This window comes from Brevundimonas sp., assembly GCF_027484365.1.
Lineage (GTDB): Bacteria > Pseudomonadota > Alphaproteobacteria > Caulobacterales > Caulobacteraceae > Brevundimonas.
Genome location: NZ_JAIXTC010000003.1, coordinates 1 through 56,416, shown reverse-complemented (window position 1 = coordinate 56,416; position 56,416 = coordinate 1). Strand labels below are relative to the sequence as shown.

The window sequence follows — 56,416 nt, the reverse complement described above, 5'->3', positions numbered from 1 at the left end:
CTTCGAGGCGCGCGGAGAAGCGTTCCGGGCGGCCGTTCTTAACCTCGGGGCTACGCCTTTCGTTCAGGGTTGAGAAACCATGACCCAGGCCGTCTACTCCCACCCCTTCTCGCGCAACGACCAGAGCCCGATCGCCCAGTGGTTCTGGACGGTGGATCGCGGCCTGCTCGGCGCGGCGCTCGCCCTGATGGGCCTGGGCGTCATGCTCAGTTTCGCCTCGTCTCCGGCCGCCATCCTCGCCGACCAGTCGATCACCGATCCCTTCCACTATTCCTGGCGCATGATCGTCTTCGCCAGTGCCGGCGTCGGCCTGATGCTGACCATGTCGTTGTTGTCGCCCCGGGGCGTGCGCCGCATCGCGGTTCTCGGCCTGCTCGGCGCCATCGTCGTCATGGCCATGCTGCCGTTCATCGGCGACACGGTGAAGGGGGCGGCCCGCTGGGTGAACCTCGGGCCCTTCAGCCTCCAGCCGTCCGAATTCGCCAAGCCCAGCCTGATCGTCTTCGCCGCCTGGATGTTCGCCGAAGGCCAGAAGGGCCAGGGCGTCCCCGGCGTCTCCATCGCCTTCGGCTTCTACGTCGTGACCGTGGCCCTGCTGCTGATCCAGCCCGACATCGGCCAGACGCTTCTGATCACCACCACCTTCATGGCCGTCTTCTTCATGGCCGGGGTGCCGCTGCGCTGGGTCGCGGTGCTTCTGGGCCTGTTCGCCGCCGGCATGACCGCCATCTACATGCTCTTCCCGCACGTTCAGGCGCGGGTCGCCAAGTTCGTCTCGCCCGGTGTCGAGGACACCCACCAGATCGACCGCGCCTCGGAGGCCATCCGCGCCGGTGGTCTGGTCGGGCGCGGGGTGGGCGAGGGGGTCATGAAACGCTCGGTGCCCGACCTCCACACCGACTTCATCTATTCCGTCGGCGCCGAGGAGTTCGGCCTGGTCCTCAGCCTCGTCGTGATCGGCCTCTACGCCTTCATCGTCTTCCGCGGCATGGGCCGGGCGATGAAGCTGAACGACCCGTTCGAACAGACGGCGGCGGCGGGCCTGTTCATGCTGATCGGGCTGCAGGCCTCGATCAATGTCGCGGTGAACCTGAACCTGATCCCGACCAAGGGGATGACGCTTCCCTTCATCAGCTACGGTGGCTCCTCGATGATGGCCATGGGCCTGACCATGGGGTTCGCCCTGGCGTTGACGCGCCGCCGCCCCGGCGCCTACGAACCCGGGGCCAGCCTGCAGCGGCCCCGTCGCCTGTTGATGCCCTAGGATCTCGATGTCCAAACTCTGCGTCGTCGCCGCCGGGGGAACCGGCGGCCACATGTTCCCGGCCGAGGCCCTCGCCCGCGAGATGGCCGCGCGCGGCTGGCGCGTGGTCCTCGCCACCGACCACCGCGGCGAACAGTACGCCCATGCCTTCCCGGCCGAGGAACGGCTGGCCCTCGACGCCGCCACGGGCTCCGGCCCGGTCGGCCTGCTCAAGGCCGGGATCGCCATCGTGCGCGGCGTAGGTCAGGCGCAGCAGGCCTTCAAACGCCTCGACGCCCAGGTCGTCGTCGGCTTCGGCGGCTATCCCTCAGCCCCCGCCCTGGTCGCCGCCATCCTGCAAAAGCGGCCGACCCTGATCCACGAACAGAACGCCGTCCTGGGTCGCACCAACCGCGCCCTCGCCCCCCACGTCCGCGCCGTCGCCTCCTCCTTCCCGACCCTCGAACGCGCCAGCCCCGCCGTGAAGGCCCGCGCCCAGGTCGTCGGTGCCCCGGTCCGCGCCGAGATTCGCGCCCTGTTCGACCGCGTCTATGCGGCGCCGGGCGACGGCCCCATCCGCATCCTGGTCACCGGCGGCAGCCAGGGCGCCCGGCTCCTGTCCGAGACCACGCCTCGCGCCCTGGCCACCCTGCCGGACGCGATCAAACGCCGCCTCAAGGTCCAGCAGCAGTCCCGCCCCGAGACCCTGGAAACCTCGCGCCAGATCTATCTCGACGCCGGCATCGAGGCCGAGGTGGCGCCCTTCTTCCGCGACATGGCCTCGCGCCTGTCCGCCGCCCATCTGGTCATCGGCCGCGCCGGTGCCTCGACCTGCGCCGAGTTGGCGGTCGCCGCCATGCCGTCGATCCTGATCCCGCTGAAGATCGCCACCGACGATCACCAGCGCCTCAATGCGAAGCTCCTGACCGACGTCTCCGCCGCCGAGGTGATCCTCGAGGACGACGTCACCGTCGACGCCATGGCCGCCGCGGTCGCGGGCGTCCTCGCCGATCCGGCCCGCCTCACCGCCATGAGCGCGGCCGCCCGCTCGGTCGCCATCCCCGACGCCGCCCGGCGCCTCGCCGATCTGGCCGAGGCCACGGCGGGATGACCGGCGCGGCTCTGCCGCCGGTGGGAACGGAAGACGCGGCTGACACGCTGTTTGCGTCGATGCCCCCCGAAATCACCACCCTGACCCACCAGATCCTGATGCTCTGGCGCCAGTTCTACTGGCTGCCCGAATGGCTGGTCGTGGCCATCGTCGTCGCGGTCTTCGTGGCCGCCGGCTGGCTGGTCCACGCCCTGGTCTTCTCGATCCTGCGCCGCGTGGTGAAGAACCGCGACCTGTTCTGGCGCGGCGTGGTCGAGCGGGCGCGCGAGAAGCTGCGCGTCCTGATCCTCCTGATCGCCATCGGCTTCTCGATCACTGTCTCGCCGCTGGATCCCGAGCCGTCCCAGGCCATCCGGGCCGTCCTGCTGTTCCTGACCATCCTCGTTCTCGGCTGGATCGTGTCGGGCGCGATCGACATGTGGGCCGTCGTCCATCTGCGGAAGTTCAACATGGCGGCCGAGGACAACCTCGTCGCCCGCAAGCACATCACCCAGACTCGCATCCTCCAGCGGGCGGCCGTCATCATGATCGGGATCGTCAGTGTCGCCATGGCCCTGATGACCATCGGCGCCGTCCGCCAATGGGGCGTCTCCCTGCTCGCCTCGGCCGGGGTCGTCGGCATCATCGCCGGTCTGGCGCTCCAGCCCGTGCTGAAGAACCTGTTCGCCGGCATCCAGATCGCGACGGCCCAGCCCATCCGCATCGACGACGCCGTCGTGGTCGAAGGGGAGTGTGGCGTGATCGAGGAGATCACCTCGACCTATGTGGTGGTCAAGCTGTGGGACTGGCGGCGCATGATCCTGCCGCTCAGCTATTTCATCGAAACGCCGTTCCAGAACTGGACGCGCGAGACCTCCCGCCTGATCGGCACGGCCATGCTCTACGTCGACTATGCCGCCCCGATGGACCGGCTCAGGGCCGAGCTCGAGCGGATCTGCAAGGCCTCGCCGCTGTGGGACGGGGACGTGGTCAACCTCCAGGTCACCGACATCACCGACCGCGTCGCCCAGGTCCGCTGCCTCGCCAGCGCCCGCTCGGCCCCCGTCGCCTTCGACCTGCGCTGTGAAATCCGCGAGAAGATGCTGGCCTTCATGCGGGATGAATGCCCCGAGGCCCTGCCGATCGACCGGCTGGCCCATGACGCAGGCGCTAGTCAGCCATCGCCGCCCGGCCGACCCTGACCGCCTCATCCACCGTCGTCGCCACCACGTCCGGCTCCACCATCCCGCACGCCACCGCCAGCAGCTCTGCTGCATCCCCGCCCGGCGCCGCAGGATAGGCCGGCTGCCGCTCCGGCGTGCCCGGTCCCTCGGCTCCGCCGACGGCCACCGAGGCGAAATCCAGCCGATCCGCCGTTCGCGCCTCACAGTCGAACCGCCACCACGACCAGCCGCCCAGATAGCGCGTCGTCCCGACCGTGAAGTCCTCCTCCACCACCTGCAGCGACCGCATCCGCACCCCGTCGGGCTCGCGCCGGATCGTCGCCGCATCCGCGAACACCACGAACCGCCCGACGCCGGTCAGGACCAGGGCATGCGCTTCCGGAGGCGGCAGGTCCGCCTGGATCACGCGACCAGTTTCTCGGCCTGGCTCAGGTCCACGCTGACCAGCTGCGACACGCCGCGCTCGGGCATGGTCACCCCGTACAGCCGGTCCATCCGGCTCATGGTCACCGGGTTGTGGGTGATGACGATGAAGCGGGTGTCGGTGCGGTTCCGCATCTCGTTCAGCATCCGGCAGAAGCGGTCCACATTGGCGTCGTCCAGCGGCGCGTCCACCTCGTCCAGCACGCAGACCGGCGCGGGATTGGCCAGGAAGACCGCAAAGATCAGCGCCGCTGCCGTCAGGGCCTGTTCGCCGCCCGACATCAGGCTCATGACCGACAGTCGCTTGCCGGGCGGGCAGGCGAAGATCTCCAGCCCGGCCTCCAGCGGATCGTCGGACTCGACCAGTTTCAGCTCGGCCTGGCCGCCGCCGAACAGGGCTTCGAACAGGCTCTTGAAATTGTCGTTGATGACGTCGAACGCCGCCACCAGACGTTCCCGCCCCTCGGCGTTCAGCTCGTCGATGCCGTCACGCAGCCTGGCGATGGCGGTGGTCAGGTCGGAGCGCTCCAGCCGCATGGTCTGCAGCCGCTCGCCGTATTCCTCGGCCTCGTCCTCGGCGCGCAGATTGACGGCGCCCAGTTGCTCGCGCTCCCGCTCCAGCCCGTACAGCAGGTTCTCGGCCCCGGCTGCGTCCGGCGGGCGGGCGATGGCGTCGTCGACCAGTTTCTGGCCCAGTTCCTCGGGCGACATCTGGGCCGTCTCGCGGACGTTGTTGTGCGCGTCCAGCAGCCGTTCGACCGCCGCCTCCGACCGCGCCGCCAGCCCGGCCCGGGCCTCACGCGCGCTCGCCGCCGCCGCATCGGCGGCCCGGCTGGCCCGGTCCGCTTCGCCGGCCTCGGCCTCGGCCACAGCCACCGCGTCCGCCGCCGACTTCCGCCGCGTCTCGGCCGAGGTCAGCATGTCCATCAGCTTCGAACGCTGCGCGGCCAGCGCCTCCGGCGCCCGTTCCGCCTGCAGCAGCAGGGCCGCCGTCTTCCCGGCCTCGCCCTCGAGGGCCGTGATGCGGGCCGCAGAGTCCTTCGCCCGGGTCATCCAGCTGTCGCGCTCGCGGGTCAGGGCGTTCAGCCTCTGATCGCGCCCGGCCCGCTCGCGCGCCTCCGCGTCCCGGTCCGCCCGTGCGCCCGCCGCAGCGCCACGCGCCGCATCCGCCGTCGTCCGCGCCGAGGCCAGCTCGGCCTTCAGCCCATCGAGGGTCTCGGACGGCGCATCGGTGGTCAGGGCCTCCGCCAGGGCCGCTTCCGCCGCCTCGTGCTCGACCGTCAGCCGCTCCAGGGTCTCGTCCAGAGCCGTCGCCCGCGCCTCGCGCCGCGCCTGTTCGTTGGCCAGACGCTGCACCGCGTCCCGCGCTGTGGTCACGGCCTTGTCCGCTGCGAAGGGCCGCAGCCGCGCCGCCTTCACCGTCTCTTCGGAGGCCCGGAACGCCTCGGTCGCCGCCTTCAGGGTCCCCTGCGCGGCTTCCAGCGCCGGCTTGCCCGCGTCGATGTCCGCTTCCAGCTCCGCCAGCCGCGTGCGCTGGGCCAGACGCACTGCCGCCGGCCTCGGCGCATCGGCCCGGCTGACGAACCCGTCCCAGCGGTAGAGGTCGCCCTCGCGCGTCACCAGTCGCGCACCGGTCGGCAACGCCTTCGCCAGCCCCGCCGCCTCGGCCTTGGCGGCCACCCCGCACAGGGCCAGACGCGCCGCCAGGGCCGCCGGTGCCGTCACATGATCCGCCAGCGGTTCGACCCCGGCCGGCCACAGCGGGGAGGGCACGTCCGCCCCGCCCCAGTAGGCGGCCGCCCTGGCATCCAGCGCCGCGTCCAGATCGTCGCCGAGTGCCGCCGCCAGAGCGGCCTCGTATCCCTTGTCGGCCCCGACCTGATCCAGCGCCGGCGGATGATCCCGCCGCCCGGAGACCAGCAGGGAGGCCAGCCCCCGCGCCTCGGTCTGCAGCCGACCCAGCCGGTCCTCGGCCGCCCGCGCCGTCGTCCGCGCCTCCTGCTCGGCCCGTGCGCGTTCGGCCCGGTCGGCCTCGGCGGTCTCCACCCCCGCCCGAGCCTCGGTCAGGGCGTCGGTCGCCGTCTCAAGCGCCCCGCGTGCGGCGGCCAGTTCCGGGGTCTCCAAAGGCCCCAGGGCGGCGCGCTCCCGCCTGGCTCCGTCCAGGGCCGCGACCGCCCGAGCCACCCGCGCCTCGGCGTCGCGCTTGCGCGCCGTCTCCGCATTGGCCCGCGCCTCGACCGCCGCCAGCGAGCCGGCCAGCCGTTCGACCTCGGCGTCGGCCGCGCGACGGCCGTCCTCGGCCGCCTCCAAGGCCCGCTCCAGCTCCGGTCCGCGCTCGGGCGCCGCCGCGATCTCGGCGGTCAGAACCTCGAGTTCGGCCCCCAGCCGCGCCAGCTCCGTCTCGGCGTCGCCCGACATGGCGATTTCGCGTTCGGTGTCGTTGGCGATCCGCTGCGCCTCGGCCGTCAGCCGGTCGACCTCGGCCCGCGCCGACTGTTCGGCCATGTCGAGCCGGTCGCGTTCCAGCGAGGCCCGGTGCAGCAGGGCCGCCGCCACCGCGTCTTCCTCCCGCGCCGGCTTGAGACCCTCCTGGGCCGACAGGGCCGCCGTCTGGGCCTTCGCCGCCGCCGCCGTCGCCTCCGCCACCGCCCGGTCCGCCGCGCTCAGCTCCGCCGCCGCCGCCTCCGCCGCCAGCCGCGCATCGTTCCAGCGCACGAACAGCAGGGCCGACTGCAGGGCCCGGATCTCGGCCGAGATCTTCTTGTACTTCTCCGCCTGCCGCGCCTCGCGCTTCAGCCGGCTCAGGGCCGTCTCCAGCTCGCGCCCGATGTCGTCGAGCCGCTCCAGGTTGGCCTCGGCCGCCTTCAGCCTCAGCTCCGCCTCGTGCCGTCGCGTGTGCAGGCCCGCCACGCCGCCGGCCTCTTCCAGAATGCGCCTGCGGTTCTGCGGCTTGGCGGCGATCAGCTCCGAGATCTGTCCCTGACGGACCAGGGCCGGGGAGTTGGCACCTGTCGAGGCGTCGGCGAACAGAAGCTGGACGTCCCGCGCCCGCACCTCCTTGCCGTTGATCCGATAGGTCGATCCCTGACCGCGGTCGATCCGGCGCGACACCTCGATGATGGCGCTGTCGGTGAAGGGCTGGGGCGCCCGGCGCTGGGCGTTGTCGATGGTCAGCTGGACTTCGGCATGGTTGCGCGGCGGCCGGTTCGAGGCCCCGGCGAAGATCACGTCGTCCATGCCCGTGCCGCGCATGGCCTTGGCCGAGTTCGCGCCCATGACCCAGCGCATGGATTCCAGCACGTTCGACTTGCCGCAGCCGTTCGGCCCGACGACGCCCGTCAGGCCGGGCTCGATCTGCACCTCCGCCGGATCGACGAACGACTTGAAGCCGACGAGCCGGAGGCGCTGGAACTGCATGCCTTCGTCAGTGGCGGGGCAGGAGGGGCCGGATCGCGGCGGACAGGCCTTCCAGCGAGCTGTCCGACACGGCTCGGCCGTTGACGAAGAAGCTGGGCGTGCCCTGGACACCGGCGGCCGTGGCGCCGGCGATCTCGGCGCGGATGCCGTTCAGCGTCGCCGGATCGGCCAGACAGGCGTCGATCTGGGCCTGGGTCCGGCCGCTGGCCGCCACGCCGTTGGCGTACCAGGTCGCCACGGGCGCGCCGTCGAAGAGCGCCTGCTGTCCCGTCATGAAGGACGAGGCCACGTCGAAGAACCGGGCCGGAACCGCGCACCGGGCGATGCCGGCGGCGCGGGCCGCGACCTGGGCCGGATTGGTCGGCAGATTGCGGTACACCAGCCGGACCTGACCGGTGTCGATGAAGCGGGCCTTGAAGGCCGGATAGACGGTCGTGTGCCAGTGGGCGCAATGATTGCAGACGAAAGAGGCGTATTCGATCACCGTCACCGGCGCGTCGGCGCGACCCAGAACCCGGTCGGTCGCGCTCACGGCGGGCAGGCCGGCGGCGGTCTGGGCCGAGGCCGACAGCGGCGCCGCGACCAGGGCGAGGATCAGGAACAGCGAACGGATCATTTGGCCAGCTCAGCTTCGATGGCGGGACCCAGGTCGGCCATGACCGCCCCCTCGCCACCGGGCGAGGAGACCTGTTTGCCGTTGACGAAGAAGGTCGGGGTGTTGATCACGCCCGCGTCCGTCGCGGCCTTCACCCGGGCCTCGAGCGCGGCGATGGCTTCCGGATTGGTGACGCAGGCGGTGAATTCAGTCTCGTCGATGCCCACGCCGCCGGCGATCCGGATCAGGCTGTCGCGCGGGTTGGTCCCCGTGCGCCATTCCGTCTGGCTTTCCATGATGGCGTGGATCACGTCGAAATACTTGTCCGGTCCGGCGCAGCGGGCCAGCAGGAAGCCGGCCGCCGCGACCTCGGCCGGCGGCGTCGGCAGTTCGCGGAAGACGTAGCGGACCTTGTTGGTGTCGACATAGGCGGCCTTGAACGCGGGCCAGGTGTTCGCCTGCCACAGGGCGCAGTGGGGGCAGGTCGGCGAGGCGTATTCGACCACGGTCACCTTGGCGCCTTCGGGCGCGCCCAGGGCCATGTCGCCGTCGACGACGGCCTTCGACCCGCCGCAGGCGGCCAGGGTCAGGGCGGTCACGGCCAGGATCAGATTGCGGAACAGGGTCATGGTCTCAGCTTTCAGCCAGGGCGGCGTCGATCTTTTCGGACAGGCTCGCCAGCGAACTGTCGGCGACCTTTTCACCGTTGACCATGAAGGTCGGCGTGCCCTGCACCCCGGCGTCGATGCCGGCCTTGATGCGGGCGTCCATCGCCTTGATCGCGTCGGGGTCGGTGACGCAGGTCTGGAACTGCTCCTCGGTCAGGCCGGCGCCGTTGGCGATGCGAAGCAGGACCGTGCGCGGCGGCACCCCGCCGAAGATCTCGCGCTGGCTGGCCATGATCTCGTGGATCACCGGGAAATATTTGTCCGGACCGGCGCAGCGCGCCATCAGGAAGCCGGCGATGGCGACCGGGGCGGGGTCGGTCGGGAACTCGCGGAAGACGTAGCGGATCTTGTTGGTGTCGATGTATTTGGCCTTGAACTCCGGATAGACCTGTTCCTGCCAGGCGGCGCAGTGGCCGCAGGTGACCGAGGCGTATTCCACGACCGTGACCTTGGCCCCCTCGGCGGCGCCCAGGGCCATGTCGCCCTCGGCCGCGGCGCCGGACGAGCTGCCGGAACAGGCCGCCAGCATCGTCATCGCCGCCAGGGCGGCTCCGGTGACTGCCGCGCGGCGGCTCATCGAGGCGTATTTGAACGGGCCGCTGGCGCGCATGGCGTCTTCCTCTGGACTCAAGCTCTGGATGATCGCGCGATTCCCCGGGACGCGCGCGATGTCCCTTGTTGTCGAGAACAGGTGCGGCGAAGTTTTGTCAACCGACCGTGCCTGACGAACGGCGGGTGACGTGCATTCCATACCGCCTTTACGACCCTAAGTTCATCTGCGATGGATGGGTTACCGGTTTGGCTGATCGTAGGGGTGTGCTTTGGAATTTCAGGAAGCAGTAAAAACAGGACTTCAAAAGTATGTCGTGTTTGAAGGTCGCGCTTCACGATCCGAGTTCTGGTACTTCACTTTGGCTGCATTCTGCGCCTACGTCGTCTCCTCGATCCTTGATTCACTTTTGTTCGGGTCGTCGATTGGTTTGCTATACACTGTAACAGTGCTAGGCCTTATTCTTCCGTCACTGGCCGTCCAAGTCCGTCGCCTCCACGACACCGGCCGATCAGGATGGTGGGTCTTGATCGTACTCGTGCCTCTCGTCGGAGCCATCCTTCTGATCGTTTGGTTCTGTCAGGAGGGAAAATCGGAAGACAACCCTTACGGCGTTGTCTCGAGCGGGCCGAATTCTTCTGAGCCGCTGTTTAAATTCTCTGCTTCAAATGGAGCGCGGACCAGTGATCTCGAGCGGCTTGAGAAGCTTCACGCGCTCCATTCTAGTGGCGCGCTGACTGAAGATGAGTTCGCGGCGGAGAAAGCAAAGATACTCTCGTCCAGATAGCCTACCGCCGCCGTCCCTTCGCCTGATCCGACAGCACCGCCCGCCCCAGGTTCGCCAGGGCGGCCTTCAGCCCGTCCGGCGCGGCCTCGACCGATTTCGCCAGTTCGGCCTCCGCCGCCGCGTCCAGCGGGTCGATCCGGCGGCGCGCGCCCTTGGTCGAGGCGGCGATCTGCGCCAGGGGCTTCACCGGCCCCTGGGCGATGCGCAGCTTGTCCACCGCGCCCGGGCCGAGGAACAGGTTCACCCGCGCCAGGATGTCGGCCGACTGGTGCTGGACCAGCAGGGCCGCCGGGCCCGCGACGCGCAGCTCCAGCGTCCCGCCGGTTCCCGCACGTCCCTTGGTCAGCTTCTGTGGGCGGGTGACGCGGGCCAGCTGGTCGCCGACGATTTCGCGCCAGCGCGGCTCCAGGGCACCCGCGCCGCGCCCGAACTTCTCGTCCAGTTCGCGGATCAGGGGGGCCAGGGCCCGACCGGCCGGAGGCGCCGGCCGCGGCATGGGCCGGGTCCGTCGCCGCGAAAGGATTTCGCGGGTTTCAGCGTCTGTGGGCAGATCGCGCGCCATGGCGTCTATATAGCGCGACCGATGACCGCCGTCCTGCAAGACAGATCCGAACTCCGCGCCGCCCTTCTGGCCTGGTACGACGCCCATGCGCGGACCCTGCCGTGGCGCAGCCCCCCGGGCGCCCCCGAACGCACCGACCCCTACCGCGTCTGGCTGTCCGAGGTGATGCTGCAGCAGACCACCGTCCCCCACGCGACCCCCTATTTCGAGCGGTTCACCGCGCGCTGGCCGACCGTCAGCGACCTCGCGGCGGCGGCGGATTCAGACCTGATGGCCGCCTGGGCCGGCCTCGGCTACTACGCCCGGGCCCGCAACCTGCTGGCCTGCGCCCGCGCCGTCGCGAATGAGCATGGCGGCGTCTTCCCCGACACCGAGGCCGCGCTTCTGGCCCTGCCGGGGGTGGGCGCCTATACCGCCGCCGCCGTCGCGGCCATCGCCTTCGACCGGCCCGCCAATGTCGTGGACGGCAATGTCGAGCGCGTCGTCGCCCGGCTGTTCGCCGTCGAGACGCCGGTCCCCGCCGCCCGGCCCGAGCTGAAACGTCTCGCCGCGACCCTCGTCGCCGACAGCCGCCCCGGGGATTGGGCCCAGGCCCTGATGGACCTCGGCTCCCGCATCTGCCGCCCGAAGTCGCCCCTGTGCCTGATGTGCCCCATTGTGGCCTTCTGCGCCGGCCGCGCGACCGGCGAGCCCGAACGCTTTCCGGTCAAGGCGAAGAAGGCCGCCCGCCCGCATCGTCAGGGCGTCGCCTGGGTCCTCCGCGACGGTCAGGGCCGCGTCGCCCTCGTCCGTCGCCCGGACAAGGGTCTCCTCGGCGGCATGGTCGGCCTGCCCACCGGCGACTGGACCGAAGCGGCCCCCGACGCCGTTCCGCCCGTCGTCGCGGACCGGCCCGCTCCGATCTGGAAAGAGGCCGGAGCCGTCGAACACGTCTTCACCCACTTCTCCCTGACCCTGACGGTGCGCGTGGCGGAGGGGCAGGGCGACTTCCTGTGGATGGCGGAGGCCGAAGCGCTGGAGGCCCTGCCGACGGTCTTCCGCAAGGCGCTTGAGCGAGCCCTGGCGATGACCGCATCCTGATGTGGAATTTATTCCACGCCCGATCTTGAGATCCCCGGGCGCGCCACCCACGTCCCCGGCGGGTCTTTGACAACCGATCAGGCAGGCTGCGTGGAGCGACTCCGCTGGCTCTGTAGACGCGCGTTTTGAGTCTCGAAGGACGGATGGGACTCAGTGGACTACCTGGACTCTGAATTTCCGGAGTCCACCCATCCACCCTGCACCCCGGCCATCGCCGGGTGCGCCGGGTGGAGGAAGGCTATCGTGTCGTCACGACCCTGACCTCACCGATCCGGTTCCTCGGCACGACCACCACCTGGTCGCCCAGCCGCTCGAAGGCCAGGTCGACCGTGGCGTCGCCCACCTGAAGCCGGCTGACGGTCAGGCGCTCGATCCCGGCGGGCAGGGCGGGGGCGTCCACGGTCACCGTCTTCGTCAGGGCGTCGATCGACACCCCCAGCGACGCCTGCAGCATCAGGAAGACCGACCCCGCCGCCCAGGCCTGGGGCAGACAGGCGACCGGATAGGCGATCGGCCCCTCGCCCGGATGGCGCTCGAAGCCGCAGAACAGTTCGGGCAGCCGCATCTGGAAATGGCTGGCGGCGGCGTAGATCTCGCCCAGGATCATCCCGACCGCATCCCGCTCGCCGTAGCGGGCCATGCCCGCGACGCCCAGGGAGGTGTCGTGCGGCCAGACCGAGCCGTTGTGGTAGCTCATCGGATTGAACCGGGCCTGACCCCGGGCCAGGGTCCGCAGGCCCCAGCCGGAGCGGAACTCGGCCCCCAGCAGCCGCTTGGTTACGGCCGCAGCCCGCGCCGGCGACGGCAGGCCGGTGAACAGCAGGTGGCCGGCGTTGGAGCCTATGGCCTCGCAGGGGTTACCGTCGCCGTCCAGGGCGATGGCGTAGAACGACTGGTCCTCCATCCAGAACCGGTCCTCGACCAGCAGCCGGACCTCATCGGCCCGGTTGTCCCAGGCCAAGGCCCGCCCGTCTCCGACCAGGGCGCCCAGATCGGCCATCGCCCGCCAGGCGGCGAAGGCGTAGCCCTGAACCTCCAGCAGGGCGATCGGCCCTTTCGGGAACCGCCCGTCGGCGTGGAAGATGGAGTCCTCGGAATCTTTCCAGCCCTGGTTCGACAGCCCCGTCCCGGCGGCGCGCTGATAGTCGATCAGCCCGTCGCCGTTGCTGTCGCCATAGTCCCGCATCCATTCGGTCGCCGCGATCAGATTGGGCCAGAGTTCCCTGATCAGGTCGATGTCCCCGGTCCTGCGGAAATACGCTCCGGCCAGGGCCACGAACAGGCAGGTGGTGTCGACCCCGCCGTAGTAGAGGCCGAAGGGAACCTCGCCCAGGCCACTCATCTCGCCGCCCCGGGTCTCGTGCATGATCTTGCCCGGCTGGGCGTCCTGGAAGGCCGAGACCTCGGTCGCCTGACGCTTGGCCAGATAGGTCAGGACGCCCCGGGCCAGCGACGGATCGAGCCACAGCATCTGCCAGGCCGAGATGATCCCGTCCCGCCCGAACGGCGTCGAGAACCAGGGCGTCCCGGCATAGGGATAGGGACCGGTCGGCAGGTCGGTGGTCAACAGGGCGATGTCGGCCCGCGACTGGTCCAGCCACTGGTTGAAGCGCGGGCTTCGCGGCCCCCTCAGCGAGGCCCCGCGCCGCCGCCTGCGCCGCATGGCCAGCCGGGCCTGCACCGCGTTCTCGCGCCACCGCCGGGGATCGGGCGTCGAACAGGCCTCGGGCCCGCACTCGATATAGAGGTCGAGGGCCTTGCCCATCGGCAGGCTGAACATGAACTCGGCCCGCGAGCCCGTCAGCCGCGCCGGCGGCTCCGAGAAGGACAGGCAACTGGTCCGCACGACCGCGTCCAGCCCGGTGTAGCGGAAGGTGACCCGCCGTCCGTCCGTCGTCGGAGCTTCGCCTGTCCCGCGCGTCTCCCGCAGCGTGCCACGGACCTGAAAGATGTCGGCGAAGTCCGCCCCGAACTCGAACGCCAGCGGCGCCAGGACGTCCTCGATCCCGTGGTTGACCATCCGCACACGCTCGAACATCCGCCGGGCCCAGACGAAACGGCGCCGCTCGATGTGCAGCACCCCCGCCGGCGCCGACCGGCCGCCCATCGGAGGCAGGGGCCGGTTGGTTGTGTGGGCGGTGAAGAAGACGTTGTCCCGCGACACGCTCGAGCTCAGCCGCGACGGCCGCGCCAGACCCACGGTCATCACGAACCGCGACAGGATCCGCGTGTCGTGGTGGAACAGGCCGTCAGCCCCGCCCTTCAGGTCGCCCCAGTTGTCCGCAACCAGGAAGGTGTCGGCGTCCTTGAGTGCCTGGAGCGTATCCAGCCCGCCGGTCTCCGCGCTGTCCACGGCCGTCTGTTGAACCGAGTAGCCGTCGTCCATGAAACCTCGCTGGCGCTGTCGCCCGTCACCAGACTGGTATGCGAATGCGAGATCAAAATGGCCGGGGCGCGATTAGGTTCAGGCGGAAACGGCGAAGGTTCGCTCTTCGTGCAGAGGAACCACGACGTCAGGGAGGATCATCTCGGCATAGGGCTTCTTCGCCAGCAGGTCGCCATAGACGTCGAGATAGCGCCGGGCCATCGCCGTGGCGGAGAACCTCAGCTCGAACCGTGCGCGCACGGCCTCGCGATCCAGCAGCGCGGCCCGGTCAGCGGCAGCGACGGCCTGTTCCAGGGTATCGACCAGGAAGCCCGTCGCCCCGTCCTCGATGACCTCCGTCGTCGAGCCGCAGCGGAAGGCCACCACCGGCGTGCCGCAGGCCATGGCCTCGATCATCACCAGGCCGAAGGGCTCCGGCCAGTCGATCGGGAACAGCAGCGCCTCGGCCCCGCCGAGGAACTCGGACTTCTGGTGGTCGCCGATCTCGCCGATGAACTCGATCAGCGGGTTGCCGTCGATCAGCGGTTTGATCTTCGTCTCGAAATAGATCTTGTCTGCCGCATCGACCTTGGCCGCCATCTTCAGCGGCCTGCCCAGTCGGGTGGCGATCTCAATGGCCCGGTCGGGGCGCTTCTCGGGCGAGATGCGGCCGAGGAAGGCGAGGTAACCCTTGGCCTTCGGCGAAAAGACATACTGCTCGGCCGGCATGCCGTGGTGCACGGTCGCCTTCCAGTTCGCGAAGGCCAGGGGGCGGCGCTGATCGTCCGAGATCGAGACCAGGCCGAACTCCGGCCAGCGCTCATAGACCTCGGGCAGGTCCTTCATGTCGAGCCGACCGTGGAGGGTCGTCAGCGTCTTGTTGGCGATCCGTTCGAAGAACGGGAAATGGATCATGTCGGTGTGGAAGTGGATGACGTCGAAGTCGTCCGCGCGCCGCAGAACCTCCGACAGCATGCTCATGTGGGCCGCGAGATCGGACTTGAGCGGCGACGGATCCAGGCGGATCGCCTGGTCGCGCACCGGGATCAGCCGGGCCCTGGTCCGGGCCTCGGCGGAGGCGAACAGGGTCACGTCATGCCCCAGATCGACGAGCGCGTCAGTCAGGTGGGCGACCACCCGTTCGGTTCCCCCGTACAGTTTGGGAGGAACCGCCTCGTACAGCGGGGTGACCTGCGCGATCTTCATGACGGGTTTGCTCCGACCCGCTCAGCCGGGCCGTAGACATCAATGATATCGCAACCGCGAAGTTCCCGAACCTAACGGCGAATTTCAGTAATGATTGCGGTGCGTTACACGCGGCGCAGAGACCGCTTTCCGACACGAGCGCGGGCGGTTCGTCGAATGAAGGACCGGTCGGGGCGGCCCTATTGCATGCCCGCCCGCACCTCGGCGCGCAGGGCGTCGATGGAGCGAAGCCCCGTGTCGGTGCGGAAGCGCCAGTAGGTCCAGCCGTTACAGGCGGGCGCGTTCTCGAACAGGGCGCCCAGCTTGTGGATGGAACCCGTCATCGCGCCCGACACCAGCGACCCGTCGGCTCGCACCCGCGCCTCGCGCTCCCCCTTGGGGCAGTAGAGGACATCGCCCGGCGACAGCAGGCCGGCCTCGACCAGGGCGCCGAAGGGAACCTTGACCTCGGCGCGCTTGGAGCCGGTCACGACAAGGTCCTCGGGTTTCGCCGGTATGACCGCCTGGATCCGCGTCTCGGCGACCTTGGCGTATTCGGGATCGCGCTCGATGCCGATGAAGTGGCGGCCCAGGCGCTTGGCGGCGGCACCCGTCGTTCCGGTGCCGAAGAAGGGATCCAGGATCACGTCGCCCGGCCGTGTCGCGGCCAGGATCACCCGGTGCAGCAGGGCCTCGGGCTTCTGGGTCGGATGGGCCTTCTTGCCGTCCTCGCCCTTGATCCGCTCCTCGCCGGTGCACAGGGCGAAGGTCCAGTCGGACCGCATCTGGGTGTCTTCGTTGAAGGCCTTCAGGGCGTCGTAGTTGAAGGTGTAACGCTTCTGCTCCCGGCTTTTGGCGGCCCAGATCAGGGTCTCGTGAGCGTTGGTGAAACGGGTGCCCTTGAAGTTCGGCATCGGGTTGGTCTTGCGCCACACGATGTCGTTCAGCACCCAGTAGCCCAGGTCCTGGATCGCCGCGCCCAGCCGGAAGATGTTGTGATAGCTGCCGATCACCCAGATCGAGCCCTCGTCCTTCAGGACGCGACGGCATTGCTTCAGCCAATCGCGGCAGAAGGCGTCATAGGCGGCGAAACTGTCGAACTTGTCCCAGTCGTCGTCGACGGCGTCGACTTTCGAATTGTCCGGCCGCAGCAGGTCGCCGCCCAGCTGGAGATTATAGGGCGGGTCGGCGAAGACCATGTCCACCGACTTGTCGGGCAGGGACCGCAGAATCTCGATGCAGTCGCCCCGGTGGATAATGTCGGTCTTCAGATCGGTCACGGATACGCCCCGGGGAGAGTGGAGGCTGAACAGTGAATCCTTACAGTTAAGGGGGAGTTGATTCCCTAGCCCTCGTGCATTCACGAAAAGCCCTCGCTATGACGCTCGGATGATCGCTCGCCTTCGCCCCGTTCCGTTCGACCTCGGTCCTGTTCATTTCGTCGGCATCGGCGGCATCGGCATGAGCGGGATCGCCGAGATCATGCTCAAGATCGGCTATTCGGTTCAGGGATCGGACGCCAAGTCCTCGGCCAATACCGAGCGTCTCGCGGCCCTCGGCGCGAAGATTTTCATTGGCCATGACGCGGCCCATGTCGGCGACGGCGTTGCAGCCGTGGTCTATTCGACGGCGGTCAAGGCGACGAACCCGGAAATGATGATCGCGCGCGAGCGCCGCATTCCGCTGGTGCGCCGGGCCGAGATGCTGGCCGAGCTGATGCGGCTGCAGTTCTCGATCGCGGTCGGCGGCACCCACGGCAAGACGACGACGACCTCGATGGTCGCGGCCCTGCTGGACGCGGCGGGGCTTGATCCGACGGTGGTCAACGGCGGGATCATCAACGCCTACGGCACCAACGCCAAGGTCGGCGACGGCGACTGGATCGTGGTCGAGGCGGACGAGTCCGACGGCAGCTTCCTGCGCCTCAAGTCCACGGTCGCCATCGTCACCAACATCGACCCGGAGCACCTCGACCACTACGGCGACTTCGACGCGGTGCGTAAGGCGTTCGTGGATTTCGTCGAGAACATCCCCTTCTACGGCTTCGCGGCGGTCTGTCTGGACCATCCGGAGGTTCAGAAGCTGGTGGCCCAGATCGATAACCGCCGGATCGTGACCTACGGCATGAACCCGCAGGCGATGGTTCGGGCCGACAACTGCGACATGAGCCCGGACGGAGCCCGGTTCGACGTGGTCATCCAGGATCGCGGCGGTGCCGAGCCCGTCCGTATCACCGGCCTGCACCTGCCCATGGCCGGCTGGCACAATGTCGCCAACGCCCTGGCCGCCATCGCCGTGGCCCGCGAGCTCGACGTCTCGGATGACGCGATCCGGACAGGTCTGGCGAGTTTCGCCGGTGTGAAGCGCCGCTTCACCACCACGGGCGTGGTCAACGGCGTGCGGATCGTCGACGACTACGGCCACCACCCGGTGGAGATCGCCGCCGTGCTGAAAGCGGCGCGTCAGGTCGCCGAGGGGCGAGTGATCGCCGTGGTCCAGCCGCACCGGTTCACCCGGCTGCGCGACCTGATGGACGAGTTCTCGACCAGCTTCTCGGACGCCGACAGCGTCATCGTCGCCGACGTCTACGCGGCGGGCGAGGCCCCGATCGAGGGCGTGGACAAACAGGCCCTGGTCGACGGCATCCGTCGCTACGGCCACCTGCGGGTCTCGGCGCTCGAGAACGCCGCCGTCCTGCCCCGCGTCATCGCCGAGGAAGCCAAGGCGGGCGATGTCGTCGTCCTGCTCGGCGCCGGCGACATCACCGCCTGGGCCTACGCCCTGCCGGCACAGCTGGAGGCGCTGGGGTGAGCGAAGCGTCGGCTATCGAAGTCGAGGCTGCTCTTTCCGCAGTCAGCCGCGTGCCAGAGGACGACCTCTTGGTCCAGGAACAGGGGTCAGGTCGACTCCAGCTGGAATATTTCCGGGAACTCTATCCTGCGCTCATCGAGTATCGAGGGGGGCTGTTTGTCGAAGCGGCTTTCGACCAAGCCACGGTCGATGACATCATCACCCATTCCGGTGATGCAGAGCCCATCATCACAGCGCAGAAGCACGTCAACTCATTGGGCTTGGATTGGGTCGGAGACGCCTTTGACCCAGTTCTTGCGCGAGCAATCGGCGAGGGTATCGCCTTCGCCTGGGTGCACTGGATAAGGGACCGGTTTGGGCGAGAGATCAGAACCGGGATTGATATCGACGAGATTTCAGGGGTGGTCTGGTTTAGGGCCGCCCTTTGACGATGGATCAGGAGACCGGCGGTTGAGCTGGCGAGATACCCTTCCCGAAATTCGCGGCAAGCTGCTGCGCGACGAGCCGCTCGGGCCCTTCACCTGGTTCCGGGTCGGCGGCGCGGCCGAGGTCCTTTTCATCCCTGCTGACGCCGATGATCTGGCTGCGTTCCTGAAGGCGCTCGACCCCGCCGTTCCGGTCATGGTGCTGGGCGTCGGGTCCAACGTCATCGTGCGCGACGGCGGGGTCGAGGGGGTGGTGATCCGACTGGCCGGCCGTCCCTTCGCCGGTATCACGACCGAGGGCGACACGATCACGGCCGGGGCGGGTGCCCTGGACGCCATGGTCGCCAGGGCCTCGGCAAAGGCGGGGCTGGCGGGGCTGGAGTTCTACGCCGGCATCCCCGGGACCATCGGCGGGGCCCTGACCATGAACGCGGGCTGCTACGGCTCCGAGACGAAGGACATCCTCGTCTCCGCCTGGGGCCTGACGCGGGCGGGGGAGCGGGTCGACTATTCGCTGGCCGACTTCGGCTACACCTACCGCCACTCCGAGGCCCCGGCCGACATCCTCTGGATCGAGGCCGTCTATCGCGGGACGCCGGACGACCCCGAGGCCGTCGCCGCTCGCATCGCCGAGATCACCGCCCGCCGCGAACAGACCCAGCCGATCCGGGAAAAGACCGGCGGCTCCACCTTCAAGAACCCGCCCGGCCATTCGTCGTGGAAACTGGTCGACGAGGCGGGCTGGCGCGGCAAGCTCCACGCCGTGACCGGCGGCGGGGCCATGTTCAGCGATCTCCACTCCAATTTCATGATCAATCCGGGTGAGGCCACGGCTGCCGACATCGAAGGATTGGGGGAAACCGTCCGCGCCGACGTTCAAAGTAAACTCGGCGTAAACCTTGAATGGGAGATCAAGAGGATCGGCCGCCCCCTGTAACCGCCCAGAACGCACCATGTCCCGTCCCCTGTCAGAGATGCACGTCGCCGTCCTGATGGGCGGATTGTCCTCCGAGCGGGACGTCTCGCTGTCTTCGGGCAAGGGCTGCGCGGACGCTCTTGAAGCCCAGGTCGCCCGGGTCACCCGTATCGACGCCGGCCGCGACCTGGCCCAGGTGCTCGCCGATCTGAAACCTGACGTCGTCCTGAATGCCCTTCACGGCGATTGGGGCGAGGACGGTTGCGTCCAGGGCATCCTTGAGACTCTCCAGATCCCCTACACCCATTCCGGCGTCCTTCCCTCGGCCCTGACGATGGACAAGGACAAGACCAAGGCCGTGCTCGGCGCGGCGGGCATCAAGGTGCCTGGTGGCGGCCTGTTCGATCGGCGCGAAGTGGCCCGCCGCCACGTGATCGAGCCCCCCTACATCATCAAGCCCAACGCCGAGGGCTCTTCCGTCGGCGTCTATCTCGTCATGGCCGGCGCCAACGGCCCTCAGACCGAGGTCGGCTCCGATGACTGGACCTATGGCGAGATGGTGATGGTCGAGCCCTATATCCCCGGCAAGGAACTGGCCGTGGCCGTGATCGGCGAGGCGACCGGGCCACGCGCCCTGACCGTGACCGACATCACCCCGGTGAAGGGCTTCTACGACTACGAGGCGAAATACGCGCCGGGCGGATCCGTCCACAAGTTACCGGCCGATCTCCCGCCCCACGTTTTCGAGGCGGCGCTGAGGGAATCCGAGCAGGCGCATGCCGCCCTGGGGTGTCGGGGCATCTCGCGGTCCGACTTCCGTTATGACGATGTTAAGGACGAACTCGTCTTGCTGGAGGTCAATACCCAGCCCGGCATGACGCCGACCTCTCTGGTTCCGGAACAGGCCGCCTACGTCGGGATGAGCTATCAAGATCTGGTCCGGTGGATGGTGGAGGACGCCTCATGCCCGCGGTAGTTCGCGGCGGTCGGCGCGCGAATGTCGCGTCTGCGCCCAAGCGAAGCGCGGGTCCGAAAGGGCAGGGCGGTCGCTCACGCAACGCGCCCCGCAATCCCGGCGGCGTTCCCGGCAAGATGGCCGCCCTGGGCAAGCTCGACCTTTCGCCTCGCGCCGTCGTCCTGTCGATCTGTGCAGGCGTGGGGGTTCTGGCGTTGGTGCTCGCCACCGGGGCCCGCGCCGAGCGGATCGGCCAGTCCGTCACTCACGGCATGGACCAGATCACCACGGGCATGGGGCTGAAGCTCCGCCGGGTGCGCATCACCGGGGCCTCGGCCGAAGCGACGCCCGCGATCCAGCGAGCCCTCAACGTCGAGGCAGGTCAGCCGATCACGGGCCTTGATCTCGACTCCCTGCAGGCCAGTGTTGAGGCCGTGGGCTGGGTGAAGGAGGCGCGTGTGGTGCGCCTGCTGCCCGACACATTGATCGTCGAGGTCAAGGAACATGACCGCCTGGCCGTCTGGCAGACCGGTGGCCGGGTCTTCGTCATCGACGGCGAAGGCCGCGCCATTCCGGGCGCCGACGCTGGTCGCTATCCGGGTCTGCCGCTCGTTGTTGGCGCAGGCGCCGACAAGGCGGCGGGCGATATCCTGCCACTACTGGCTCAACGGCCCCGGCTGATGGGCCGGGTCGACGCCCTGGTTCGGGTCGACGAACGGCGCTGGGACCTGCGGCTGAAGGATGGCGGGATCATCCAGCTCCCGGCGATGAAGCAGGAAGCGGCCCTGATCCAGCTCGACGCGCTCGACCAGCGCGAGCGGTTGCTGGAACTGGGCCTGGCCCGGATCGATCTCCGGACCGAGGGTCAGGTCGCGGTCCGGCCCCGCGCCGGCGTCTAACCACATAGTTTCGAGTAAGGGCGGCAGGCATCATGGCGGGTAAGAAGGCGGATCCGACGACGGAGGCGGGCAGGGCGGCGGCGCGCGCGCCTGTGGTCGCCGCGCTCGATCTCGGCCAGTCGAAGGTCGCCTGCTTCATCATGAAGCCCGACGGCGTGCGCCATGCCGACCGGACGATCCGCGTCGCCGGCGCGAGCCATGTCCAGTCCAAGGGCGTGCGCGGGGGAGCCATCGTCAACATGGACGAGGCGGCCCAGGCCATCGGCCATGCCGTGGAACGCGCCGAGCGCACCGCAGGCGCTCCTGTTTCGGGCGTCATCGTCACGACCGCCATCGGCCAGATGGCGAGCCACCGGGTCCAGGCCCGCGTCTCTCTGGGCGCCAATCCGGTCAGCGACGCCGATCTGGCCCGCGCCATCGGCATGGCCCTGGCCCAGATCCGTCTGCCGAACCGACGGCCGATCCATGTTCTGCCGATCGCCTGGTCTGTCGACGGGGCGCGCGGCGTTCATGATCCCCGCGCCATGCGGGGCGGGTCTCTGGGCCTCGACCTTCTGGTCGTGTCGATGGCCGAGGGTGCCTTCGCATCTCTGAGCCACTGTCTGGAACTGGCCCACCTCGATCTGCAGGGCGTGGCTGCGGCCCCGGTGGTGTCCTCGCTCGCTTCTCTCGAGGAGGACGAGATGGATCTGGGCTGCGTCTGCATCGACATGGGCGGCGGTTCGACGTCGGCCGCGGTCTGGGGCGGCCGGTCCCTGCTCCACATCGAATCTCTCAATGTCGGCGGCGACCATGTCACGGCCGACATCGCGCGCGGCCTCTCGACCTCCCGGGCCGGCGCTGAAAGGCTGAAGACCTTGCACGGCTCGGCCATGGCGAGCGCGAACGAGGACCGCGAGATGCTGGAGGCCCCGCCGCGCGGCGAGGATGCCGGCGCCGGCCCCGTCATCGTCCCCCGGGCTATGCTGAAGACCGTCATCGCGCCGCGGGTCGAGGAGACGCTCGAACTGCTGCGGGACCGTCTCCGCAATGCCGGTGTCGGCCTCGAACCGGGCGCCGGCCTCGTTCTGGCGGGCGGCGCCAGTCAATTGAACGGCGTGCGGGAACTGGCGGTGCGGGTCTTCGACCGCCCCGTCCGTCTGGGACGTCCACAGCGCGCGCCTCACCTCGCGGATTCTGCGGCCGGTCCCGCCTTCTGCTCAGCGGCCGGCGTCCTGCTGCGCGCCGCCTATGGTCCGCGCGAGGCCGTGTCGGCCAGGAAGCTGATGTCGCGACAGATTACGGCCGCCGACGCACCGCGCGTCCAGAGTGGCAATCTCGTAGCGCGAGCTGCCGGATGGTTGCGAGACAACCTTTAGGTCGACACGCAATATCTCAAGCTGTGTCCGTGGTGTGTCCGAAGTGTAACAAATCCGCGTTCCGTTTGCCTCAGTCGCGCCCCAATGGTTGCCCAGCTGACATCTTCTGACTAGCAACGGTCCTGAACGGTCAGACTCGCAGAGGTCTGCCGCGCGTCATTCAGTCACCGGGGCCAAGCACCATGCTAACCAATCGCAAGTATCTCTTCGGAACCACCGTCCTCGCGGGGGTACTGACGCTGTCGGCCCCGGCGTTCGCTCAATCGTCCGCTCCGGCGCAGGATGAAGAGTCCGTCGAGGTTGAACAGATTATCGTCACGGGTTCGCGTATCCGCCGCGATCCGACCACGGCGCCGACGCCGCTGATCACGGTCAGCCGCGAGCAACTGCTTGAAACCGGCCAGGCGACAGTAATCGACTACCTCGCCACAATCCCGGCTCTTTCCAACTCCCTGGTCCCTTCCGATACGACGGGCGGCGGGCTGAACACGGGCGGTCTGGAGTTCGCGAACCTTCGTTCGCTGGGCACCGGGCGTACGCTGACGCTGGTTGACGGTCGCCGCCATGTGGGTTCGGCCGGGGGCACGCTCTCGGTGGACGTTTCGACCATCCCGCGTCTCCTGATCGAGAACATCGAAATCATCACCGGCGGCGGTTCGTCGGTCTACGGCGCCGACGCCGTCTCCGGCGTCATCAACTATATCCTCCGCAAGGACTTCGAAGGCCTCGAGATCGACGGTAACTTCGGACAGCTTGTCCAGGACGGTGCGGCCGATACCCGCCGCCTGTCGATCCTGGGGGGCATGAACCTTCTGGATGATCGCCTGAACATCTATGCTCATGCCGAGTATGAGCGTGCGGAGACCGTTTTCCCATCGCACATCAACTGGCTGCAGGATGGCCGGATCCGTCTCGGCGTTGACGCAGACCCGACCAACCCTGCGTTCGGACCGGCTGCGGACGGTGTTCTCGATCTCGGGCAGTTCTACAACGCGCGCCGTCTCGATCGCCCGCTCTGGGGCTCGTTGACGATTGCAAACATGCAGCGTCCGAGCCCGAACAATGATCCGGACGTGCCGTTTGCAAACTGCCCCGGTGCGTCGACTGCCGCCGCCTGCTTCAGTGTCGACCCCGCCTATACCTACTGGTTCACGGGGACCACGGCGCGCCTTGCGAACTTCGGCCAGCGCATCGGGAATACCGGCACCAACCGCCCCTGGAACATCGGCGGAGACGGTGAGGCTGCGAACCAGTCGTCCTTCGACCGGGGTGCGACCTTCCCGTTCCAGGAGAGCCAGCGCTACCAGGTTGGCCTGAACTTCGATGTCACCGAAGACATCAATCTGTCTCTTGAGGCAAAATACACCACCGAAGACGCCTTCTACGCCGGTCAGCTTTCGTTCTGGGACATCTTTGTCAGCGACTTCTCTCTCGCGAGCGGTACGGGGACGGCGACAACCCCCGGTCTGATTTCCGGCACGGCGACCTTCTCGACCCGTCTGGACAATGCCTTCCTGCCGGCCAACGTCAGAACGGCCATTCTGAACAACACCTTTACCGGCTACAATCAGCCCAGCACGGTCGATCCGACCCTGCCAGGTACAGCGGCCGGTCTACGGTCCGGAGCGATCGCAAACCACCGTGGCTTTGGTATTGCTCGTGACCAGACCAACACACGCGAGGTTGCTCGCTACGTTGCCGCCCTTGATGGCTCGCGCGACACGCTCGGCTTCATCAAGAACTTCAACTGGGATCTCTCCTATACCTATGGGGAGATGAACAACCTCAACATCGAGCGCGGGCCGGATGCAATCCGCTTCGGTCATGCGATGGACTCGGTCGTTGATACGGCAGGTATCGTCAATGGCCGGCCCGGCCAGATTGTCTGCCGTGTGCAACTGCTCAGAAGCCAGGGCCTGGCGGTCACCGAACAGAACCCGTTCACGGCTCGCACCACCTATGGCACCGGTGCGGCCATCAACGATCCTGAAGTCAACGGCTGCGTTCCCCTGAACGTCTTTGGTGCGGGCAACCAAAGCAAAGAGGCTCTGGACTACATCAGTGCCTTCGTCCGGGTCGAGGAGCAGAATATCCAGGAAGCCGCGGTCGCCAGCTTCGGTGGCGAACTGTGGGACTTCTGGGGTGCCGGTCCGATCGGCTTTGCTCTCGGGGCCGAATACCGCCGCGAGTACACCGAAGGTGTTGGCCGTAGCCGTAGTGCAAACAACCGCCTTCTGCAGCTGAACACAGGCGCAGACTTCATCGGCGTTGAATACGAATCGGAAGAGGTATTCGCCGAACTCGCCATTCCCCTGTTCCGGGACACTTGGCTCGGTGAGTATGCTGAACTCACGGGTTCCTATCGTGCATTCGACTACACGACGGCAGGATCGGGCGACGTCTATGGCGTGAACCTTGTCTACCGTCCGGTGCAGGACATTACGTTCAAGAGCAGCTTCAATACCTCTTTCCGTGCTCCCAACCTGACTGAAAACTTCCGTCCCGCCGCGCAGACGTTTGTCAACGCGTTCGTCGATCCTTGCGACACCCGCGTAATCACCGGCTTCTCGGGCGCGAATGCTGCGACGGTCCGTGCGAACCGGATCGCAAACTGCACGACATTGGCTGCAGCACGGGGTCTTTCGTTCGACTTCGGTAACACAACCGTGACGACGGCGGACGACTACCTTCCGACCTATGGCTCTGGCATCGCCTCGGTCCTGGGCGGCAACCCGGCCCTGAAGCCGGAAACGTCGGAATCCTTCACCTTCTCGACGGTTCTTCAGCCCCGCTTCATCCCTGACCTGAGCATCGTGCTCGACTACTACGAGATCACGATCTCGGATGTCATCATCACGCCCAGCGGCCAGTTCCTGGCAGATGACTGCGTCAGCAGCGGTTCCACGCCCAATCCCGTCACCTGTGCTTTGGTGTTCCGGCGCAATCCGGACAATGGCGTGGATCCGTTCAACAACTTCAAGGTCGGGGCCCCTAACGGCGATCCCACCGGCGGCTTCATCCTGGCCGGCATCAACAATGCCAAGCTGCAAACTCGCGGTCTGGACTTCACAGTCAACTATCGGTACGACCTGCCAGAACTGCTCGGTCAGGATCTTGGCCAGTTGAACTGGCGCGTTGGCGGTCTCTGGCTCATCGAGCAGAAGAACTTCACCAACCCGGCGAATCCTGCCGCGTTTACCGACTCGACGTCGGATGTGTTCTTCCCGCGGGTCGAGTTCGTTTCCACTCTGACCTGGACGCCGACTGACAAGTTGGCCGTGACCTGGACGGCAGACTGGCAGGCGTCGCAGGATCTGCGCAAATACAGAGACCTGCTCCCTACCGGAAACACCGACATCGACAGCGTGGATGAGTGGACGACCGGGAATTTTGCCCGTCATGACATCTCCTTCCGCTACGATGTGACCGACGAGGCAACCCTGCGCCTCGGCGTGACCAATGTGTTTGACTCCGAGCCCCCTCCCTATCTGGGCTTTGCTTCAAGCTTCGACCCGTACGGTCGCCGCTTCAATGTCGGCATCAACTACCGTCCCTGGTAAGGGGTTCGGTCAGAACCAAGACGGAAAGGGCGGCCCTCGGGCCGCCCTTTTCTTTGCCGGCAAGCCCGATTTTTGCGGCCACGCTTGGGGACAGGCCTCGCCAGCCGTCCGACTCACGCTATCCGGTAACCTTCCCTTAACGACGGTGAGCGATCCTTAACGCGCTCATAACCAATGCGAATCGGCGGGGACTTCGCACTGGACGTTCAAGGGGCAGGGTCGGAACAAAGGTCGGTTTGGAAATGTCTCTCTCGTTGGTGCGCCCCTCGGCCACGGAACTGAAGCCCCGGATCGTCGTGTTCGGCGTCGGCGGTGCAGGCGGAAACGCCGTCAACAACATGATCGACGCCGGCCTTGAAGGGGTCGAGTTCGTCGTCGCCAATACCGACGCGCAACACCTCAGCTTCGCCAAGACCGACCGCCGCATCCAGCTGGGCGAGACCATCACCCAGGGGCTCGGCGCCGGCGCCCATCCCGAGGTCGGCATGAACGCGGCCGAGGAGAGCGCCGACGAAATCGACGCGCACCTGGAAGGCGCGCACATGATCTTCATCACGGCCGGCATGGGCGGCGGCACCGGCACCGGGGCAGCACCGATCATCGCCAAGCGGGCGCGTGATCGCGGCATCCTGACGGTGGGCGTCGTGACCAAGCCCTTCACGTTCGAAGGCCGCCACCGCATGCGTCTGGCCGATGCGGGCATCGCCGAGCTGCAGCGCTACGTCGACACTCTGATCGTCATCCCGAACCAGAACCTGTTCCGCGTCGCCAACGAACGCACCACCTTTGCAGACGCCTTCGGCATGGCCGACCAGGTGCTGCACTCGGGCGTGCGCTCGATCACCGACCTGATGATCCTGCCGGGTCTGATCAACCTCGACTTCGCCGACGTTCGCGCCGTGATGTCGGAGATGGGCAAGGCGATGATGGGAACGGGAGAAGCGTCGGGCGACGATCGCGCCCTGCTGGCTGCCCAGAACGCCATCGCCAATCCGCTGCTGGACGAGACCTCGCTGAAGGGCGCCAAGGCCGTACTGGTCAACATCACTGGCGGTCTGGACATGACCCTGCTGGAAGTCGACGAGGCCGCCAACGCGATCTCGGCCGAGGTGGACGGCGACGCCAACATCATCTTCGGCGCGGCCTTCGATCCGGCCCTGGACGGCAAGATCCGTGTCTCGGTCGTCGCCACCGGCATGGATGAGGTTGCGACCGCCAAGATCGAGCCGATTGCGACCCGTCAGGCTGCCTTCCATGATCCGCGCCGCGCAGCGCCGGTCGCTGAAGCCCCGCGGGCTCCGGAACCCGTCTATCGCGAGCCGGCCCGCGCTGAAGCCTATCGTGCGCCGGAACCCGCCCCTGTGATCCCGACATTCCAGGCGCCCGAACCCGTCGCACGGGCGCCCGAGCCGGTGATCCACGTCGCCGAAGAGCGCACCCTCGCGCCCATCGTCGATCCGTGGGTCGAGGCGTTTGAGTCCGAAGGCCGCCGCTCTTCCGTCGCCTCCCACGCGGACCAGGGCGATCTTTATATGGATCGCGCCCCGACCGCCCCGCAGGGTCAGCAACCTGCAGAGTATGATGAGTCCGCCTACGACGACCGCGACCATCGCAAGTCTGGCTGGAGCCTGTTCGGCAAGAAGCCTCGCGCCCAGACGGCCTACGCCCCGGCACCCAACGCGTCGCGGGGCCAGCCTCAACTGCGCCAGACCGCCCAGCCGCTGCCGGAAGTGACGGCTCCCACCGCAGAGGATGATCTGGAGATCCCGTCATTCCTGCGCCGTCTGGCCAACTGATCCGGCCTGCCGCCGCCTTGAACGCCCCGGGGAAGCCCGGGGCGTTTTGCTTTGCGGCGAGGGTTACCAAGTTGGAAACAATTCGAAACCCGACTTTGGTTTTCGCCTTGCTGCACTGCAGCTAGAGATCGATCTTCCGCTCATGCGCGCCCCGGCGCGCCGGGCGTTCAGTGGATCAGACCTTGCCGCCACGCCACGATCATCGCGAACGGACGCTGGTCGCCCCCGCCATATGTGCGGGCGTGGGCGTGCACACGGGTCAGCGAGTTCGCCTCGCCATCCGTCCCGCCCCGGCAGGGACAGGCGTCGTTTTCGTCCGCACCGACATCACCGATCGTGACAATCGCATCGTCGTCTCCGGAGACGCCGTGGTCGACGCGCGCCTGAACACGATGATCCAGAACGAAGCCGGCGTGCGACTGTCCACGATCGAACACCTGATGGCCGCCTTCTGCGCCTTGGGCATATCGAACGTCATCGTCGAGGTCGACGGACCGGAGCTGCCAATCCTGGACGGCTCGGCCCTGCCTTTCGTTCAGCTGCTGGACCGCGCCGGTTTCCGCCGGCAAGAAGCGCCGGTCCGCTACATCGAGATCCTTGAGCCGATCCACGTTACGGACGGCGACAAGCATGCAGCGCTCTATCCCTGCGAGCGCTACGAGATGCGGTTCGAGATCGATTTCGACAGCCCCGTGATCGGCAACCAGGTTGTGGATTTCGTGGTCGACGAACAGACGTTCCGCGACGAGATCATGGCTGCCCGGACATTCGGCTTCGCCCATGAGGTCGAGGCCCTGCGCCAGGCCGGTCTGGCGCGCGGCGGCAGCCTCGAGAACGCGGTCGTCATCGACGGTGACGATATCCTGAACCCCGGCGGCCTGCGCATGGAACGCGAGTTCGTGCGGCACAAGGCCCTGGATGCGATCGGCGACCTCTATGTCATGGGCGCGCCGCTGCTGGGTCGGTACGAAGGCTACAAGGCCGGACATTCGGTCAACAACCTGCTGGTCCGCGCCCTTCTGGATGCCCCTCACGCCTGGCGCGAGGTGGTTCTGGAGCCCCAGCTGGCGAACGTCGGCTAAGCCGCTTCACCTTCCTCCTTGCAAGCTCTAGGGTCCCGGCCATCCCGTGATCTGGAGTTTCGGCATGTTCGTTTCCGCCCGTCGTTCGGCCATCGCCGCCGTGTCCGTGCTTTCACTGGCATCCGCGCTCGCGGGCCCCGTGATGGCGCAGGACGCTGCGACGATCCGAAACGCCGAACAGGTGCGCGACGCCGCGCTGAACGACACCGTGGCCATGGACTACGTCACCCAGCTGACGACCCGGTTCGGGCCTCGCCCGGCGGGGTCGGCGTCCGAGACCGCCGCCGCCGAATGGGCGGCCGGCTATATGCGCGAGCTCGGCTTCAAGAACGTCCATATCCAGGCGTTTCCGCTGGTCGGCTGGGAACGCGGCGAGGAGAGTGCCGCCATTGTCGGCGCCAACCCCCAGCGTCTCGCCGTAGCCGCCCTCGGGCATTCGCCGGCCACGCCGGCCGGCGGGATCGAGGCCGAGGTCGTGCGCTTCACCTCACTTGAGGACCTTTCCGCCGTTCCTGATGGGTCTCTCGCCGGGAAGATCGCCTATGTCGACGCCGGCCAGATGGTGCCCATGCAGTCGGGGGCCGGCTACGGCCCGCTGACGCGAATCCGCGGCGCAGGCCCGAGCGTGGCCGCGCAGAAGGGCGCCCTGGCCTTCATCATGCGGTCGGCCGGGTCTGATGAGCACCGGATGCCGCATACGGGAACGACGCGGTATGTGAACGGTGTCGTTCCGCTGCCCGGCTTCGCCCTGAGCGCGCCCGACGCGGATCAGCTGAGCCGGCTGGTGTCCTACGGCGATCCTGTGCGGATTCATCTGTCGTCCACGGCTCACACCTATGAGACGACCTCGCACAACGTCATCGGCGACATGCCGGGTCATGGCGACCGGGCTGACGAGATCATCGTCCTGGGCTCGCATATGGACAGCTGGGACCTGGGCACCGGCGCCATCGACGACGGAGCGGGCGGGGCGATCACGATCGCGGCCGCCAAGGCGATCGCCGAACAGGGTCCCACGGCCCGGACCGTCCGCGTGATCCTCTACGGTTCCGAAGAGGTCGCCCAGCCGACCAATACCGGCAATGGCGGCGGCGCCTATCTGCGCAGCCTGTCGGCCGAGGACATCGCCAACCATGTCTTCACCGGCGAGAGTGATTTCGGGGCGGACAGGGTCTATGCCCTGCAACTTCCCATCGGCGCCCAGACCGGCGCCTTTGCCGATGCGGCGAACCGGGTCCTCTATCCAATCGGTGTCCTGCGCACGAACGTTCCTGAGACAGAGGGCGGCGCCGATATCGGTCCGATCGTCGAGGCCGGGGTGCCGGTCTTCGGTTTGAAGCAGGACGGGTTGCGCTATTTCGACCTGCACCACACGGCCGACGACACCCTGGACAAGATCGACCCCGAGCAACTGCGCCAGAACGTGGCCGCCTGGGCCGCCCTGGTCTGGTTGGTCGCGGATAGCGACGTCGACTTCCGGGCGATGCGACCAACGCAGTGAGAGGTTGAAGCCGCGGGCGTGGCGAAACTGGTAGACGCAAGCGACTTAAAATCGCTCGACTTCGGTCATGCCGGTTCGACCCCGGCCGCCCGCACCAGCCTTGATCGTCCCCGGCGGGCGACCGTCAGGCCGTGAGCGCTCTGGGGAGCTTGAAGATTACGGTCTCGGGCTCGCCGGGATCGTCTGCAAGGGTGACGTCGAACCGGTCCTTCAGGGCCTGGACCACGGCCTGAACGAGGGGTTCCGGGGCGGAGGCCCCGGCGGTGACTCCGACGGTGGAGACACCCTCGAGCCAGGCCCACTCGATGTGAGAGGCATCGTCGATAAGACGGGCATCGCCGGCGCCGGCCCGCTGGGCCACCTCGACCAGTCGTACCGAGTTCGAGGAGTTCTTCGATCCAACGACCAGGACAAGGTCCGACCCGACGGCCAGTTGCTTGACCGCCTCCTGGCGGTTGGTCGTCGCGTAGCAGATGTCTTCCTTGTGCGGGTCGGGCAGTTCCGGGAAACGGCGCTTGAGGACACGCAGGATTTCGGAGGTGTCATCCAGCGAGAGGGTCGTCTGGGTGGCGTAGGCCAGGGGCAAGTCACCGGGGCGCTGGAAGGTTTCCGCATCCTCGACCGTCTCGACCAGGCTGATCGCGCCATCGGGCAACTGGCCGAGCGTGCCGACGACCTCCGGATGGCCGGCGTGACCGATCAGGATGATATGGCGACCATTGGCGTGGTGACGTTCCGCCTCAACATGGACTTTCGAGACCAGCGGGCAGGTGGCGTCAAGGAACAGCAGTTCGCGCGCACGAGCCGCCGCCGGCACTGATTTCGGAACACCGTGGGCGGAGAAGACGACCGGCCGATCATCGGGGCATTCATCCAGGTCCTTGACGAACACGGCGCCCAGGCCTTTCAGCCGGTCGACGACGTGCTTGTTGTGGACGATCTCGTGGCGGACGTAGACCGGGGTGCCGAACTTCTCGATGGCCCGCTCGACGATCTGGATCGCCCGGTCCACGCCGGCGCAGAAGCCGCGCGGTGTCGCCATGCGCACGGTCAGGGGCCGACGGAGCCCCGAGGGCGCTGAGACGGGAGAGGGGGCGGGAGCGTCCATGGCCGAAACCTAGTCGTTCCGGCGCCGCATCGCCACCGCGACGGGCGTCATTGGTTTGCGACGCCTCGCTTTAGCCGCTATCAGGCAGGAAGCCTGACCGCGTTCCGTCAGCGCCAGATTTCCGGATTTCTCAATGCGCCTTGCGACCGTCGCCCTCGCCGCCATGGCGGTTTTTGCCGCCACGAGCGTTCACGCCCAGAGCCCGAGCCAACGTGAGCGCGATCGGAACGGCGGCCAGGACGAGGAAGAAAGCCGTGAGAGCCGTCGCCCTCCGCGTATCGCTCCGCTGCGGTCGGTCGCCAACGCCGGTCCGTGCCCGTTTGTGAAGATCCTCTATGACGCCGCCCGGTTCGTGGAACTGGAAGGCGGTCGTGCCGCCGCCGCCAACGTCGGCTACACCGGTGAGATCGAAGGCGTCAGCGCCGGCTGCGCCTATCAGGCCGACGAGCCGATCACCGTTCAGATGAATATCCTGTTCAACCTCGGTCGTGGTCCTCAGGCCGATGGCGACCAGCGCACCTATCGCTACTGGATCGCCGTCACCGAGCGGAACGAGGCGGTCCTGGCCAAGGAATACTTCGACCTGCCCGTGAACTTCGAAGGCGCCGCGACCGCCTCGGTCACCGAGGAGCAGTCGGTGATCATCCCGCGCGCTACGGCCGAGACCAGCGGCGGCAATTTCGAGGTCCTGATCGGCTTCGAGGTGACGCCCGAGATGGCCGAGTTCAACCGCACCGGCAGCCGCTTCCGTATGACGGCGGGCCAGGCCGCGGCGACCCCTCCGGCCCAATGACTGACCTCAGGACCGACCTCGGCGAAGCGGTCGCGGCCGCCTTCGCCGCCGAAGGCGTGGACGCATCAGTCGCGCGCGTCACCGCCTCCGACCGGCCCGACCTTGCCGACTTCCAGTCGAATGGAGCGCTGGCCGCCGCCAAGGCGCTTAAGGCGAATCCCCGGGAGTTGGCCGGCCGCGTTTCGGAACGCCTGGCCGCCGACCCGCGCCTGTCGGGCGTGGAGGTCGCAGGACCGGGCTTCATCAATCTGAAGCTCTCCGACGAAGCCCTGGCGCACCGTGCCCAGGCCGTGGCCGATGATGCGGCGCTCGCCGGCGCCTCCAGGGTCGCCGAGGCGCGCAGGGTCGTCATCGACTATGCCGGGCCGAACGTGGCCAAGCCGATGCACGTCGGGCACCTGCGTTCCTCGATCATCGGCGAGAGCCTGAAGCGGCTGTTCCGCTTCCGGGGCGACACGGTCTGGGGCGACGCCCATTTCGGCGACTGGGGCTTCCAGATGGGTCTGCTGATCGTGGCCGTGGGCGACGAAGGCAGGGCAGACGCCTTTCTGGCTGAAGGCGAGGGTCCTTTCCCCGACAATAGCCCGGTGACGCTGGACGACCTCGAGCGCCTCTATCCGATGGCGGCTGCGAAGGCCAAGGAAGACACCGACTATCGGGACCGCGCCCGCAGGGCGACGGCGGAACTGCAGGGCGGCCGGCTCGGCTATCGCGCGCTGTGGCGGCATTTCGTGGCGGTGTCGAAGACGGCGCTGGAGCGCGAGTTCGGGGCGCTGGGAGTCACCTTCGACCTGTGGAACGGGGAGTCGGACGCCGATCCCCTGATCCCGGCCATGGTCGACAACATCAAGGCGCGTCGGCTGGCGGAGTTCGATCAGGGCGCCTGGATCATCCGCGTGGCCGAGGAGGGTGAGAAGCGCGAGCTGCCGCCCCTGCTGCTGGTCTCGTCGGAAGGCTCGGCCATGTACGGCACGACGGATCTGGCGACCATCCTGGACCGTCGCCAGCAGTTCGACTTCGACCTGGTCCTTTACTGCGTGGACCAGCGTCAGGGCGATCATTTCGAACAGGTGTTCCGGGCGGCCTACAAGGTCGGCTACGCGACGCCGGGCCAGCTGGAACATGCCGCCAATGGCACGATGAACGGGTCTGACGGCAAGCCCTTCAAGACCCGGGCGGGGGGCGTGCTGAAGCTGCACGACCTGATTACCCAGGCGAGGGAGAAGGCGCGGGAGAGGCTGAAGGAGGCCGATCTCGGAGCCGATCTGCCGGAGGCCGAGTTCGAGGATACGGCCTCGAAGGTGGCCGTGGCGGCGCTGAAATTCGCCGACCTGTCGAACAACCGGACCACCAGCTACGTCTTCGATCTGGACCGGTTCATGAGCTTCGAGGGCAAGACCGGCCCCTACCTGCTGTACCAGTCGGTGCGGATCAAATCCCTGCTGCGCAAGGCCGAGGCCCAGGGCGTGCTGGCCGGGCCGATCTTCGTCAAGGAGCCTGCTGAGCGGGATCTGGTGCTGACGCTGGACGCCTTCGACCAGGCCGTGTCGGACGCCTATGACAAGCGGGCGCCGCACCTGATCGCGGAACACGCCTACCGGTTGGCCCAGTCCTTCTCGAAACTCTACGCGGCCTGCCCGGTGCTGGCGGCGTCGGAGCCGGAGACGGTGGGATCGCGACTGGCCCTGGCCGGGGCGGCGCTGAGCCAGCTGGAGACGGCGCTGCGGCTGCTGGGAATCGATTCGCCCGACCGGATGTAGCGTCCGCGACACGGACTCCGCTGTTATCCACTGGTTAACTGTCCCGCTAAGGGCAGGAGACGAGGCCGGAAATGGCGCGGTCGGGGTACAGGGGAGGGCAGACGCCGGCGGTACGCCGCGACGGCTTCCGGCTGCCGATCTTCCGCAAACGCGCCCGGCTCTATGTCGACGGTTTCAACCTGCATCACGCGATCCTCGATCTGCAGCGGCGCGAGCTGCTGTGGCTGGATCTGAACGCCCTGGGGCGGGCGCTTCTGCCGCCGGGCGAGCGGCTGGCGGGCGTCACCTGGGTCAGCGCTCATCGACCGCAACGGCGGGACCGGATGGAAGCCCTGCTGGCCTATGAAGAGGCGCTCAGGGCGCGTTCTGTCCGCTGCCTGATGGGGCATTTTGTCATTCACGGGGATCACTGCCAGGCCTGCGGGCATCAGTGGATGGATGCGACGGAGAAGCAGAGCGACGTGAACCTGGCTCTGGCGATCGCCGCCGATGCGGCCGCGAACCGGTTCGACACGGCCTACATCCTGACGACGGACGGGGACCATGCAGCGACGACGCGGTTCCTGCACGAGGGCTATCCCGACAAGACCGTGGTCAGCGTCGCTCCGCCGGGGCGGGGGCATAACCGCCAGCTTCTGGAATGGGCCCACCTGCGGACCGAGATCGAGATCCCGATGCTGGAGCGGTCCGGTCTGCCCGAGCGTATCCTGACCCGGTCGGGCTTCGTCGAACGACCCCGGAGCTGGACTGCCGGGGGGAGCGCACCGCCGCCGCCCGCGCCGGTCCCGCCGACGCCCGAGATCCGGCGTGGACATCTGCGGCTGGTGGTGTCGAACTGACCGCGCTGGTAGCGAGGGACCATGACAGACCTGAACGCCTATATCGCCGGCCTGCCCAAGGCCGAACTCCACCTGCACATCGAGGGTTCGCTCGAGCCCGAGCTGATGTTCGAACTGGCGCAGCGGAACGGGGTCCAGATCCCGTTCGACAGCGTCGAGGCGGTGCGGGCGGCCTATGACTTTTCCAACCTGCAGGACTTCCTCGACATCTATTACGCCGGGGCAAACGTCCTGCTGACCCGCAAGGATTTCGAGGACCTGGCCTTCGCCTATTTCCAGCGGGCCGCCGCCGACAACGTGCGCCATGCGGAGATCTTCTTCGATCCCCAGACCCATACCGATCGGGGCGTGGAGTTCGGCGTGGTAGTCGAGGGGCTGATCGCGGGGATGGACCGGGCGAAGTCGGAACTGGGCGTGACCTCCGGGCTGATCCTGAGCTTCCTGCGTCACCTGTCGGAGGAGGAGGCCTTCGCGACGCTGGAGATGGCGAAGCCCTATCTGCATCACTTCATCGGGGTCGGGCTGGACTCGTCGGAGGTCGGGCATCCACCGTCGAAATTCGTCCGGGTCTTCGCCGCGGCACGCGACCTGGGTCTGAAGCTGTGCGCCCATGCCGGCGAGGAGGGGCCGCCCGCCTATGTGCACGAGGCGCTGGACCTGCTGCACATCGACCGGATGGATCACGGCAACCGGTCGATGGAGGACGAGAGCCTGATCCAGCGACTGGCCGCCGAGCAGATGACGCTGACCGTCTGTCCCCTGTCGAACCTGAAGCTCTGCGTGGTGAAGGATCTGAAGGACCACCCGGTGCCGGAGATGCTGCGCCGGGGCCTGCATGTGACACTGAACTCGGACGATCCGGCCTACTTCGGCGGCTATGTGAACGCCAACTACGCGCGGCTGGCGGAAGCTGTGGGTCTGAGCCGGGAGCAGGTGACGCAGATGGCGCGGAACAGTTTCGAGGGGTCGTTCCTGCCGGACGCCGACAAGCTGAAGCGTCTGGCCGAGATCGACGCCTACGCGGGCTAAGGTTTCGTCCGTCTGTCCGGACGAAAAACACCCTGACGAAACGGACGAAACGGACGAAATCCGTTTGCTCGCTCTCTCCGCGAACCGTGAGCGCGATTGTAGGTCAGCGGGACACCAAGGCGCACAAACAGGGCCGAACGGAGTTCTGGGCCAGGCGTGGCCGTGTTTCGTCACGCGCATAAGAAAATAGATGCGACATGGAAGCCGCTGGTCGCCGTTTCCCAAGCTCGCGCTTGACTCGGAGCCGGAGTCGGGGCCTTGGTGACCCGGCTCTCGCGGGAGAGATCGGGCCGTCCCTCCAGCTTTGGGGCGGACCCGGAGCCGAAGGCGCAACCGCCCCGGAAACGCTCAGGCAAACGGACCGCGAGAACATTCGGACGCTGGAAAGTCGATCCCCGGATCGCGCCGACGGAGCAAGACGCCTGACATCCCTGCCGGGATGGGCGGCGTTGGAATCTCTCAGGCTTCACAGACAGCGGGGGCGCGAGGACGGCGGAGCTTTCCGCCTCGAGACGCGACCCTGAAAGTCTGGACCCGCATGACCGACGAAACGCTGAAGACCACCGTCCTGAACGCCGCGCACCGCGCCTTGGGAGCCCGCATGGTCGGGTTCGGCGGGTACGACATGCCGGTGCAGTACGAAGGCGTCCTGGCCGAGCACCGCTGGACGCGCGAGCACGCCGGCCTGTTCGACGTGTCGCACATGGGCCAGTGCAAGATCACCGGCGCCGACGCGATCGACCAGTTCCAGCGGTTCGTGCCCGGCGACTATCAGGTGCTGAAGTCCGGCCGGCAGAAATACAGCCTGCTGCTGAACCAACAGGGCGGGATCATTGACGACCTGATGGCCGGCAAGCCCGATCACGACGGCCTGTTCGTCGTCGTCAACGCCGGCAACAAGGACGAGGACTTCGCCTTCTGGGCCGAGCATCTGTCGGGCGACGCGGTCCTGACCGTCCTTGACGACCGCGCCCTCATCGCGATCCAGGGGCCGGAAGCCGCCGAGGTCATGGCGAAGCATGAGCCGGTGCTGGCCGAGTTCGGCTTCATGGACTGCGCCCGGCTGATGCTGTTCGGGGTCGACTGCTATGTCTCGCGCTCGGGCTATACGGGCGAGGACGGCTACGAGATTTCCGTCCCGGCCGCCGACGCCGAGCGGGTGTGGAACACCATCCTGGAGGACAGCCGGGTCAAGCCGATCGGTCTGGGCGCGCGGGACAGCCTGCGTCTGGAGGCCGGTCTGCCGCTGCACGGCCACGACATCGATCCGGGCACGTCGCCGGTCGAGGGGGCGCTGACCTTCGCCCTTTCGAAGTCGCGCAAGGACGCCGCCGACTTCAACGGCGCCGAACGCATCCTGAAGGAACTGGCTGATGGGCCGTCGCGGGTACGCGTGGGTCTGAGCGTCAAGGAAGGCGCTCCGGCGCGCGAGGGCGCCGAGATCGCCGATCTGGACGGGAACGTCATCGGCAAGGTGACTTCGGGCGGGCCGTCGCCGACCCTGGGTCGCAACATCGCCATGGGCTATGTGCCGCCGGCGCACGGGGCGCTCGGCACGGAACTGAAGGTCATCGTGCGCGGCAAGGCCGCCGCCGCCGAGGTGATCGACATGCCGTTCGTCGCACAACGCTATTACCGCAAACCCAAGGCCTGATCCCCCGGTCAAGCCGGAGGATGACGAGAAAGAGGAACATAGCATGCACTTCACCAAGGACCACGAGTGGGTTCGCCTCGACGGCGACGTCGCCACCGTCGGCATCACGAAACACGCCGCCGACCAGCTGGGCGATGTGGTGTTCGTCGAGACTCCGGAAGCCGGCAAGACCGTCGGCAAGGGCGACAGCTTTGCCGTCGTCGAGAGCGTGAAGGCGGCTTCGGACGTCTACGCCCCGGTGTCGGGTGAGGTGATTGAGGGTAATGCCGTGCTGGCGACTGCGCCCGAGACGGTCAATGCCGACGCCGAAGGCGAAGGCTGGTTCGCGAAGATCAAGGTGTCGGACGCCGGCCAGATCGACGGCCTGATGGACCGCGCCGCCTACGACGCGTTCCTGGCGTCGCTTTAATCTGCCCGCTCACCCCGGCGGAAGCCGGGACCCAGTCCTGTCGCGAAACAGGGTGGCTGGGATGAGCGGTTCGTCCTCCCCGGCGACAGACTTCGCCCAAAGCACTGGCTCCCCGTTTGCGCGGGGATGAGCGGAACAGAATAGATGCGCTACCTGCCCCTGACCCCTGACGACCGGACGGCGATGCTCGCCGCCATCGGCGTGAAATCGATCGACGACCTGTTCGTGGATGTGCCCGAGGCGGCGCGGCGGGACGGGTTCGTCGACCTGCCCCACGTCATGGGCGAGCTTGAGGTCGAGCGGTCCCTGAAGTCGCTGGCGGGCAAGAACACGGTGGCAGGTGACGCGCCCTTCTTCTGCGGGGCGGGCGCCTATCGCCACCATGTGCCGGCGACGGTGGATCACGTGATCCAGCGCTCGGAGTTCCTGACCAGCTACACCCCCTACCAGCCCGAGATCGCCCAGGGGACGCTGCAGTATCTCTATGAGTTCCAGACCCAGGTCGCGAACCTGACGGGCATGGATGTGGCCAACGCCTCCCTCTACGACGGCTCGACCGCCATGGCCGAGGGCGTGCTGATGGCGACGCGGGTGACGCGCCGGAACAAGGCGGTCATCTCGGGCGGGGTGCATCCGCACTATGTCCGGGCGACCGAGACGGTGGTGCACGCGGTCGGCGTCGAGACCGAAGTCCTGGCCGCCGCCGTGGATGCCGAGGCCGACGTCATCGCCCGGATCGGGCCGGACACGGCCTGTGTCGTCGTCCAGACCCCGAACGTGTTCGGCACGGCGACCGATGTGACGAAGATCGCCGAGGCCGCCCACGCTGCCGGCGCCCTGTTGATCGTCGTGGTCACCGAGGCTGTGTCGATGGGCCTGCTGAAGTCGCCGGGCGAGATGGGGGCCGACATCGTCGCCGCCGAGGGCCAGTCGATCGGCAACGCCCTGAACTATGGCGGACCCTATGTCGGCCTGTTCGCGACGCGCGAGAAGCTGATCCGCCAGATGCCGGGCCGCCTGTGTGGCGAGACGGTGGATGCGGACGGCGAGAGGGGCTTCGTCCTGACCCTGTCGACGCGCGAGCAGCACATCCGCCGCGACAAGGCGACCTCGAACATCTGCACCAACTCCGGCCTGTGCAGCCTGGCCTTCACCATCCACATGAGCCTGCTGGGCGAGACGGGGCTGCGGAAACTGGCCCTGCTGAACCACGAGAAGGCGCTGGCGACCCGTGACGCCCTGGCCGCCATCCCGGGGGTCGAGATCCTGACCGGGCGCTTCTTCAACGAGTTCGCCGTGAAGCTGCCGAAGAACGCGGCCGAGGTGGTGGACCAGCTGGCGGCGCATCACGTGCTGGCCGGCGTGCCCTACAGCCGACTGGCCCCCGACGCCGGCATGGACGACGTCCTGCTGGTCGCCGCGACCGAGACGACGCTGGATGCCGATATCCAGATCCTCGCCAAGTCCCTGACCAAGATCCTGGGAGCCTGATCATGAGCACGATGAACACCGTCGGCCGCCCGACCGCTCCCACCGCCGGGGATCACGACTACAAGCATCCGACCCTGACGGGCGGGCGTGGCCTGTTGCAGGACGAGGCCCTGATCTTCGAGGGCGACGGCTGGGGCAAGACCGGGGTGGACCTGCCGCAACCCAAGACGGACGGCGGCGACCTGGGCGACCTGGTCCGGCGCGATCCGATCGGCCTGCCGGGCCTCTCCGAGCCCGAGACGATGCGCCATTATGTGCGGCTGTCGCAGAAGAACCACGCCATCGACCTGGCCCTCTATCCGCTGGGCTCGTGCACGATGAAGCATAACCCGCGCCTGAACGAGAAGATGGCGCGCCTGCCGGGCTTCTCGGACATTCACCCGCTGCAGCCGATCTCGACGGTGCAGGGCGCGCTGGAGCTGATGGATCAGCTGTCGCACTGGCTGAAGACCTTGACCGGCATGCCGGCCGTCGCCCTGTCGCCCAAGGCGGGTGCGCATGGCGAACTGTGCGGCCTGATGGCGATCCGGGCGGCGCACGAGGCTTCCGGTCAGCACGAGGTGCGCCGCAAGGTGCTGGTGCCGACCTCGGCCCACGGCACCAATCCGGCTACCGCCGCCTTCGTCGGCTATACGGTGGTCGAGGTGGCTCAGACCGACGACGGCCGCGTGGACGTGGCCGACCTGGCCTCGAAACTGGGTCCGGACGTCGCCGCCATCATGGTGACCAACCCTAACACCTGCGGCCTGTTCGAGCGCGATATTCTCGAGATCAGCCGGCTGACCCACGCGGCGGGCGCCTATTTCTACTGCGACGGCGCCAACTTCAACGCCATCGTCGGCCGGGTTCGTCCGGGCGACCTGGGCGTCGACGCCATGCATATCAACCTGCACAAGACCTTCTCGACGCCCCACGGCGGCGGCGGTCCGGGCGCCGGTCCGGTGGTGCTGTCCGAGGCCCTGGCTCCGTTCGCTCCGGCGCCCTGGGTCGTGCACGGCTCGGACGGCTATGAGCTGATCGAGCGGGAGGAGGGCGACGCCGCCCAGGCCTTCGGCCGGATGTGCGCCTTCCAGGGGCAGATGGGCATGTATGTCCGCGCCCTGTCCTACATGATGAGCCACGGCGCTGACGGCCTGCGTCAGGTGGCTGAGGATGCGGTCCTGAACGCCAACTACATCAAGGCCCGCCTGTCGGACGTGATGTCGGCGGCCTTCCCGGACGGACCCTGCATGCACGAGGCCCTGTTCGACGACGAATGGCTGAAGGGCACGGACATCACCACGCTCGACTTCGCCAAGGCGATGATCGACGAGGGATTCCACCCGATGACCATGTACTTCCCCCTGGTCGTCCATGGCGCCATGCTGATCGAGCCGACCGAGACGGAATCCAAGGCTGAGCTGGACCGGTTCATCCACGCCCTGCGTCTGCTGGCCCAGGCGGCGAAGGCGGGTGATGTCGAACGGTTCAAGGGCGCGCCCTTCCATGCGCCCCTGCGTCGCCTCGACGAGACCCGCGCCGCCCGCTCGCCGAAACTGCGCTGGACCGCGCCGGAAGGGACGAACATCGCGGCGGAATAGGTCTATTCAGCCAGCGTAAGGCGCAGGGCCGTGAACGCCGCCTTGCCGTGGACCTCTGGGCCGCTGTCGTCGTCCGAGGCCAGCCAGGTCTCGGTCGCCATGCGCAGGACGCCGATGGCGGTGGTGGCGACGACCCGGGCCTGAAGGTCGTCGGGGGACAGGCCTTTTCGCGCCGCCATGGCCTGGGCGAGGCGACGCTCCAGAGCCTCATATTTGGCCTGATCGCCGGCGCGCAGGGCGGGCGTGTCATGGATCAGGCGTGCCAGGGCGCGCGGACCCGGCCCCTGGAAGTCGGCCGCCATATCGGTCAGGGCGTGCTCGGCCATCTCCAGCAGGGGCTCTTCGGCCGGGCGACGCGCCACGGCGGCCTCGATCAGGTCCCCCAGACCCGCCTTGGTCGAGAGGACGATGTCTTCCTTCGACGCGAAATAGTGGAACAGGCTGCGACGGGACACACCGGCTGCATTGGCTATGTCGTCGAGGGTCGTGGACTCGAAACCCTTGCGGCCGAAGAGGTCCATCGCGGCGATGTGGACCCGCGCCTGGGTGTCAGCGCGTTTGCGTTCACGCAGGCCTGAAATCTTGTCTTGCACGTCTTGCATATTTGCATCGAGTGCAGATATTGCAACTCGATGTTCCTCCCTCACGTCAGACCCGCAGGATAGACCCGATGGCGAACTGGACCACTGCAAACATCCCCGACCAGACCGGAAAACTGGCGATCGTCACCGGATCGACCGGCGGGACCGGATACGAGACGGCGCTGGAACTGGCCCGCAAGGGGGCCGAGGTCATCATCGCAGCGCGCAACCCCACGAAGGGCGATGACGCGATCCGGCGGATCCGCCGTGCGCTCCCGGACGCCAATGTCCGGTTCGAGGCGCTGGATCTGGCCAGCCAGGCATCAGTCGCGGCCTTTGCCGATCGCCTGCTGGCGCAGGGGCGCCCTGTCGATCTCCTGGTCAACAACGCCGGGGTCATGGCGCTGCCGAACCGGGAAGTGACGGTCGACGGGTTCGAGATGCAGCTGGCGACCAACTATCTGGGTCATTTCGCCCTGACAGCGAGACTGCTGCCGCTGTTGAAATCCGGACAGGCGCGGGTGGTCCAGCTGTCCAGCATCGCCCACCGCCGGGGCCGTATCCGTTTCGACGATCTGAACCATGAGCGGCGCTACAGGAGCTGGCCGGTCTATGCGCAGTCGAAACTGGCCATGCTGATGTTCGGTCTGGAGCTGGACCGCCGCAGCGCCGCCCACGGATGGGGACTGATCAGTGTGGTGGCCCATCCCGGCTATGCCCGGACCGGGCTGATCGGCAACGGGCCCCTGACAGGCCGCCCGGTGTCGCGGGCCGTGATGAGCCTGCTGTATCGTCCGTTCATCGAACCCCTGATCAGCCATTCCCAGCGGGCCGGGGCTCTGCCGATCCTGATGGCGGCGACTGAGCCGTCCGTGAAGGGTGGAGCCTATGTGGGGGCGACGCGGATGAACGAGCTGAAGGGGCCGCCGGGGCCGGTCAAGGCCGAGCCCCAGGCCCTGGATGCCGACGCGGCGGCCCGGTTGTGGGATGCGACTGAGGCCCTGCTGGGCGTTCATTTTGCCTGAAGGCCTACCGCACCTGCGAAGCACGCGGTTGTGAATGTGGCGGAATAGCGTCCTGACGCAACAGGCGTAGAGTCCTCCCTGCGTTATCGGAACGAAAACACGCGTTGGGAGGCGCTGTCGTTATGATGTCACGCGTACAGAAGGGCGTGATCGCTGGCTTGTTCGCCACGGTCGCCGTCTCATTACTCGAAGCTGTGAATGTGTTTGCTGGTCCGTGGGTGGAGCCGTTTCCGCTGTTCGTGGCCAGTCTGATGGGCATGCCCGGAAACCTGGTCGTGGGCTGGATCGCCCACTTCGTCGCCGGGTCGGTGATCCTGGGGAGCCTGTTCGGGATCCTCTATCCGCGGATACCGGGCCAGACCGCTGAGACCACGGGCATTCTCTTCGCCGTCGGGGCGTGGGCGGTGCTGATGGTGATGGTCTTCCTGTTCGGCGACTCGCGGATCTTCCGCGGCTCGGGCGGGTTCGGCATGGTCGCCTGGATGCTGGTCAGCCACGCCGTGTTCGGCATCGTGCTGGGCAATGTCTACGCCCGGCTGGTGGCGCGCGAGAAGCGGGCGGCCAGGCTGATGGACGGGGTCGCCGCGGCTCACTAGCGCGATACCGCACAAGAGAAGGGCGGCGCACCGGTCCGGTGCGCCGCCCTTTTCGTTGTCGCTGCCGATGGGCCTAGTTCAGGCGTGTGCCGATCTGGGCGATGGCGGCGTCGAGCAGGGGGTCGGACTTCGCGCCGGCGATGCGGGCGGCCAGGATGGTCTCGGCGGCCTGGGCGGCGACCTCGGCGGCGGCGGCCTTGACCTCTGCCGTGGCCTGGACCTCGGCGGAGGCGATGCGACGCTCGGCCAAGGCCTGGCGACGGGCCAGGGTCTCTTCGAGGCGGACCTTGGCGTCGGCTTCCATGATGCGGGCGTCGGCTTCGGCGGCCGCGAGCATTTCCTTCGCCTGGGCTTCGGCGGCGGCCTTCTCGGCGCGGATGGTGGTCAGCAGGGCCTCGGCCTCGGCGCGCAGGCGCTGGGCCTCGTCGAGCTCGGCCTGGATCTTGGCGCCCTTGGCATCGAGCTGGCCGGCGACCAGCTTCGGCACGCCGACGAAGATGCAGATGCCGATGAAGATCAGCAGACCGATGCCGACCCACAGTTCGGCCTCGGCGAAGTTATAGAAGTGGCTGGTCAGAAAGGCGGGCATATCAGGCGGCTCCCTTGACCGCGGCGGTCGCCTCGGCGGCCGTGGGGGCCTTGCCGGTCAGACGCTCGACGATGGCCGAGGCGGTGTCGGCGGCGATGGTAGCGACATTGGCCATGGCGGCGTCGCGGGTCTTGCCGATGGCGGCCTCGGCCTCGGCGATACGGGCGCTGACGACGGCCTCTTCCTCAGCGGCGCGGGCGTTGGCGGCGTCGGTGACGCGGGCCTTGGCCGCGACGGAGGCGGCGCGGCTGTCGGCGCGAGCCTTCTCGACCTCGGCCTTGGCGGCTTCTGCCTGCCCGGCGGCCTCGGCCTGGACCTGACGGGCTGTCGCGATGGCGGTGGAGATGGTGCTCTCACGCTCTTCGAACACCCGGCGCATGCGCGGTGCGAAGACCCTGGCGATCAGCAGATAGAGGATGGCGAACAGGAAGATCAGATAGACGATCTGCCCGAACCAGTGCTGGAACTCGAACTGCGGTAGGCCGCCGCCCTCATGTCCGGCCGCCTCGGTCGAGGCATGCGTCTCGCCCGCAGCGTGGTTCGCAGGTGCGCCGTGAACGACGGTCGAGGGTTCGGTAGGATCAGCCATGGTCCATCAGGTCTGGAGAAATCGGTCGAGCAGGCGCGGCGACCGGATGCCCGGCGCCGCGCCCGATCGGAAATCGGCGCTTAGGCCGAGTAGATCAGGATGCCCAGAACGAAGGACAGGATGCCCAGGGCTTCGGCCAGGGCGGCGCCCACGAACAGGTTGCCGATTTGCGAGCCGGCGGCCGACGGGTTGCGCAGGGCGCCCGTCAGGAACGAGCCGAAGATGTTGCCGACGCCGATGCCGGCGCCGATCATGCCGGTCATTGCGAGGCCGGCGCCGATGAGCTTGGCGGCTTCTGCTTCCATAATCTTTAGTCCTAGTCTGAGGTTGGTTGGTTAGGGACGAAAACTGAGGTGGGGCTTTAGTGCCCGTGGCCCAGGTTGACCACATCGTTGAGGTAGATGCAGGTCAGAACGGCGAAGACGAAGGCCTGGAGGAAGGCCACCAGGAACTCCAGCGCGGTGAGGCCGACGGTCATGCCCATCGACAGCAGGGCGATCGGGATGCCGAGGCCGAGGCCGACAGATCCGCCGACGCCCACGACCACGAAGCCGGCGAAGACCTTCAGGGCGACGTGGCCGCCCATCATGTTGCCGAACAGACGAAGGGTCAGGGTGACCGGGCGCAGCAGGAAGGAGACGAACTCGATGATGATCACGAAGGGCAGGACCGGCCACGGCACGCCCGACGGCACGAACAGCTTGAAGAAGCCGAGGCCGTGCTTGGCGAAACCGATGGCCAGGACCAGCAGGATGGTCAGCACGCCGAAGGTGGCGGTGACGGCGATCTGCGAGGTGGCCGTGAAGGTCAGGAACAGGCCGATGAAGTTCATGGCCAGGATGAAGGTGAAGACGGTGAAGACGAACGGGAACAGCTTGCGCCCGTCGTGGCCGATGATGGAGTCGACGAGGCCGTCGATCATGCCGAACAGGGTCTCGCCCGCGGCCTGGGTCCGGCCGGGGACCACCTTGGCACCGGCCGTGACAAGCTGAAGGAAGAGCACAACCAGGCCGAAGGCGATGGTCATGGCCAGGTGCGAGTTCGTGAAGGCGATCTGCTGTTCGCCGACAACGGGCAGGGTCACCGTGCCGAAATCGACAAGGGGAACGATCTGGAACTGGTGAAGCGGATCAGCCATGGGCGCCTTTAGTCTTCTTCATCATCGTCAAAGGGAACCGACTTCGGCTCCACTCCGCTTGCTTTCGCCTGGGCCATCAGGCGTTGCGCCGTCGACCAGGCCATCCAAACCGAAACGGCGAAGCCCAGAAGGACACCGCCGATCAAACCCCAGGGATTGGTATGGAAATACCAGTCCACGATGGCGCCGAGCGCCAGACCCACGAACACTCCGCCGAACAGGTCGGCGATGATCCGCCACGCCTGACCGGCTGCCGCCTGACCCGCCGCTTCGTTAGAAGCCTCGCGAGTCGTGCGCGCCTCCAGAGCCGATGCGCTTTCGGTGAGGCGTTTGATCGCCTCTTCGCGCGATTCCGGGGGCAGGGACATGGGCTTTGTTGGTTTCGAACCCCGCCCGGCCACGCATGGATTTGCTGGCCCCGACAGGGGTCTGAATTCGGCGCGGAACCTATAGGCGAGGGGCCGGAAGGTCAAGGCGTGGGCAGATCGGGGTAAGGTGTTGAATTGTCGCGGGTCTGACGGGAGCGGGAGGTTGGTGGTCGAAGGATGAACGGGCGGGAGCGGCCAAGGCGGGCGAACGGCAAAACACAGTCCGAAGCGTCCGAAGCGTGCGAAGCGTTCGGGGCGTGCGACTTCAGAAAGCGACTCGACAGAGTCTACATCCGGGAGGGGGCTGGAGCGGCGATGTCAAAGACCGCGCCTAGTGTCGCACGGTTTCGAGGGGCGCCTGCGATAAGGGCTCTCGACAGAGCCGGGCGTTGAAATCGTTGGGGCTCTGGTTCGATCTGTTGATGGAGATGGGTGAGCTCTCCCTTCTCCCCTTGCGGGAGAAGGTGGCCCGGAGGGCCGGATGAGGGGTCACACCGCCGGTCGGAGTGAGGGCTGTCGGGGCTGAGCGGAACGGCCGGCGACACCCCTCACCCGCCGGCGCAAGAACGGTCGCTCCGCGCCCGTGCGCCGCCTCCCTCTCCCGCAAGGGGAGAGGGGCTTATGCCGCCATCCGCTCCCACGCCTGACCCACCGGCAGGATCTTCAGCCCGGCCGCCTTCGCCAGACGGATCACGCGGTCGAGGTCGGCGGGAGTACAGCCATAAGGCGTCGGGCCGTCCATGACGTCGTGGCCGTAGGCGATGAGCCAGCCGTTTCGGGCGGCGGTTTCGGTCATCAGGGCCTCGAGATCGTAGCCGGGGAGGCGGCGGCTTTCGAGACCGATGGCCTGGAGGTTGGCGCGGTCGGCTGACCCCGCGTTGACGCCGTCGCGGACGCCCCGGCCGAGGGCGAACCGGTCGGCGACCACGGTCTTGGCGCCGACGGACACATCGCCGTAGGGCCAGGCGAAGGTGGTCATGACATGGCCGTCCAGCCGTTCGGCGACCCAGGCGGCGTTGCGGTCGAGGTCGGCGGCGTATTCGCCGGGCGAGACCTTCAGGGCCGAGGTGTGGCCGAAGGTGTGGCAGCCGACCTCATGGCCGGCGGCGAACAGCTGCTGCAGGTGGTCGGTGGTGAACTGGGGCAGGCCGAGGTTCTCTCCGTCCGACAGGCCGCCGGCCACATAGTAGGTGGCCAGGACGCCGTGCTCCTTGAGAATCGGGCCGGCCTCGGTCCAGGCGCTCACCGGGATGTCGTCGAACGACAGGCTGAAGACGCCGCGCGCCGGGCGGACGGGCGCCGGGCGGACGCCGAGGTAGCGGCCGCCCCGGCGGCGCATCTTGTCGAGGAATGCGGACATGGGGCGATCATGACCCGATCGGCTTAAGGCCGGTTGAACGCCGCCCGCGTTCTTAACCTGGCGGCGCGTTTGAGATATCTCCGGTCGGAGTGAGGGCGACGCGGCAGGAGGGCGTCCGATGAACCGGCAGAAACGGCAGACCCGCGTCGCTGGCGGCCCGGCGCCGGGCGCGGCCATACTGGCGTTGCTGCTGGCCATGGGTGCGACATCGCCGGCCAGTGCCCGCCAGGAGCTCGACCTGACGCGCCGCTATGACGTGGGACAGAGGTTCCAGTATCGTCTGGTCCAGACGGAGACGCGGGGAGACCAGACGAGCCGGGTCGAGGCGGTCTCGGATCATGAGGTCGTGGCGGGCGCCGACGGCGGGTCGCCCTTCGAACGGGTCCGCTGGTTGAGCCTCGGCGAGGCGGGCGGGGCCGACGACACCGCAGCGCGCGCCCTGGCCCCCTACACCCTGGCTCTCGGCGCAGAGGAGCGGCTGGAGTCGCCACGCCCTGCTGGCTCGGTCGCCTTGCTGGGCATGGTGACCGATCTGCAGACCTTCTACGTGGCGGTCAGCCGGGGGCTGGGGCTGGACCAGTTGAAGGCCGTCGGGGACGCCCATGTCCGGCCGGAGCTGGTCATCGGCGACTTCGAGGACGGCCAGGCCATCCTGTCCGGGCGGGACTGCACCCGGGCGACGCTTCGCCTGGTGGCGGTCGAGGAGAGCGAAGTCGTGGTCGAGGCGCGCTTCGAACCGCCGTCGCAATCCTGTCTCGACCCGGATGCGACCCCGGCCGCCGGGGAGGTACCGGAGAATTTCCGGATGGTGCGCAGGGCCGGCCCGGGCGTGCTGGATCTCCACGGCCACGAGAGCTTCGTCATCCTGTCCAGGCTGCGACGGAGCGACGGGCAGTTGCGGGCCGCGGACATGACCAATCAGCTGGATCTCGAGGGACGGATGTGCGCCGACGTCGCCCTCGCCGCGTGCAACGCCATCCCCCCGATCCACCGCACCCGCCGGGTGTCGCTGGAATTGATCGAGGCGCACTGACGCGCCGCCGCCCCGCAGCCTAGCGGGGTTTCGGCTTCAGCGCCCGGCCCGCGACGACGGCGGAGGCGCCGAATTTCTGGCGCAGGGCGTCGATGGTGGTCTCGGTCTTGAGGGTGCGGCGCTCGGCCGAGGCGAACAGCCCCTCGGGCAGGTCCTCGGCGTCCTGGATGTCGGCGAGGCCGATGCCGATGAGGCGGTAGGGGCGGCCCAGTTCGGGGGCCAGCAGGTCGCGGCCGATGGCGAACAGGGCGCGGGCCGTCTGGACCGGGTCGGGCATCGTGCGGCGACGGGTGATGATCCTGAAGTCGGTGCGGCGCAGTTTGAGGACGACGACGCGGCTGGCGACGCCGTCGCGCCGGGCCTTGGACGCGACCTTTTCGCACAGGGGCCAGAGCTCGGCCTCGAGGTCCTCGAGCGCGGTCAGGTCGGTGTTGAAAGTGTTTTCCGCGCTCATGCCGCGCCGGTCGTGCTCCGGGTTCACGGAGCGGGCGTCGCGGGCGTGGGCGAGGTCGTGGAGGCGCAGGCCGGTCTCGCCGTAGCGTTTGACCAGGTCGCGGACGTCGGCGGCGGCCAGGTCGCCGACAGTGGCGAAACCGTCCGAGACCAGGGTCTTGCCGAAGACGGGACCTACCCCGGGCAGGATGCGGACGGACCGCGGCGCCAGCAGGGCCCGGGCGTTCGCCGCGCCGATGACGGAGAAGCCGCGCGGCTTGTCCAGCTCCGAGGCGATCTTGGCCAGGAAGCGGTTCGGGGCCAGGCCGATGGAGACGCCCAGGCCCGTCTCGACCTCGATCCGCTTCTGGAGGCGGATCAGCTGGAGCGCCGGCGGGCCGCCGTTCAGGCGTTCGGTGCCCGACAGGTCGATCCAGGCCTCGTCCAGCGACAGGGTCTGGACCAGGGGGGTGAGCTCTCCGACGAAGCGGAAGATGCGCTCCGATTCGGGGACGTATTTGGAGAAGTCGGGTTTGAGGACGACCGCGTCGGGACAGGCCTTCAGCGCCTTGAACATCGGCATGGCCGAATGAACGCCGGACTGGCGGGCGATGTAGCAGCAGGTGGAGACCACGCCCCGCACCCCGCCGCCGACGATGACGGGCCGGTCGCGCAGCTCGGGGCGGTCGCGCTTCTCCACCGAGGCGTAGAAGGCGTCGCAGTCGAGGTGGGCGATCGCCAGCTGGTCCAGCTCCGGATCGCAGACGACCCGCGGGGAGCCGCAGGAGGGACAGCGCCGGACGGCGTCCTCCCCGGTCCACAGGCATTCGCGACAGATGGCTTTCATGGTGAAGGTTGGATTCCCGACTTCACCCCAACTTAAGACTGCGCAGGCACAATCCCAATCGAAGAAGGCCGCAAGCCTCAGTGCGCAGGGTGCGCGTCAATCGAGGCGGCCAGACCGGGTGAAGATGTCCAAGAAAGTCCTCATCGTCGAGGATAACGAGCTGAACATGAAGCTGTTTCATGATCTGCTCGACTCGCAGGGCTACCAGATCCTGCAGACCCGCGAGGGGCTGCAGGCGATGGCCCTCGCGCGCCAGCACATGCCCGACCTGATCCTGATGGACATCCAGCTGCCCGAGATCTCGGGGCTGGAAGTGACCAAATGGCTCAAGGACGACGAGGAGCTGGCCCATATTCCGATCATCGCGGTGACCGCCTTCGCCATGAAGGGCGACGAGGAGCGGATCCGGCAGGGCGGCTGCGAGGCCTATATCTCCAAGCCGATCTCGGTGATGCATTTCCTGGAGACGGTGAAGAAGCACCTGAACCAGCCAGTGACGGTGGGGTAGCAGTTCAATGACCGCGCGTATTCTTGTGGTCGACGACGTTGAGGCCAATGTCCGCCTGCTCGAGGCCAAGCTGACGCTGGAATACTATGACGTCCTGACCTGCCAGGACGGGGCGTCGGCGCTCAGAATGGCGGCGGCGGAACAGCCCGACATCATCCTGCTGGACGTCATGATGCCTGGCATGGACGGGTTCGAGACCTGCCGCCGGCTGAAGGCCGATCCGACCACCAACCATATCCCTGTCGTTCTGGTGACGGCCCTGGACGGGCGCGAGGACCGGATCAAGGGGCTGGAGGCGGGGGCGGACGACTTCGTCACCAAGCCGCTGGACGACGTGGTGCTGTTCGCGCGGGTGCGGTCGCTGACCCGACTGAAGCTGGTCATGGACGAGCTGCGCGAGCGCGAGGAGAGCGGGCGCCGGCTGGGGGTGACGACCGACGGGGCCGGGCGGCTGCGCGGGTCCGGTGGCCGGGTCCTGATCGTCGACGACAATGCGCGCCAGGCCGAGCGGATCGCCGAGGAGCTGACGCGCGAGCATCGCCCCTCGATCGAGACCACTGCGGGTGACGGCCTGATCGCGTCCAAGGGCGCCATCGACCTGATGATCATCAATGTGGCGGCGGCGGAGTTCGACGGGCTGCGTCTGGTCGCCCAGGTGCGTTCGGCGGAGCCGACGCGGCATCTTCCGATTCTGGCCGTGGTCGATCCGTCGGACCGGCCACGGCTGGTCAAGGCCCTGGAACTGGGCGTCAACGATATCCTGATGAAGCCGGTGGATCCGGAGGAGCTGGCGGCCCGGGCGCGGACCCAGGTCCGCAGGAAACGCTACACCGACTTCCTCAAGGAGAAGCTGGACTACAGCCTCGAGATGGCCGTCACAGACGCCCTGACCGGGCTGCACAACCGGCGCTACATGGCCGGGCAGCTTCAGGCCTTTGTCACTCGGGCGGCCCAGGGCGGCGAGCCCGTGTCGGTGCTCGTGCTGGACATCGACCACTTCAAGAAGGTCAACGACGGCTTCGGCCACGATGCGGGCGATGAGGTGCTGCGCGAATTCGCCGTGCGCCTGGCCACCAACGTCCGCGCCGTCGACCTGCCGTGCCGGCTGGGCGGCGAGGAATTCGTCGTCGTCATGCCGGGAACCCGGATCGAGGATGCGCACCGCATCGCCGAACGCATCCGCCGTGACGTCGGCACCACGCCCTTCCGCGTGATGGGCGGCCAGGAGCACCTGACGGTGACCATCTCGATCGGCGTGGCCGCGACCCTGGGGGCCGGGGATACGCCGGACGCCCTGCTGAAGCGGGCCGACGAAGGCGTCTACGAGGCCAAGGCCACGGGGCGCGACCGCGTCATCGCGCGGGCGGCCTAGGCCGGACAGCAAAACGCCCGGTCGTTGCCGACCGGGCGCTTCAGAACCAGCGTGGGATCAAGCCTTACTTGATCTTGCCTTCCTTGAACTCGACGTGCTTGCGCACGACCGGGTCGTACTTCTTGACGACCATCTTCTCGGTCATCGTACGGGCGTTCTTCTTGGTGACGTAGAAGAAGCCGGTGTCGGCCGTGGAGTTGAGGCGGATCTTGATGGAGGCGGGCTTTGCCATCGGAAATTACCTTTGCGACGGCGGTTGAGCCGTAAAATGAGAGGCGCGGAACATACTCAGGGAAGTCGCGAAGTCAACGGGCGACGTGGCGCATTGAGAATGTTGTCGTGGTGAGCGACGTTCGCGACATGAAAGTCGCCCTGATCGCCGCCTGCACCGTCCTGCTGTCCGGATGTGCAGGGACCTATTTCGGCACGAACCCGCCTTCCCCGGCAGAGGGGAACTTCATGGCCAATCTGAACGCCCTGTGCGGCCAGCGCTTCGAGGGCCGGGTGGTGTCGACGGATGCGGCCGACGCCAGGTTCGTCGGCGAGCGGCTGCTGATGCATGTGAGCGACTGTTCGCCGACCGAGGTGCGTATTCCGTTCAGCGTCGGCGAAGACCGGTCGCGAACCTGGATCATAACCCGCACGGAGGCAGGGCTCAGGCTGAAACACGACCATCGCCACCCCGACGGTACGCCCCATACGCTGCATATGTATGGGGGAAACAATGTCGGGCCCGGGTCGGCCGAGTGGCAGACCTTCCCGGTCGACGCCTTCTCCATCGCCCTCTTCAACGCCAATGACGCCGCCGTCTCCACGACCAATGTCTGGAACGTCGAGGTCTATCCGGGCCGGATGTTCGCCTATGAGCTGCGTCGCGCAAACCGGCACTTTCGGGCAGAGTTCGACCTGACAACACCGGTGACGGACCAGGAGGGCTGACGATGCGTACGAATCTCGGGCGCATGGCGTTGATCGCCCTTTTGGGCGCAGGTCTGTCGGGATGCGCCAGCGGGGGCCTCGTGAACCTGAACTGCGGCGTCGCTGCGGACGGTCTGCTATCGAACTGCCTGGTGGTTTCCGAGAACCCGCCGAATGAAGGCTACGGAGCGGCGGCCGCCCGGTCCGCTGAGGGGACACGGCTGTCGGAGGCGACGATGCGCGAGCCGCCGGCCTCCGGACGGATCAACTTCGTCGTCCGGAGCGTGCAGAAGACGCCGGCCGGGTCCTGAGGCCCGGTCTTGACCTGACGGCCCCTCACGCGTAAACGCGCCGGACTTTCGAGGCGGGTTCTTTCCGGGGCCCATCCTGATCGTCACAATTGAACGGACGGGCTGTGCCCGCCGGAACGCCCGAAGCGCGCGTTCCGGTTTTTTCGTTTGGTCGTGCCGCATCCGGTCTCGAACGATCCCGGGCGTCTCCGTCGGAGCCGTTCAAAAGAAGGAAACCGAGGCGCCCCGGCCGACAGGCACACGCCTCCATCAGAAGTCGAGACTGTTCTACCGATGCCTACGATCAACCAGCTGATCCGCAAGCCCCGCAAGCCCAAGCCCGTGCGCAACAAGGTGCCGGCCCTGGAAGGCTCGCCCCAGCGCCGCGGCGTTTGCACCCGCGTCTATACGACGACCCCGAAGAAGCCGAACTCGGCTCTGCGTAAGGTCGCCAAGGTCCGTCTGGCCAAGTCCGGCTATGAAGCCGTGTGCTACATCCCCGGCGAGGGCCACAATCTTCAGGAGCACTCGGTGGTCCTGATCCGCGGCGGCCGCGTGAAGGACTTGCCCGGCGTTCGCTACCACATCCTTCGCGGCGTGCTCGACACGCAGGGCGTCAAGGACCGCAAGCAGCGCCGTTCGCACTACGGCACCAAGCGTCCGAAGTAAGCGACCCGCATTTTCCAGATTCAGCCGGTTTCATCCGGCTTCTTCCAGACACCGATTTAGAAGGCCCAGCCCATGTCCCGTCGCCACCGCGCCCAGAAACGCGAAGTCCTGCCGGATCCCAAATACAAGGATCTGACCGTCACCAAGTTCATGAACTACGTCATGTACGAGGGCAAAAAGGCCGTCGCCGAAAACATCGTCTACGGTGCGTTCGAAATCCTGGCCGACAAGAAGAAGGACTTCGAGCCGGTCCAGACCTTCCACACCGCCCTGGAAAACGTCCAGCCGTCGGTCGAAGTCCGTTCGCGTCGCGTCGGCGGCGCCACCTACCAGGTGCCGGTCGAGGTTCGCCCCGACCGTCGCCGCGCCCTGGCCATCCGCTGGCTGGTGAACGCTGCGCGCAAGCGTGGCGAGAACACCATGACCGAAAAGCTGGCCGCCGAGCTGCTGGACGCCTCCAACAACCGCGGCACCGCGGTCAAGAAGCGTGAAGACACCCACAAGATGGCCGAGGCCAACCGCGCCTTCAGCCACTACCGCTGGTAGGCGCCTTCAAAGCGTCAAACAGCAGCACTATCTAGAGACTATCCGGCGCGGGCGGTTTGAGATAAATCGCCCGCGCTCGCTTATCCGCCACATCGACGATCTCCCGAGGACGCGGCCCGCGTCCTGAACATACTTTCAAGGCACGCTTTCATGGCCCGCACACACGCGCTCGAGGACTACCGCAACTTCGGAATCATGGCCCACATCGATGCGGGCAAGACGACGACGACCGAGCGGATCCTGTACTACACCGGCAAGAACCATAAGATCGGCGAAGTCCACGACGGTGCCGCCACCATGGACTGGATGGACCAGGAGCAGGAACGCGGCATCACGATCACGTCGGCCGCGACGACCGCCTTCTGGCAGGGCAAGCGCCTGAACATCATCGACACCCCCGGCCACGTGGACTTCACCATTGAAGTCGAGCGTTCGCTGCGCGTGCTCGACGGCGCCGTGACGGTCCTGGACGGCAACGCCGGCGTCGAGCCGCAGACCGAAACCGTCTGGCGTCAGGCCGACAAATATTCGGTGCCGCGCATCGTCTTCGTCAACAAGATGGACAAGATCGGCGCCGACTTCGACGCCTCGGTCCAGTCGATCCGTGACCGTCTGGGTGCCAAGGCGGTGCCGATCCAGTTCCCGATCGGCGCCGAGTCCTCGCTGACCGGTCTGGTCGACATCGTGGAAATGCGTTCGGTCGTCTGGGACAACGACGCCCTGGGCGCCAACTTCACCATCGGCGAGATCCCGGCCGATCTGGTCGCCAAGGCCAATGAAGCCCGCCAGTACCTGATCGACAACGCCGTCGAACTCGATGACGAGGCGATGGAAGCCTACCTCGAAGGCACCGAGCCCTCGGTCGAAGTGCTGAAGAAGTGCATCCGCAAGGCCGTGCTGACCGGCGCCTTCTATCCGATCCTGTGCGGCTCGGCCTTCAAGAACAAGGGCGTGCAGACCCTGCTCGACGCCGTCGTCGATTACCTGCCGTCGCCCATGGACATCCCGCCGACCCCGGGCATCGACTTCAAGACCGAAGAGCCGGTCGTGCGTAAGGCCTCGGACGACGAACCCCTCTCGATCCTGGCGTTCAAGATCATGGACGACCCGTTCGTCGGCTCGCTGACCTTCTGCCGCCTGTATTCGGGCAAGATGGAAACCGGCCAGAGCCTGCTGAACTCGTCGCGCGACAAGCGCGAGCGCGTCGGACGGATGCTGCAGATGCACTCGAACAACCGTGAGGACGTCAAGGAAGCCTACGCCGGCGACATCGTCGCCCTGGCCGGCCTCAAGGAAACCCGCACCGGCGACACCCTGTGCGATCCGCTGAAGTCGCCCGTCATCCTCGAGAAGATGGAATTCCCGGCGCCGGTGATCGAGATCTCGGTGGAGCCGAAGTCCAAGGCCGACCAGGAGAAGCTGGGCGTCGCCCTGGCCAAGCTGGCGTCGGAAGATCCGTCCTTCACCGTCTCGACCGACCACGAGTCGGGCCAGACCATCCTGAAGGGCATGGGCGAGCTTCACCTCGACATCAAGATCGACATCCTGAAGCGCACCTACAAGGTCGAGGCCAACATCGGCGCGCCGCAGGTCGCCTATCGTGAGTCCCTCGGCCGCAAGGTCGACATCGACTACACCCACAAGAAGCAGACCGGCGGTACGGGCCAGTTCGCCCGCGTCATGCTGACCTTCGAACCCGGCGAGCCGGGCTCGGGCTTCGTGTTCGAGAACTCGATCGTCGGCGGCGCGGTGCCCAAGGAATTCATCCCGGGCGTCGAAAAGGGTCTGAACTCCATCAAGGATTCGGGTCTGCTGGCCGGCTTCCCGCTGATCGACTTCAAGGCGACCCTGACGGACGGCAAGTACCACGACGTCGACTCCAGCGTGCTGGCGTTCGAAATCGCGGCCCGCGCCGCCTTCCGCGAACTGAAGGAAAAGGGCGCTCCGAAGCTGCTCGAGCCGATCATGGCGGTCGAGGTCGTGACCCCCGAGGACTACCTCGGTTCGGTCATCGGCGACCTGAACGGCCGTCGCGGCATGATCCAGGGTCAGGACATGCGCGGCAACGCCACCGTCGTGAACGCCTTCGTGCCCCTGGCCAACATGTTCGGCTATGTGAACACGCTTCGCGGCATGTCGCAGGGCCGCGCGGCCTTCACCATGCAGTACGACCACTACGAGCCGGTGCCGCAACACGTCGCCGACGAAGTGATCAAGAAGTATTCCGCCTAAACCCCACCATCCCGACGGGCTTCGGCCCGTCGGACACCCCCTGAACAACTAGGATATGCCCCCTCAATTCAGGGGACGGAGAGAAGAGAATGGCCAAGGAAAAGTTCGAACGTAACAAGCCGCACTGCAACATCGGCACGATCGGTCACGTGGACCACGGCAAGACGACGCTGACGGCGGCGATCACGATGACCCTGGCCAAGGCCGG

Annotated in this window: 54 protein-coding genes, 1 tRNA gene and 2 riboswitches (1 of these 57 cut by a window edge); of the genes, 36 read left to right on the top strand and 19 right to left on the bottom strand. The window is 67.4% G+C overall.

The features are described 5' to 3' along the window. The 4 genes in view from Q0044_RS00870 to Q0044_RS00855 are tightly spaced (at most 7 nt apart) and all read left to right on the top strand, a layout consistent with a single transcriptional unit that may run on beyond the window. A protein-coding gene (locus Q0044_RS00870; protein ID WP_298158353.1) for a Mur ligase family protein crosses the window boundary here: on the top strand, positions 1-73 show its end. 1,469 nt of this gene lie to the left of the window's left edge; only the last 73 of its 1,542 coding nucleotides appear in the window; its start codon lies beyond the left edge, outside the window; its stop codon occupies positions 71-73. A gap of 6 nt (positions 74-79) precedes the next feature. After that, positions 80-1,264, top strand: coding sequence for a putative lipid II flippase FtsW (gene ftsW, locus Q0044_RS00865; protein ID WP_298158351.1), 1,185 nt, complete (start codon positions 80-82; stop codon positions 1,262-1,264). Positions 1,265-1,271: 7 nt separating this feature from the next. Then, positions 1,272-2,354, top strand: a complete 1,083-nt coding sequence (gene murG, locus Q0044_RS00860; protein ID WP_298158349.1) for an undecaprenyldiphospho-muramoylpentapeptide beta-N-acetylglucosaminyltransferase — start codon at positions 1,272-1,274, stop codon at positions 2,352-2,354. Continuing rightward, positions 2,351-3,535 (top strand): mechanosensitive ion channel family protein, encoded by a 1,185-nt coding sequence (locus tag Q0044_RS00855; RefSeq protein ID WP_366941091.1) that lies wholly within the window; start codon positions 2,351-2,353, stop codon positions 3,533-3,535. The genes murG and Q0044_RS00855 overlap by 4 nt, the downstream gene beginning before the upstream one ends. Here the strand turns inward: Q0044_RS00855 and Q0044_RS00850 are convergent. Genes Q0044_RS00850 through Q0044_RS00830 form a run of 5 tightly spaced genes read right to left on the bottom strand, consistent with a single transcriptional unit; the run spans position 3,504 to position 9,230 of the window. Further along, positions 3,504-3,923: a surface-adhesin E family protein gene (locus tag Q0044_RS00850; protein WP_298158347.1), complete on the bottom strand. Its 420-nt coding sequence runs from the start codon at positions 3,921-3,923 to the stop codon at positions 3,504-3,506. The genes Q0044_RS00855 and Q0044_RS00850 overlap by 32 nt on opposite strands. Then, positions 3,920-7,357 (bottom strand): AAA family ATPase, encoded by a 3,438-nt coding sequence (locus Q0044_RS00845; RefSeq protein ID WP_298158345.1) that lies wholly within the window; start codon positions 7,355-7,357, stop codon positions 3,920-3,922. The genes Q0044_RS00850 and Q0044_RS00845 overlap by 4 nt, the downstream gene beginning before the upstream one ends. Positions 7,358-7,364: 7 nt before the next feature. Then, positions 7,365-7,973, bottom strand: coding sequence for a DsbA family protein (locus Q0044_RS00840; protein WP_298158343.1), 609 nt, complete (start codon positions 7,971-7,973; stop codon positions 7,365-7,367). Then, positions 7,970-8,581 (bottom strand): DsbA family protein, encoded by a 612-nt coding sequence (locus tag Q0044_RS00835; protein ID WP_298158341.1) that lies wholly within the window; start codon positions 8,579-8,581, stop codon positions 7,970-7,972. The genes Q0044_RS00840 and Q0044_RS00835 overlap by 4 nt, the downstream gene beginning before the upstream one ends. Before the next feature lie 4 nt (positions 8,582-8,585). Continuing rightward, positions 8,586-9,230 (bottom strand): DsbA family protein, encoded by a 645-nt coding sequence (locus Q0044_RS00830; RefSeq protein WP_298158339.1) that lies wholly within the window; start codon positions 9,228-9,230, stop codon positions 8,586-8,588. A 211-nt stretch (positions 9,231-9,441) separates the two neighbouring features. On the opposite strand from Q0044_RS00830, the gene Q0044_RS00825 reads away from it, so the two are divergent. Next, positions 9,442-9,957 carry a DUF805 domain-containing protein gene (locus tag Q0044_RS00825; RefSeq protein WP_298158337.1) on the top strand — a complete coding sequence of 172 codons (516 nt, stop codon included), beginning with the start codon at positions 9,442-9,444 and terminating at the stop codon, positions 9,955-9,957. Position 9,958: 1 nt separating this feature from the next. Here Q0044_RS00825 and Q0044_RS00820 read toward each other — a convergent pair whose 3' ends face one another. Beyond that, positions 9,959-10,519 (bottom strand): DUF721 domain-containing protein, encoded by a 561-nt coding sequence (locus Q0044_RS00820; RefSeq protein ID WP_298158336.1) that lies wholly within the window; start codon positions 10,517-10,519, stop codon positions 9,959-9,961. Between the two features lie 21 nt (positions 10,520-10,540). Here Q0044_RS00820 and mutY point away from each other — a divergent pair, with 21 nt between their 5' ends. After that, positions 10,541-11,599: an A/G-specific adenine glycosylase gene (gene mutY / locus Q0044_RS00815; RefSeq protein WP_298158334.1), complete on the top strand. Its 1,059-nt coding sequence runs from the start codon at positions 10,541-10,543 to the stop codon at positions 11,597-11,599. Between the two features lie 238 nt (positions 11,600-11,837). Here mutY and Q0044_RS00810 read toward each other — a convergent pair whose 3' ends face one another. The 3 genes from Q0044_RS00810 to Q0044_RS00800 form a co-directional block, all read right to left on the bottom strand. Further along, a complete protein-coding gene (locus tag Q0044_RS00810) occupies positions 11,838-13,985 on the bottom strand; it encodes an amylo-alpha-1,6-glucosidase (RefSeq protein WP_298158331.1) in 2,148 nt (715 codons plus the stop codon). 78 nt (positions 13,986-14,063) lie between these two features. Then, entirely contained in the window at positions 14,064-15,170 is a 1,107-nt protein-coding gene (locus Q0044_RS00805; RefSeq protein ID WP_298158329.1) for a glycosyltransferase family 4 protein, read from the bottom strand. Between the two features lie 179 nt (positions 15,171-15,349). Then, positions 15,350-16,429: a DNA-methyltransferase gene (locus Q0044_RS00800; RefSeq protein ID WP_524536142.1), complete on the bottom strand. Its 1,080-nt coding sequence runs from the start codon at positions 16,427-16,429 to the stop codon at positions 15,350-15,352. Between the two features lie 109 nt (positions 16,430-16,538). On the opposite strand from Q0044_RS00800, the gene murC reads away from it, so the two are divergent. From murC to Q0044_RS00745, 11 genes are all read left to right on the top strand, one after another. Next, complete coding sequence (gene murC, locus Q0044_RS00795) at positions 16,539-17,960, top strand: UDP-N-acetylmuramate--L-alanine ligase (protein WP_298158327.1); 1,422 nt, start codon at positions 16,539-16,541, stop codon at positions 17,958-17,960. Next, positions 17,957-18,388: a hypothetical protein gene (locus Q0044_RS00790; protein WP_298158326.1), complete on the top strand. Its 432-nt coding sequence runs from the start codon at positions 17,957-17,959 to the stop codon at positions 18,386-18,388. The genes murC and Q0044_RS00790 overlap by 4 nt, the downstream gene beginning before the upstream one ends. 22 nt (positions 18,389-18,410) lie before the next feature. After that, positions 18,411-19,322 (top strand): UDP-N-acetylmuramate dehydrogenase, encoded by a 912-nt coding sequence (gene murB, locus Q0044_RS00785; protein WP_298158324.1) that lies wholly within the window; start codon positions 18,411-18,413, stop codon positions 19,320-19,322. 16 nt (positions 19,323-19,338) lie between these two features. Next, positions 19,339-20,277: a D-alanine--D-alanine ligase gene (locus tag Q0044_RS00780; protein ID WP_298158322.1), complete on the top strand. Its 939-nt coding sequence runs from the start codon at positions 19,339-19,341 to the stop codon at positions 20,275-20,277. Then, positions 20,265-21,155, top strand: a complete 891-nt coding sequence (locus Q0044_RS00775) for a cell division protein FtsQ/DivIB (RefSeq protein ID WP_298158320.1) — start codon at positions 20,265-20,267, stop codon at positions 21,153-21,155. The genes Q0044_RS00780 and Q0044_RS00775 overlap by 13 nt, the downstream gene beginning before the upstream one ends. A gap of 32 nt (positions 21,156-21,187) precedes the next feature. After that, positions 21,188-22,513 (top strand): cell division protein FtsA, encoded by a 1,326-nt coding sequence (gene ftsA, locus Q0044_RS00770; protein ID WP_298158319.1) that lies wholly within the window; start codon positions 21,188-21,190, stop codon positions 22,511-22,513. Positions 22,514-22,695: 182 nt separating this feature from the next. Further along, positions 22,696-26,073: a TonB-dependent receptor domain-containing protein gene (locus Q0044_RS00765; protein WP_298158317.1), complete on the top strand. Its 3,378-nt coding sequence runs from the start codon at positions 22,696-22,698 to the stop codon at positions 26,071-26,073. A gap of 242 nt (positions 26,074-26,315) precedes the next feature. Then, entirely contained in the window at positions 26,316-27,869 is a 1,554-nt protein-coding gene (gene ftsZ, locus Q0044_RS00760) for a cell division protein FtsZ (RefSeq protein ID WP_298158315.1), read from the top strand. 182 nt (positions 27,870-28,051) lie between these two features. Continuing rightward, the gene (gene lpxC / locus Q0044_RS00755; protein WP_298158313.1) at positions 28,052-28,951 is read left to right on the top strand and encodes a UDP-3-O-acyl-N-acetylglucosamine deacetylase; all 900 of its coding nucleotides are present in this window, start codon (positions 28,052-28,054) and stop codon (positions 28,949-28,951) included. Positions 28,952-29,015: 64 nt separating this feature from the next. Further along, complete coding sequence (locus tag Q0044_RS00750; protein ID WP_298158311.1) at positions 29,016-30,452, top strand: M20/M25/M40 family metallo-hydrolase; 1,437 nt, start codon at positions 29,016-29,018, stop codon at positions 30,450-30,452. A gap of 12 nt (positions 30,453-30,464) precedes the next feature. Then, positions 30,465-30,549: transfer RNA gene (locus tag Q0044_RS00745), tRNA-Leu, on the top strand. 27 nt (positions 30,550-30,576) lie between these two features. On the opposite strand, the gene ispH is transcribed toward Q0044_RS00745, so the two are convergent. After that, positions 30,577-31,560, bottom strand: a complete 984-nt coding sequence (ispH, locus tag Q0044_RS00740; RefSeq protein ID WP_298158308.1) for a 4-hydroxy-3-methylbut-2-enyl diphosphate reductase — start codon at positions 31,558-31,560, stop codon at positions 30,577-30,579. Positions 31,561-31,693: 133 nt separating this feature from the next. Here ispH and Q0044_RS00735 point away from each other — a divergent pair, with 133 nt between their 5' ends. The 8 genes from Q0044_RS00735 to gcvPB all read left to right on the top strand — a co-directional run bounded on the left by Q0044_RS00735 (position 31,694) and on the right by gcvPB (position 41,115). Further along, the gene (locus Q0044_RS00735) at positions 31,694-32,353 is read left to right on the top strand and encodes a Tat pathway signal sequence domain protein (RefSeq protein WP_298158306.1); all 660 of its coding nucleotides are present in this window, start codon (positions 31,694-31,696) and stop codon (positions 32,351-32,353) included. Next, entirely contained in the window at positions 32,350-34,113 is a 1,764-nt protein-coding gene (argS, locus tag Q0044_RS00730; protein WP_298158305.1) for an arginine--tRNA ligase, read from the top strand. The genes Q0044_RS00735 and argS overlap by 4 nt, the downstream gene beginning before the upstream one ends. A gap of 71 nt (positions 34,114-34,184) precedes the next feature. Further along, positions 34,185-34,952 (top strand): NYN domain-containing protein, encoded by a 768-nt coding sequence (locus Q0044_RS00725; RefSeq protein ID WP_298158303.1) that lies wholly within the window; start codon positions 34,185-34,187, stop codon positions 34,950-34,952. A gap of 21 nt (positions 34,953-34,973) precedes the next feature. Beyond that, positions 34,974-35,981, top strand: a complete 1,008-nt coding sequence (locus Q0044_RS00720; RefSeq protein ID WP_298158301.1) for an adenosine deaminase — start codon at positions 34,974-34,976, stop codon at positions 35,979-35,981. A 266-nt stretch (positions 35,982-36,247) separates the two neighbouring features. Then, a riboswitch (glycine riboswitch) is annotated at positions 36,248-36,355 on the top strand. Between the two features lie 4 nt (positions 36,356-36,359). Then, positions 36,360-36,459, top strand: a riboswitch (glycine riboswitch). A gap of 60 nt (positions 36,460-36,519) precedes the next feature. Further along, positions 36,520-37,635: a glycine cleavage system aminomethyltransferase GcvT gene (gcvT, locus tag Q0044_RS00715; RefSeq protein WP_298158299.1), complete on the top strand. Its 1,116-nt coding sequence runs from the start codon at positions 36,520-36,522 to the stop codon at positions 37,633-37,635. A gap of 43 nt (positions 37,636-37,678) precedes the next feature. After that, positions 37,679-38,044: a glycine cleavage system protein GcvH gene (gene gcvH / locus Q0044_RS00710; protein WP_298158297.1), complete on the top strand. Its 366-nt coding sequence runs from the start codon at positions 37,679-37,681 to the stop codon at positions 38,042-38,044. A 144-nt stretch (positions 38,045-38,188) separates the two neighbouring features. Beyond that, positions 38,189-39,535, top strand: coding sequence for an aminomethyl-transferring glycine dehydrogenase subunit GcvPA (gcvPA, locus tag Q0044_RS00705; protein ID WP_298158295.1), 1,347 nt, complete (start codon positions 38,189-38,191; stop codon positions 39,533-39,535). 2 nt (positions 39,536-39,537) lie between these two features. Then, positions 39,538-41,115, top strand: a complete 1,578-nt coding sequence (gene gcvPB, locus Q0044_RS00700; RefSeq protein ID WP_298158293.1) for an aminomethyl-transferring glycine dehydrogenase subunit GcvPB — start codon at positions 39,538-39,540, stop codon at positions 41,113-41,115. A gap of 2 nt (positions 41,116-41,117) precedes the next feature. On the opposite strand, the gene Q0044_RS00695 is transcribed toward gcvPB, so the two are convergent. Then, positions 41,118-41,717 (bottom strand): TetR/AcrR family transcriptional regulator, encoded by a 600-nt coding sequence (locus Q0044_RS00695; protein ID WP_298158291.1) that lies wholly within the window; start codon positions 41,715-41,717, stop codon positions 41,118-41,120. Positions 41,718-41,785: 68 nt separating this feature from the next. Between Q0044_RS00695 and Q0044_RS00690 the strand changes: the two genes are divergently transcribed. Next, a complete protein-coding gene (locus Q0044_RS00690; RefSeq protein WP_298158289.1) occupies positions 41,786-42,721 on the top strand; it encodes an SDR family oxidoreductase in 936 nt (311 codons plus the stop codon). A 122-nt stretch (positions 42,722-42,843) separates the two neighbouring features. Beyond that, on the top strand, positions 42,844-43,317 hold the full coding sequence (locus Q0044_RS00685; RefSeq protein WP_366941090.1) for a DUF6789 family protein: 474 nt from the start codon (positions 42,844-42,846) through the stop codon (positions 43,315-43,317). Positions 43,318-43,390: 73 nt separating this feature from the next. Here Q0044_RS00685 and Q0044_RS00680 read toward each other — a convergent pair whose 3' ends face one another. The 6 genes from Q0044_RS00680 to Q0044_RS00655 all read right to left on the bottom strand — a co-directional run bounded on the left by Q0044_RS00680 (position 43,391) and on the right by Q0044_RS00655 (position 47,361). Continuing rightward, a complete protein-coding gene (locus Q0044_RS00680) occupies positions 43,391-43,906 on the bottom strand; it encodes a F0F1 ATP synthase subunit B (protein ID WP_298158286.1) in 516 nt (171 codons plus the stop codon). 1 nt (position 43,907) lies between these two features. Then, positions 43,908-44,495: a F0F1 ATP synthase subunit B family protein gene (locus tag Q0044_RS00675; RefSeq protein ID WP_298158284.1), complete on the bottom strand. Its 588-nt coding sequence runs from the start codon at positions 44,493-44,495 to the stop codon at positions 43,908-43,910. A gap of 80 nt (positions 44,496-44,575) precedes the next feature. Further along, on the bottom strand, positions 44,576-44,800 hold the full coding sequence (locus Q0044_RS00670; RefSeq protein ID WP_269516148.1) for a F0F1 ATP synthase subunit C: 225 nt from the start codon (positions 44,798-44,800) through the stop codon (positions 44,576-44,578). 56 nt (positions 44,801-44,856) lie between these two features. After that, complete coding sequence (locus Q0044_RS00665) at positions 44,857-45,633, bottom strand: F0F1 ATP synthase subunit A (RefSeq protein WP_298158281.1); 777 nt, start codon at positions 45,631-45,633, stop codon at positions 44,857-44,859. A gap of 8 nt (positions 45,634-45,641) precedes the next feature. Beyond that, the gene (locus Q0044_RS00660) at positions 45,642-46,001 is read right to left on the bottom strand and encodes an AtpZ/AtpI family protein (protein WP_298158279.1); all 360 of its coding nucleotides are present in this window, start codon (positions 45,999-46,001) and stop codon (positions 45,642-45,644) included. A gap of 619 nt (positions 46,002-46,620) precedes the next feature. Continuing rightward, entirely contained in the window at positions 46,621-47,361 is a 741-nt protein-coding gene (locus tag Q0044_RS00655) for a polysaccharide deacetylase family protein (protein ID WP_298158278.1), read from the bottom strand. 118 nt (positions 47,362-47,479) lie between these two features. Between Q0044_RS00655 and Q0044_RS00650 the strand changes: the two genes are divergently transcribed. Continuing rightward, positions 47,480-48,394, top strand: coding sequence for a hypothetical protein (locus Q0044_RS00650; RefSeq protein ID WP_298158276.1), 915 nt, complete (start codon positions 47,480-47,482; stop codon positions 48,392-48,394). 19 nt (positions 48,395-48,413) lie between these two features. Here Q0044_RS00650 and Q0044_RS00645 read toward each other — a convergent pair whose 3' ends face one another. Next, the gene (locus Q0044_RS00645) at positions 48,414-49,673 is read right to left on the bottom strand and encodes a DNA polymerase IV (RefSeq protein ID WP_298158274.1); all 1,260 of its coding nucleotides are present in this window, start codon (positions 49,671-49,673) and stop codon (positions 48,414-48,416) included. 124 nt (positions 49,674-49,797) lie between these two features. On the opposite strand from Q0044_RS00645, the gene Q0044_RS00640 reads away from it, so the two are divergent. Together Q0044_RS00640 and Q0044_RS00635 are read left to right on the top strand one after the other, a co-directional pair. After that, the gene (locus Q0044_RS00640; protein WP_298158273.1) at positions 49,798-50,181 is read left to right on the top strand and encodes a response regulator; all 384 of its coding nucleotides are present in this window, start codon (positions 49,798-49,800) and stop codon (positions 50,179-50,181) included. Positions 50,182-50,188: 7 nt separating this feature from the next. Beyond that, complete coding sequence (locus Q0044_RS00635) at positions 50,189-51,553, top strand: PleD family two-component system response regulator (RefSeq protein WP_298158271.1); 1,365 nt, start codon at positions 50,189-50,191, stop codon at positions 51,551-51,553. A gap of 64 nt (positions 51,554-51,617) precedes the next feature. Here Q0044_RS00635 and rpmG read toward each other — a convergent pair whose 3' ends face one another. Next, positions 51,618-51,785, bottom strand: coding sequence for a 50S ribosomal protein L33 (gene rpmG / locus Q0044_RS00630; RefSeq protein WP_003164451.1), 168 nt, complete (start codon positions 51,783-51,785; stop codon positions 51,618-51,620). Positions 51,786-51,895: 110 nt separating this feature from the next. Here rpmG and Q0044_RS00625 point away from each other — a divergent pair, with 110 nt between their 5' ends. From Q0044_RS00625 to Q0044_RS00600, 6 genes are all read left to right on the top strand, one after another. Further along, positions 51,896-52,492 carry a hypothetical protein gene (locus Q0044_RS00625; RefSeq protein ID WP_366941089.1) on the top strand — a complete coding sequence of 199 codons (597 nt, stop codon included), beginning with the start codon at positions 51,896-51,898 and terminating at the stop codon, positions 52,490-52,492. A gap of 2 nt (positions 52,493-52,494) precedes the next feature. Then, positions 52,495-52,782 carry a hypothetical protein gene (locus Q0044_RS00620; RefSeq protein ID WP_298158269.1) on the top strand — a complete coding sequence of 96 codons (288 nt, stop codon included), beginning with the start codon at positions 52,495-52,497 and terminating at the stop codon, positions 52,780-52,782. 273 nt (positions 52,783-53,055) lie between these two features. Then, the gene (rpsL, locus tag Q0044_RS00615) at positions 53,056-53,430 is read left to right on the top strand and encodes a 30S ribosomal protein S12 (RefSeq protein WP_013269204.1); all 375 of its coding nucleotides are present in this window, start codon (positions 53,056-53,058) and stop codon (positions 53,428-53,430) included. 72 nt (positions 53,431-53,502) lie between these two features. Beyond that, the gene (gene rpsG / locus Q0044_RS00610) at positions 53,503-53,976 is read left to right on the top strand and encodes a 30S ribosomal protein S7 (RefSeq protein ID WP_056615544.1); all 474 of its coding nucleotides are present in this window, start codon (positions 53,503-53,505) and stop codon (positions 53,974-53,976) included. A 150-nt stretch (positions 53,977-54,126) separates the two neighbouring features. Continuing rightward, complete coding sequence (gene fusA / locus Q0044_RS00605) at positions 54,127-56,208, top strand: elongation factor G (RefSeq protein WP_298158265.1); 2,082 nt, start codon at positions 54,127-54,129, stop codon at positions 56,206-56,208. 89 nt (positions 56,209-56,297) lie between these two features. Continuing rightward, positions 56,298-56,416 (top strand): GTP-binding protein (locus tag Q0044_RS00600; protein ID WP_293345763.1); only part of this gene is annotated, 119 nt, incomplete at its 3' end.

Coding starts and splice junctions, on each gene's coding strand:
- ftsW (WP_298158351.1), top strand. CDS start 80: ATGACCCAGGCCGTCTACTCCCACCCCTTCTCGCGCAACGACCAGAGC.
- murG (WP_298158349.1), top strand. CDS start 1,272: ATGTCCAAACTCTGCGTCGTCGCCGCCGGGGGAACCGGCGGCCACATG.
- Q0044_RS00855 (WP_366941091.1), top strand. CDS start 2,351: ATGACCGGCGCGGCTCTGCCGCCGGTGGGAACGGAAGACGCGGCTGAC.
- Q0044_RS00845 (WP_298158345.1), bottom strand. CDS start 7,357: ATGCAGTTCCAGCGCCTCCGGCTCGTCGGCTTCAAGTCGTTCGTCGAT.
- Q0044_RS00840 (WP_298158343.1), bottom strand. CDS start 7,973: ATGATCCGTTCGCTGTTCCTGATCCTCGCCCTGGTCGCGGCGCCGCTG.
- Q0044_RS00835 (WP_298158341.1), bottom strand. CDS start 8,581: ATGACCCTGTTCCGCAATCTGATCCTGGCCGTGACCGCCCTGACCCTG.
- Q0044_RS00830 (WP_298158339.1), bottom strand. CDS start 9,230: ATGCGCGCCAGCGGCCCGTTCAAATACGCCTCGATGAGCCGCCGCGCG.
- Q0044_RS00820 (WP_298158336.1), bottom strand. CDS start 10,519: ATGGCGCGCGATCTGCCCACAGACGCTGAAACCCGCGAAATCCTTTCG.
- mutY (WP_298158334.1), top strand. CDS start 10,541: ATGACCGCCGTCCTGCAAGACAGATCCGAACTCCGCGCCGCCCTTCTG.
- Q0044_RS00810 (WP_298158331.1), bottom strand. CDS start 13,985: ATGGACGACGGCTACTCGGTTCAACAGACGGCCGTGGACAGCGCGGAG.
- Q0044_RS00805 (WP_298158329.1), bottom strand. CDS start 15,170: ATGAAGATCGCGCAGGTCACCCCGCTGTACGAGGCGGTTCCTCCCAAA.
- murC (WP_298158327.1), top strand. CDS start 16,539: ATGATCGCTCGCCTTCGCCCCGTTCCGTTCGACCTCGGTCCTGTTCAT.
- Q0044_RS00780 (WP_298158322.1), top strand. CDS start 19,339: ATGTCCCGTCCCCTGTCAGAGATGCACGTCGCCGTCCTGATGGGCGGA.
- Q0044_RS00775 (WP_298158320.1), top strand. CDS start 20,265: ATGCCCGCGGTAGTTCGCGGCGGTCGGCGCGCGAATGTCGCGTCTGCG.
- ftsA (WP_298158319.1), top strand. CDS start 21,188: ATGGCGGGTAAGAAGGCGGATCCGACGACGGAGGCGGGCAGGGCGGCG.
- Q0044_RS00765 (WP_298158317.1), top strand. CDS start 22,696: ATGCTAACCAATCGCAAGTATCTCTTCGGAACCACCGTCCTCGCGGGG.
- ftsZ (WP_298158315.1), top strand. CDS start 26,316: ATGTCTCTCTCGTTGGTGCGCCCCTCGGCCACGGAACTGAAGCCCCGG.
- Q0044_RS00750 (WP_298158311.1), top strand. CDS start 29,016: ATGTTCGTTTCCGCCCGTCGTTCGGCCATCGCCGCCGTGTCCGTGCTT.
- ispH (WP_298158308.1), bottom strand. CDS start 31,560: ATGGACGCTCCCGCCCCCTCTCCCGTCTCAGCGCCCTCGGGGCTCCGT.
- Q0044_RS00735 (WP_298158306.1), top strand. CDS start 31,694: ATGCGCCTTGCGACCGTCGCCCTCGCCGCCATGGCGGTTTTTGCCGCC.
- argS (WP_298158305.1), top strand. CDS start 32,350: ATGACTGACCTCAGGACCGACCTCGGCGAAGCGGTCGCGGCCGCCTTC.
- Q0044_RS00725 (WP_298158303.1), top strand. CDS start 34,185: ATGGCGCGGTCGGGGTACAGGGGAGGGCAGACGCCGGCGGTACGCCGC.
- Q0044_RS00720 (WP_298158301.1), top strand. CDS start 34,974: ATGACAGACCTGAACGCCTATATCGCCGGCCTGCCCAAGGCCGAACTC.
- gcvT (WP_298158299.1), top strand. CDS start 36,520: ATGACCGACGAAACGCTGAAGACCACCGTCCTGAACGCCGCGCACCGC.
- gcvH (WP_298158297.1), top strand. CDS start 37,679: ATGCACTTCACCAAGGACCACGAGTGGGTTCGCCTCGACGGCGACGTC.
- gcvPA (WP_298158295.1), top strand. CDS start 38,189: ATGCGCTACCTGCCCCTGACCCCTGACGACCGGACGGCGATGCTCGCC.
- gcvPB (WP_298158293.1), top strand. CDS start 39,538: ATGAGCACGATGAACACCGTCGGCCGCCCGACCGCTCCCACCGCCGGG.
- Q0044_RS00695 (WP_298158291.1), bottom strand. CDS start 41,717: ATGCAAGACGTGCAAGACAAGATTTCAGGCCTGCGTGAACGCAAACGC.
- Q0044_RS00690 (WP_298158289.1), top strand. CDS start 41,786: ATGGCGAACTGGACCACTGCAAACATCCCCGACCAGACCGGAAAACTG.
- Q0044_RS00685 (WP_366941090.1), top strand. CDS start 42,844: ATGATGTCACGCGTACAGAAGGGCGTGATCGCTGGCTTGTTCGCCACG.
- Q0044_RS00680 (WP_298158286.1), bottom strand. CDS start 43,906: ATGCCCGCCTTTCTGACCAGCCACTTCTATAACTTCGCCGAGGCCGAA.
- Q0044_RS00675 (WP_298158284.1), bottom strand. CDS start 44,495: ATGGCTGATCCTACCGAACCCTCGACCGTCGTTCACGGCGCACCTGCG.
- Q0044_RS00670 (WP_269516148.1), bottom strand. CDS start 44,800: ATGGAAGCAGAAGCCGCCAAGCTCATCGGCGCCGGCCTCGCAATGACC.
- Q0044_RS00665 (WP_298158281.1), bottom strand. CDS start 45,633: ATGGCTGATCCGCTTCACCAGTTCCAGATCGTTCCCCTTGTCGATTTC.
- Q0044_RS00660 (WP_298158279.1), bottom strand. CDS start 46,001: ATGTCCCTGCCCCCGGAATCGCGCGAAGAGGCGATCAAACGCCTCACC.
- Q0044_RS00655 (WP_298158278.1), bottom strand. CDS start 47,361: ATGTCCGCATTCCTCGACAAGATGCGCCGCCGGGGCGGCCGCTACCTC.
- Q0044_RS00650 (WP_298158276.1), top strand. CDS start 47,480: ATGAACCGGCAGAAACGGCAGACCCGCGTCGCTGGCGGCCCGGCGCCG.
- Q0044_RS00645 (WP_298158274.1), bottom strand. CDS start 49,673: ATGAAAGCCATCTGTCGCGAATGCCTGTGGACCGGGGAGGACGCCGTC.
- Q0044_RS00640 (WP_298158273.1), top strand. CDS start 49,798: ATGTCCAAGAAAGTCCTCATCGTCGAGGATAACGAGCTGAACATGAAG.
- Q0044_RS00635 (WP_298158271.1), top strand. CDS start 50,189: ATGACCGCGCGTATTCTTGTGGTCGACGACGTTGAGGCCAATGTCCGC.
- rpmG (WP_003164451.1), bottom strand. CDS start 51,785: ATGGCAAAGCCCGCCTCCATCAAGATCCGCCTCAACTCCACGGCCGAC.
- Q0044_RS00620 (WP_298158269.1), top strand. CDS start 52,495: ATGCGTACGAATCTCGGGCGCATGGCGTTGATCGCCCTTTTGGGCGCA.
- rpsL (WP_013269204.1), top strand. CDS start 53,056: ATGCCTACGATCAACCAGCTGATCCGCAAGCCCCGCAAGCCCAAGCCC.
- rpsG (WP_056615544.1), top strand. CDS start 53,503: ATGTCCCGTCGCCACCGCGCCCAGAAACGCGAAGTCCTGCCGGATCCC.
- fusA (WP_298158265.1), top strand. CDS start 54,127: ATGGCCCGCACACACGCGCTCGAGGACTACCGCAACTTCGGAATCATG.